The sequence below is a fragment of the Kribbella sp. ALI-6-A genome, from assembly GCF_001984195.1.
Classification (GTDB): Bacteria; Actinomycetota; Actinomycetes; order Propionibacteriales; family Kribbellaceae; genus Kribbella.
Window position 1 is genome coordinate 280793 of record NZ_MTQN01000008.1, and the last position, 56803, is coordinate 337595.

Consider the following 56803-nt stretch of genomic DNA (forward strand, 5'->3'; position numbering starts at 1 on the left):
CTGCACGGTGCGCCAGATGTTCGAGGGCTCGTAGAAGCCGTTCTCGCCGTCGACCAGGACGGGCAGGCTGGTCGCGTCGACGATTCGGCGGATTGCGTCGACCAGCTCGGTCAGCGTGACCAGGCCGACGTCCGGCTGGCCGAAGGTGCTGGCGGCGGCCGCGAAGCTACCGAGGTACGTCGCACGGAAGCCGGCACGTTCGACCAGGCGGGCGCTGAACGCGTCGTAGGCGCCGGGGAGTACGAGTGGCTCGGCGGAGTTGACCAGTTCGGCGAAGGTGGTCCGCCGTTGCGTGGGATTCGAGGGCATGGGGAGACTCCCTGGCTAGGTTTCGCAACGAAAGCTAGCAGGGCTGAATCTCATTCGGCAAGTCAGCTGACCAGCCTGCGGCGGGCGCGCATGGAGCAGATGAGGGGCCTGCGGTCCCCGGACTCGAAGACCTGGCAGGGGAGGCAGCGGCGAGATGTCGGACGTGATGGCCTGGTGTCGGGGGAGCGGCGCGGCGCCGGACAGATGATCCGGCGCCGAAGGGTGGCGGCGCTCGGGTGCCGCCAAAGCCGGGACGCCGCGTCGAGCTAGGCGACGTCGTCGAGTCGGCGGTCCTCGGTGCGTACCGCGGTCAGGTGGCTGCCGGGGACTTCCTTGCCGTCCGGGGTGACGAAGGCCAGTTGGGCGACAGTCCCGGAGTCGTCCAGGGTGAACCGCGGGGACGTGCCGTCGGGGTGTGGCCGGTAGGTCCGGCCCCAGGTTGCCAGTGCGCCGATGACCAGGCTGAGCGCGCGCCCGGCCTCCGTGAGCACGTATTCGTCACGCGCTCGCTCGCCCGGCTCCTGGTAAGTACGGCGTTCCATCAGACCTTCCTCGACCAGCAGCGCCAGCCGCTTGGCCAGGCTGTTCGACGCGATGCCCAGCGCGTCGCGAAACTCCTGGTACCGCGTCGCCCCGGCGATCATCGCCTCGCGCACGATCATCAACGTCCACGCGTCGCCGACCACCTCGAGGCTGCGTGCGATCGAGCAGGTGGAGTCCTTGCCGAGCGTCTTGGTCATGCGTCCAGCGTACCGCTGGGTTGCAGAACGAAAGGGAGGGTGCGGCTCAGGATGGCGGGAAGAGGGTCTGGGTGCCGATCACCTCGAGCAGACGCAGCGCCTGATCGGACGGGGAGTTGTGTTCGGTGGTGTAGAGCACCACGCGCTGGTCGTGCTCGGGGATGACCATGACCTCGCAGATCACGTCGATCCGGCCGACGAGCGGGTGGTTGAACGTCTGGCACATGCTCTGCTGCGTGCCGACCTCGTGCAGCGCCCAGATCCGGGCGAACTCCTCGCTGCCGGTGCGCAGATCGTTGACGAGCGTCCTGATCGACTTGTCGTTGGGATACTTGCCGGTCGCGGCGCGGAGGTCGGCGGCGGCTTCGCGCGCGAACGCCGCGGTGGCCTCTTCGCCGAAGAGTTCGCTCTGCGTGCTGCCGCTGAGGAACCGCAGGCGCAGCAGATTGCGGTCGCGGGGAGGCAGTGCGGAGAAGTCGGTGATCAGGGCTGCGGCGATCGCGTTCCACGCCAGTACGTCGTACTTGGCGTCGAGGACCAGGCCGGGCACGTCGAGGCGAGCGAGCATCCGCCGTACGCCCCTGCGTACGTCGGTGGGCGGCCCTGGAGGCGGTCCGGGCTGCTCGCCGGCGAGGCGGAAGAGGTGGTCGCGCTCGGCGGTGGAGAGCTGCAGGGCGCGGGCCAGGCCGGTCAGCACCGGGCGTGACGGACGAGGGCCGCGAGCCTGTTCCAGACGGGTGTAGTAGTCGGTCGACATCGTGGCCAGCGACGCGACCTCCTCGCGACGCAGACCCGGCGTCCGGCGACGGAGGCCCGCGGGCAGGCCGGCGTCCTCAGGACGCAGTCGTTCCCGGCGGATGCGAAGGAAGTCTGCCAGCTGTGCCCTGTCCACGAATCCAGGATCGCAGCTCGCCAGACCCCCAACCAGGGACGCTCGATCCCTGGATCGACCGACTCTGCCAGCGGCGGACATCGCCGCCGAAGGTGGACGCATGACTCAGCAGAACATCGCGCTCGTCACGGGCGCCACGAAGGGAATCGGGCGGGAGATCGCCCGGCAGTTCGGCGGACTCGGGTGGACCGTGCTGGTCGCCGGGCGGGACCTGGGCCGGGCGGAGACGGTGGTCAAGGAGCTGGCCGAGGACGGCGTCGACGCGGCCGCGGTTCGGGTGGAGGTGACCGACAAAGGCTCCGCCGAGCAAGCCGCCGCTTGGATCGAGCGGACGTACGGCCGACTCGACGTCCTGGTGAACAACGCGGCGATCATCGCCGACGGGGACGGACCGGTCAGCGAGGTGCCGGTGGACGTGTTGCGCGCCGGGTTCGAGACCAACGTCTTCGGGGTGGTGGCGACCACCCAGGCGATGCTGCCGCTGCTCCGGCGCGCCGAGGCGGCACGCATCGTGAACCTGTCGAGTGAGCTGGCGTCGCTCACCCGGGTCGGCGATCCGGAGTCGCGGATGTCGACGGTCCTGACCACCGGCTACAACACATCCAAGGCCGCCGTGAACATGGTGACCGTGATGCTGGCCAACGAGCTGCGTTCCAGCGGCATCCTGGTCAACGCCGCCGACCCTGGCAACTGCGCGACCGACATGGGCGGCTGGGACGCGCCGCGGACGCCGGCCCAGGGCGCGGCGGTCGTGGTGCGGCTGGCGACCCTGCCCGACGACGGTCCGACAGGTGAGTTGCACGCGGAGAATGGCGGCCTGCCCTGGTGAGTCAGTCGAAGTCGAAGATCGAGTTCCGGTCGTAGAAGTGCAGCACGTACCGGCAGTTCTGGCAGACCAGGAGGGTCATGCGATGCGAGGTGAAGCCCCAGCGGGAGTCGCTGCGTGCCTCCTCCTGCTGGAATTGCGGGCAACTGCACAGCGGGCAGGTGAGCGTCGGGGCTTGCGGCTGGTTCGTCATAGCAAGACTGACGCAGCGGCCTCGTCTGCGGTGCCCGGGGCGTTTGGGTTGTTTGGTCATGACATAAGTTGCTCGCGTGCCTCGTCTGCTGACCGACATCCGTCCGCTGCGGGAGTCGCCGGAGTTCCGGCGGTTGTGGATCGGGTCGACGGTGTCGCAGCTGGGCCAGCAGATGACCGCGGTGACGGTCTCGATCCAGGTCTACGCGTTGACCGGGTCGACGTTCTCGGTCGGGCTGGTGGGGTTGTTCGCCCTGGTCCCGCTGATCGTTTTCGGCCTGTACGGCGGGGCGATGGCCGACGCGATCGACCGGCGCACGCTCGCGCTGGTCAGCTCGGCGGGGCTCTGGCTGCTGTCGATGGTGCTGGTCGTGCAGTCCGTGCTCGATTGGGAGCTGGTCTGGGTCCTGTACGCCGTGGTCGCCGCCCAGTCGGCCTGTTTCGCGGTGAACAACCCGGCCCGGTCGGCGATCATCCCGCGGCTGATCCGGCCCGAGCTGCTGCCGGCGGCGAACACGCTCAGCCAGGCTGCGTTCAACCTCGGCTTCACCGCCGGCCCCCTGCTCGGCGCCTCGGTGATCGCGTGGCACGGCTTCGCCGCGGCGTACCTGGTCGATGTGGTGACGTTCACGGCCGCGCTCTACGCGTTGTTCCGGTTGCCGCCGGTGCCGCCGACCGGCGAGGTCCGGCGGGCCGGGATCCGGTCGGTGCTCGAGGGCTTCGCGTTCCTGCGAACGGCGCCGGCGCTGCTCGCGACGTTCCTGGCCGACATCCTGGCGATGGTGTTCGCGCAGCCGCGGGCGCTGTTCCCGGCGGTGGCGGGTGCGTTTTTTGCCGGTGGCGTGAAAACCGTCGGCCTGCTCCAGGCGGCGCCGGCGATCGGGGCGTTGCTCGGCGTGCTGTTCTCCGGCTGGGTCAGCCGGGTGCGCCGGCAGGGCATCGCGATCGTGGTCGCGATCACGGCGTACGCCGCGGCGGTCGGGCTGTTCGGCTTCGCCCGGTCGATCTGGCTCGGCGTCGCGCTGCTGGCGATGTCCGGCATGGCCGACATGGTCAGTTCGGCGTACCGGAACACGGTGCTGCAGTCGGCGGCGCCGGACGCGATGCGCGGGCGTCTGCAGGGGGTGTTCATCGTGGTGGTGGCGGGTGGGCCGCGTCTCGGCGACTTCGTGGCCGGTACGACGGCCGATCTGACCACGCCGACGATCGCGCTGGCCGGTGGCGCGTGCGTGTGCATCGTCGGCCTGCTGATCCTGCTCGCCCGCAACCGCCCGTTCCGCGAGTACGACGCCGACGTCCGGGCGCTGCGGTAGGGCTGATCGCACCCGGTCCCGCGCGTACGCCGCGGCTCAGGCCGACGGGGCGGCGGGGGCTTGGGGAGCCACGGCGGTGTTCGGCGGGGGCTTGGACAGTCCGGCGGGGCTTTGGGTCAGCCAGGCGGGGTTCGGCGGGGCTTTGGGTCAGCGAGGCGGGGCGAGCCGGACGTCGTGGTGCCGGCGCCGCGCGTCGTGCAGTTGCACCATGAACACCGGGGCCCGGCGGTATCAGGTGCCTCAGGCATCGATTCGCCCGCGGGGTCACCGGTGCGTGACTCGCTGAGTGTGGCCCGACCAGCTGATCGGCGGCGCGGAGGCCGGAGGGTGTGACGTAGAGCTGGCCGTCGCGCTGCTCGGGTCCCGCCTGCTGAACCTTGAAGTGATCCCGGTCAGGTAGCCGGAGAGCCCGAGCTCCGGCGGGGCGGGGTTGGGTCGGCCTGGCGGGGTTGGCGGAGTATGGGTCGGCCTGGCGGGGTTCGGGTCGGTCCGCCGGGGCGGGGGTGGGGGTTCGGGTCGGTGCGCCGGGGCGGCGGGGTTCGGGTCGGTCCGCCGGGGCGGCGGGGCTTGGGGAGCGCAGGCGGGGTTTGGCGGGGGCTTGGCGCCGCGCTCGGCGGTGTGATCGGCGGAGTGGCGGCCTTCCGGGAGTAAGGCTCGGGTAAGCCCCGCCCGGGCGAGGCCTGGGGCATCCTCGGCGGGGGCGCGAGGTCTGGGTCAGCCTGGCGGGGTTGGCCGGGGGTTGGGTCTGCCTGGCGGGGTTGGTGGGGGTTGGCCGGGCGAGAGTGGCGGGGGCTTGGGGCGCCATGGCGGGACTGGCCGAGGTCACGCTCGACGGCCACGAGGTCGAGGGCAACCCGCCGTCTGTCGCGCGTAGCGGCGACGCCAAAGCGACGGGCGCTGTGACGACGCCTCCACCGACGAATGGGGCGAGAGCGGGCTCAGCGTCGGGGGATAGGTGCCGGCGGCGGCTCGGATCGGCGGGGCGGTTCAGCCGCCGGTGATCAGCTTCTTCAGCACGGTCGGCCAGGAGTCCATGTCCGGATTGATCTGCCGGAGCTCTTTGCCGTCGACGGTGACCAGCTTGCGGTCACCGAGCGGCTCCTTCAGCTTGATCGCGGTCAGTGAGATCTCGTCGTCCACCGGGCAGGGCTGGGCCCGGTCGACGACGGCGGTGATCTTGTCCTCGAGCTGTTCGACCTTCAGGTCGAGCGCGCAGTCGGCCTCGACGCCGATCAGCAGGTCGCCGTCGTCGTACGACGGCCTGTTCTGGATCCACTTCAGGTACTTCGGCTTCTTGTCGCCCATCAGCTGGTACGTCTCGACCGGCTGCGGCTTGTCCTGGCCGACCGTGCCGGTGCCGTCGCCGATGAACGTGCCGTAGATCATCGTGATGCAGGGGTCGTCGCTGGTGCGCTTCTTGTTGCCCTCGGGTGGAGCTTCGACCGCGCCCCACGCGGTGGCGGCCTGGTAGCAGCCGTTCGCCTCGCGGTTGAGGGAGATGTTGAAGCCGACCAGCGCGAGGGCGACCACGACGAGCAGGCCGGCGAGCATGCGACGGGACTGGATCCGCTTCGGCGACAGCCGCTGGCCGGCCGGATCGGCGTCCTCGGGGTGCTGCTTGAACAGCCCGAGCACGGTGGTCGTCCACTGCGGGTTGATCAGCGTCGGGACCGCGTAGAGCAGGATCAGCACGACCGCGACGGCGATGGCCGGCAGCAGGGACCAGTAATTTCGCACGGCAGCAAGATACGGCGCCATCGGTCCGCGCCCGAAAAACGGATACTCTTCAGAGGTGCCGGCAGAGACGTCCCAGACGCTCGATCGAGGGCTGACGGTCCTCGAGTTGCTGGCGGACGCCCCGGACGGGTTGTCGATCACCGAACTGGCGGCGTCGCTGGGGGTCAGCCGGACCGTGGTGTATCGGCTGGTCAACACGCTTGAACTGCACCGGCTGGTCCGGCGCGACAGCGAAGGCCGGGCCCGGCTCGGGCTCGCGGTCCTGCACTACAGCCGGCGGGTCCAGCCGACGCTGCGGGACGCCGCCCTGCCGGTCCTGCGGTCGCTCGCTGAGGACACCGGCGCCACCGCGCACCTGACCGTCGCCGACGGCGAGGAAGCACTCGCCATCGCGGTGATCGAGCCGAGCTGGACCGACTTCCACGTCTCCTACCGGATGGGTTCGCGCCACGCGCTCGACCAGGGAGCCGCCGGCAAGGCGATCCTGGCCGGGCGCCGCAAGCCGGACCCCGCGGGTCGCCCGTTCGTCATCACGGCCGGCGAGCTCCAGGCCGGCGCCCAGGGTGTGTCGTCCCCGGTGCTCGGCGTCCCGGGCGTCGAAGCGTCGATCGGGGTGGTCGTGCTCGGCAAGCTCGACCGCGACTTCGTCGGCCCGCGCGTCGCCCGCGCCGCGGTCGACGTCGCCAAGCGCCTCGCCTGAACGCCGGCGGGGCTCCGAGGAGGACGGCGACTAGGTCGAGGCCGACGCCAAGCCGCGGCTCGGTCGAGACACCAGTTGGTGGTGTGCGGTCTCGCGGCGGCCGGGATAGAACCGGGCAGCTGGCGATTCGGTCCGTGCCGAGATGGAGCGTCCGCTGGTCGGGGCTGATGCCACGCTGACGGCTCCTGCGAGGCGCCGGCTGGTGATGCGGTCACCGGCTGGTCGGGAACGACCCGGCCACGCCGGCGGCTCGTTCTGGGCCGACGCCACGTCGACGGACGTTTCCGGCCACCTCCTGGACGCCCTGGACCGGTCTACGTCTGGTCTTGACGGTCGGATAGGCACTGCGCCGGCAGCCGAAGGAGCGCCGTGCCGCCGCACCGGCGGGCGCGGACGCCCACCACTCACCAACCCGACCCCACTCGCCCATCCCACGCTCAACAACCGCCCGCGCGAGCACTCAAACGCGCCTTAATGAGTGCTGGACGTCCGCGAAGTCGCCGCATGCAACAACGGCAGCACCCGATGCGGAATCTGCTCCGCCAGCGCGATCACCGTCGACGCGCGCTGGATGCCCTGCACGATCACGACCTGGTCGATCACCCGCTGCAGATCGGCATTCGAGCGAGCGACGATGCGGCACCACAGATCCTCGGCGCCGGTGATCGTGTGGACCTCGAGCACCTCCGGGATCGCCGCCAACGCTGCGGCGACCGTGGTGTGCCCGGAGCCCTGCTCGATCTGCAAAGTGGCGAAGGCCGTCACCGGATAGCCGATCGCCGCGGTGTCGACGTCGGGGCCCCAGCCGCGGACCACGCCGTCGCGTTGCAGCCGGTCGAGCCGCGCCTGGACGGTGCCGCGGGCGACGCCGAGGCGTCGCGAGGCCTCCAGTACGCCGACGCGCGGTTCGGTGGCGAACAGGTCCAGGATCCTGGCGTCCAGCGCGTCGACCGACATGCCATCCTCCCGAGTGGTCAGGGTGACCAAATAGTCCAGCAATGGTCCGACAATACTGCACAACCTGCGCAGTCAAACCAGAAACTGTTGCGCAACCTGTCCGCACCCGCGAGGCTCCAGACAAGCTAGCCACCGATCGGGAGGACCGCGATGACCAGCACCGACCTCACCCCCGCCGAGCTCGACGCCGATCTCGACCTCGACCAGCTCAAGCAACTGGTCGGCCTGGTGCCGTACGACGAGAGCAGCGACCCGTTCCCGGTGACCGCGATGGACGCCGTCGTGTTCGTGGTCGGCAACGCCACGCAGACCGCGAAGTTCTACCAGCTCGCGTTCGGCATGGACCTGGTCGCGTACTCCGGCCCGGAGACCGGCAACAAGGACGCCAAGTCGTACGTGCTGAAGGCCGGCTCGGCCCGGTTCGTGATCAGCGGCGGCGTACACCCGAAGAGCCCGCTGCTCGACCACCACCGCAAGCACGGCGACGGCGTGGCCGACCTCGCGCTCGAGGTCCCCGACGTCGACAAGTGCGTCGAGCACGCGCGAGCCATGGGCGCCACCGTGCTGGAGGAGCCGAACGACGTCTCCGACGAGCACGGCACGATCCGCCGCGCGGCGATCGCGGCGTACGGGGACACCCGGCACACGCTGATCGACCGCAGCCGGTACGACGGTCCGTACCTGCCGGGCTTCGTCGCCGCGACCACCGCCGTGACCCGGCCCGAGGGGCACCCGAAGCGGCTGTTCCAGGCGGTCGACCACGTGGTCGGCAACGTCGAGCTCGGCAAGATGGACGAGTGGGTCACCTTCTACAACAAGGTGATGGGCTTCGTGAACATGGCGGAGTTCATCGGCGACGACATCGCCACCGACTACTCCGCGCTGATGTCCAAGGTGGTCGCCAACGGCAACCACCGGGTCAAGTTCCCGCTGAACGAGCCGGCGATCGCGAAGAAGAAGTCGCAGATCGACGAGTTCCTGGAGTTCTACGACGGCGCCGGCGCCCAGCACATCGCGCTGGCCACCAACGACATCCTGCGCACCGTCGACATCATGCGGGCCAACGGGGTGGAGTTCCTCAACACGCCGGACTCGTACTACGAGGACCCTGAGCTGCGGGAGCGGATCGGCCAGGTCCGGGTGCCGATCGAGGAACTGCAGTCGCGCGGCATCCTGGTCGACCGTGACGAGGACGGCTACCTGCTGCAGATCTTCACGTCGCCGATCGGCGACCGCCCCACGGTGTTCTACGAGCTGATCGAGCGGCACGGCTCGCTCGGCTTCGGCAAGGGCAACTTCAAGGCGCTGTTCGAGGCGATCGAGCGCGAGCAGGAGCGCCGCGGCAACCTCTGAGCGACGCGACACGCCCGACACGCTCAGTGCCGCCCCTGATACCGACAGTTCAACGTCCGATTACCGGATTGACTGTCAGGTCAGGGGCGGTTCGCGTACGCTGCCCAGTGGACGGGCGTCGGGGCGCACGTCCAGGAAGGGTTTCCGATGAAGACACTGGGCATTCTGCTCAGCACCGCGGGCCTGGCCGGAGTGGGCGCGATCGCTCTGGCCTCACCAGCTCAGGCCGTCGAAGAGGCCAACTGCCCGGGTGCCAGACCGATCTCGTCCGCACAGATCTTCCGTGACAACAAGCCGCCGGGTTGGGGCGACATCAAGCTCATGCGCGACAGTTGCTCGCAGTACTGGGCCGAGGTCGTGATGGACTCCCGGCTGCCGCAGTACGCGATGACCAGCGCGTACCTGGTGCAGACCGGCGGATCCAACAACGGCCGCACCCTGTCGTGCGACAGCAGCGGCGGCACCGGCGCGGTCGTCGCCGGGCAGCGGACCTGCCGGACACCGAAGGTGAAGTCGCGCGACACCAGTACGACGTTCACGGCGGTCGCCCGGGAGTTCCGCAACTTCGGCAGCGGCTGGGACAAGATCTCCGAGAACCGGACCGCCCGCACCCGCTGACCGGAACCGGACGACACCACCGCTCGACGACAAGCTGCCCTGGCATCAACGGGCCATTAGGCTCGATGCCATGAGTGAGGTCGTCGAGCGGTTGCGTCAGGTTCTGCCTCCGGAAGCACTGGTCACCGACCACGACCGGATGCAGAGCTACCGGTACGACCGGGCGATGTTCTGCCCGGCCGGGGAGCCGGCGGCGGTGGTGCTGGCCAGAGAGACCGCCCACGTCCAGGCAGCGGTGCGTGCCGCTGCCGAGTTCGGCGTGCCCGTGGTTCCGCAGGGCGCGCGGTCCGGCCTGTCCGGCGCCGCGAACGCGCTGGACGGCTGCGTGGTGATCTCGCTGGAGAAGATGGACAAGATCCTCGCGATCGAGCCCGTCGACCGGTACGTCGTGACGCAGCCCGGCGTGTACAACGCCGTGCTGTCGCGCGCCGTCGCCGAGCAGGGCCTGTTCTACCCGCCGGATCCGTCCAGCTGGGAGTTCTGCTCGATCGGCGGCAACCTGTCGACCAACTCCGGCGGCCTGTGCTGCGTGAAGTACGGCGTGACCACGGACTACGTGCTCGCGCTCGAGGTCGTGCTCGCGAACGGCGAGGTGCTGCGCACCGGCCGGCGGACCGTCAAGGGCGTCGCGGGCTACGACCTGACCAAGCTGATCGTCGGCAGCGAAGGCACGCTCGGCATCATCACCGAGGCGACGCTGTCGCTGCGCCCGCAGACGGCCAAGCCGCGAACGATGGCGGCGCTGTTCGGCTCCGGGGTGGCGGCCGGCGAGGCGATCGTCGAGATCATCCGCTCCGGCGTCTCGCTGAGCCTGCTGGAGATCATGGACCGGACGACGATCCAGGCGGTGAACGCGTACAAGCGGATGGACCTGCCGACCGACGCGGCCGCGATGCTGATCGCGCAGTCCGACGCGGGCGGCGCCGCCGGCGCGGCCGACATCGCGACCGTCGCCAAGCTGTGCCGTGAGTACGGCGCGATCGAGTGCATCGAGGCCGACGACGAGGCCGAGGGCGAGTTGTTGCTGGAGGCCCGCCGGGCCGCGCTGGTGGCGCTGGAGCAGCTCGGTACGACGATGATCGACGACGTCTGCGTGCCGCGGTCGCGGCTGGCCGAGTTCATCGGCGCGATCGAGCAGTGCGCGAAGGAGCTCGACATCACCGTCGGCGTGCTGGGGCACGCCGGCGACGGCAACATGCACCCGACCGTGGTGTTCGACGCGCAGGATCCCGAGCAGGCCCGGCGGGCGCAGGCGGCGTTCGACAAGATCATGGAGATCGGTCTGGAGCTGGGCGGAACCATCACCGGGGAGCACGGCGTCGGAGTGCTGAAGCGCGCCTGGCTGGCCGAGGAGATCGGGCCGGTCGCGCTGTCGGTGCACGAGGCGATCAAGACCGCGCTCGACCCGCAGGGCTTGCTGAATCCGGGCAAGGTGGTGGCTGGTCGTTCGTGAGCTGAGAGTTCTTCCACCTTTGTGACTCAACCGCAACGGAACTGCCGAGGCAGCCGGACGTTTGTGGCCGCCGGTTGTGACGTCGGGGCCGCACTATGGAAAGTAGTTGTCCGAATCACGGGGGGACATCGATCGGTGAGGCATTTCAGGAGGCCACCCATGCGAGCTCGGCGCGTGCTGCCGGCTGTGCTGGCTGTGGTCGCCCTGATGCTCGGGGCCGGCTGTGCGAACGGCGGCGGCCTGCGGGTGGAGGGCGCCGAGCCCGCGACGAGTACGTCGCCGGCGCCGTCCTCGACGCCCAGCCGCAAAAGCATCGGTCCCGACCAGCAGGACCGCCGTCCGACGCCCGTCACGGTCAGCCTCGCCCAGGTCAGGCTGAAGCTGCTGGCAGACCGGAAGCTCGAACCGTTCTTCCGCACGATCCTCGACACCTGCACGGTGGTCGAGCGCTGTATGAGCCGTGGCCCGACCGTGAACGTCATCCGGTCGGCGTACCCGCAGATCGTGGTCTACATCGAGTTAGACAAGAGCTTCAACTACGGTGCCGTGCTGATGGCCGCCGAACCCACCGGTCCGCGCCGGATTTGGGGTTTGCGGGCGGACCAGACCAAGATCAGTGCCAGCCAGCACGGCGACCTCGTGGTGGAGTCCAAGGAATTCGCCTTGAACGACAAAGCTTGCTGTCCGTCTGTAACCCGGGTCCAGATCTTCCGTTGGAATGGTCGGCAGATGAATTTGGTGAGCTCGCAGGACCAAAAGGGAGACTGAACTTCGGTGGTACCGGAAGAACCGGCAGCGCGCATCCTGATGGTCGAGGACGACGCGGTGATCCGTGAGGCGACCCAATTGACCCTCGAGCGGCACGGCTACGACGTCACCACGGCCGAGGACGGCCTGGAGGCGATCGAGAGTTTCGAGAAGATCCATCCCGACGCGGTGATGCTGGACATCATGCTGCCCGGCCTGGACGGCATCTCCGTGTGCCGCCGGATCCGGGAGACCAGCCTGGTCCCGATCGTGATGGTGTCCGCGCGCGGCGACGCGCTGGACGTCGTCCTGGGGCTGGAAGCGGGGGCCGACGACTACGTGACCAAGCCGTTCGACACCCAGGTCCTGGTGGCCCGGCTGCGCGCGGTGATGCGGCGCGCGGTGGTGGACCCCGAGCGGCCCAGTCCGTCGGCGGGATCCGGCGTCGAGTCGTTCGGCGACCTGGAGCTGGACCGCGAGGCTTTGGAGGTACGGCGGGGCGGCAGCACCGTCCAGCTCACCCCGACCGAGCTCAAGCTGCTGATCGAGTTCGCGAACAACCCGGGCGTCGTACTCAGCCGCAGTACGCTGCTGCAGCGGGTCTGGGACTACGAGTGGGGTGGCGACGGCCGGCTGGTCGACGTCCACCTGCAGCGTCTGCGGACCAAGATCGGTGCGGACCGCATCGAGACCGTGCGCGGGTTCGGGTACAAGCTGCGCGCGTGAGGTGTCTGGCAGAACCGGGTGGCACTGCGCGGTGCCGCCCGGTTGCTGACGTGCTGATCCCGGACGGAGGACACCTGTGGGGCTTCGCAGCAAGCTCGGCCTGATCTTCCTGCTGGTCTCCTCGCTGGCGATCCTCGTGCTCTGCGTCGCGGTCTACACCCAGGCCGAGTCGTCCCGGCTGGACCGGACCCGCGGCCTGGCCGACGAACGGATCAAGGCCGCCGCCCAGACCTACGACCAGAACGGGGTCGAGATCCTCGGCTCGCGGCTGGACGACCCCGCCGTACCGGAGCAGCTGCGCGAGGCGGTTCAGCAGGGCAAGCGCGCGACGTTCAAGACCGGTTCGCCGAACCCGAAGATGTGGGCGGCGGTCGAGGTCAAGGACGGCAGGATCCTGTCGATCGTGCAGGACTACGACAACGAGGATCCGTCGATGAACGCGTTGCGGCGCGCGCTGATCATCGGTGGCATCGGCACGGTCGCGATGGTCGCCCTGGTCAGCGTGGTCGCGGCCGGCAGCCTGTCGCGGCGGATCGTCGCCGTGGCCGGTACGGCGCGCCGCATCGCCGGCGGCGAGCTGGACGCCTCGGCGGTCGAGACGATCGGCAAGGGCAACCGCAACAAGGACGAGGTGCACGCGCTGGCCACGGCGATCGACTCGATGGCCAGTTCGCTGCGCGGGCAACTGGAAGCCGAGCGCCGGTTCACCGCGGACGTCGCGCACGACTTGCGTACCCCGGTCACAGGATTGCTGACGGCGGCGGAGCTGTTGCCTCCCGGCCGGCCGAGCGAACTCGTTCGGGACCGGGCGAAGGTACTGCGTGGGCTGGTCGAGGACCTGCTGGAGATCGCGCGGTTCGACTCCGGGTTCGAGCAGGCCGACCTGGAGAACATCGGGCTCGGTGCGTTCGTCGGTTCGGCGGTCGGCCGGCTGCGGATGCAGCAGGCGATCGCGCCGGACGACGTCGTCGTCCGGCAGGAGGGCCCGGAGGCGACGGTGTCCACCGACTCCCGCCGCGTGGAGCGGATCCTGGCGAACCTGATCGTCAACGGCCTGCGGCACGGGAAGGCGCCGATCGAAGTGACTGTGTACGGCCGGACCGTCGAGGTGGTCGACCACGGCCCCGGCTACCCGGAGGAACTGATTGCCGAGGGCCCGCGACGGTTCCGCTCCGGCATGGCCGAGCGCGGTGCGGGACACGGACTCGGCCTGACCATCGCGGCCGGGCACGCCAAAGTGCTCGGCGCCGAGCTGACCTTCGGTGCCGCGCCGACCGGTGGAGCACTGGCGCGGCTGGTGTTGCCGCCGGCACCTGAACCGGAATCCACACGCAACTTCTGACGCCGGGCCGGCGGTGCCGTTGCCCTGGGCACACTCGCGGGGCAGGGAAGGTGGCGCTGTGCCTGGTCAGCCGAGCGCCGGGGTGATGCGGCCGGTCACCTCGCCGAGGCCGAGCTTGCGCCCGTCCGACGTGGTGGCCCAGCCGGAGATCGTGACCTCGTCGCCGTCCTGCAGGAAGGTGCGCTGTTCGTCGTTCACCGTCACCGGCTCGCGTCCGCCCCAGCTGAGTTCGATGAAAGACCCGCGCTGATCCTTCTCCGGACCACTGACAGTGCCCGACGCGAACAGATCGCCCGTACGCACGGAGGCGCCGTTGACCGACAGGTGGGCCAGCATCTGCGCCGGCGACCAGTACATCCCCCGGTACGGCGGAGTGCTGACCAGTTGCCCGTTCCACCTGACCTCGAAGGTGATGTCGGGGTTCGTCAGCTCGGCGCCCGCGAGGTAGGGCAGCACCGGCGGATCCTGCGGCGCGAGCGGAACCGCCGCGTCCTTGAGCGCCTCCAGGGAGACCACCCACGGCGAGATCGACGTCGCGAACGACTTGCCCAGGAACGGTCCGAGCGGCACGTACTCCCACGCCTGCAGGTCCCGCGCCGACCAGTCGTTGACCAGCACCACGCCGTACACGTGGTCCTCGAAGGAGTCGACACGGACCGGCGTGCCCAGCGCGGACGGCGTACCGACGACGAAGCCGAGCTCGACCTCGATGTCGAGGCGCTCCGACGGCCCGTACGACGGGACGTCGGCGGTGGGCGGCTTGCGCTGGCCGCGCGGCCTCACGATGTCGGTGCCGCTGGCAACAACCGTGCCGGCCCGGCCGTGGTAGCCGACCGGGAGGTGCTTCCAGTTCGGCAGCAGCGGTTCGGAGTCGGGGCGGAACAGGCGGCCGAGGTTCGAGGCGTGCACCTCGGAGGCGTAGAAGTCGACGTAGTCGGCCACCTCGAACGGCAGCTGCATCGTCACCTCCGACCGGGGGATCAGATGCGGCTCGACGGCGTCGCGCGAGTTCGGGTTGCGCGCCAGGTCGAGCAACCACTCCCGGGTCGCCTTCCAGGTCGCGCGGCCGCGGGCGAGGAACGCGTTCAGCGTCGGCTGGTTGAACAGCTGCGACCCGTCCAGCATCTGCGCCGACGCGACCGGCGCCAGGTCGATCAGGTGGTCGCCGATCGCGGCGCCGATCCGCGGCTCCTCGTCGCCGAGCCGGAACACGCCGAGCGGCAGGTTGTCCGGGCCGAACGGGGTGTCCGCGGGCAGGTCGATCCAGGTCACAGGGCCCTCCGGGGTCCAGGAGTCGGGGTGAGGTCAGCCGAGCAGGCCGAGCGCCAACAGGTCGGCGTACGGTTCGTCGATGCTGCAGGAGCCGTACGACGTGAACCAGCGGCGGGTGCTCTCGGCCTGCTGCTCGGACACGTCACGCGCCTTCGCGGCGAGCGTCTCGCCGTCGCGCTCCTCGAGGATCGCGGTCAGGTCGTCGAGGTCGGCGCCGTCGAGCGAGGCGCGGGTGGCGAGCAGCACGTTGAGGAAACCGTGGTGCTCGAAACCGGTGTCGGCCGCGGTGTGCCGGACGGCGTTGTGCAGGCCGGCCGTGCACTTGAACGGGACCTCGCGATCCAGGCAGCCGGTGACGAAGGCCGCGACCTGGTCGGCGCGCGGGAACAGCGTCGCGTCGAGGCCGCCGGTCCGCAGTTTGGCCGCGTACCCGGCGTCCGCGACCACGTCGAGGGCTCGCTCCCAGGCGCCGTCGAGGCCGATCTCGACGAACGCGTTCTCCTCGTCCAGGCAGTCGTCGCAGGCCCGGACGACGCGCAGCGCGTTGCGGGACAGGTCGTCCTCGTCGCGCAGCCGGACCTCCACCGAGGTCACGGTGACGTCGGACGAGCGGTCGCCGTACCGGACGGCCGGCGCGATCCCGCCGGCGCCGCCGGTGATCACCACGGCGACCTCGAGTGGGCCGTCGCCGGATTTCGCGGCCTCGGCGGCGACCTTCATCAGGTCCTCGTCGGAGCAGACGAACGCGCCGACCAGTTCGGCGTACGGTGCGGTGCGGTGGGCACGGTGAGCGGCCACGGCCTCGGGCAGCGGGAGGTTGCCCGGCGGGAACATCGCGGCGTCGTCGACCAGGTGCCGGAACAGCGCGGGGACGGTTGACATGGCTCCGAGCCTAACGGATCCTTTCGGTAAGCGGACAGATGTGTCCGATAAACGGAGAGTCCGGAAGAAGGAGTCATGGCTTACTACCGGCAGGTCGGTCAGGTCCCGCCGAAGCGGCACACCCAGTTCCGAAAGCCGGACGGCGGGCTCTACTACGAGGAGCTGATGGGCGAGGAGGGCTTCTCGTCCGACTCGTCGCTGCTGTACCACGCGGGCGTGCCGTCGGCGATCGTGGACAGCCAGGTGTGGTCGTTGCCCGACCTCGCGACGACTCCGAACCATCCGTTGACGCCTCGGCATCTGAAACTGCACGACCTGTTCGAGGGGATCGCGGGGAACAACGTCGTCGAGCACCGGCGGCTGGTGCTCGGCAACGGTGACGTCCGGATCTCGTACGTCGCGGCCGCCGAGGCGTCGCCGTACTACCGCAACGCGATCGGCGACGAGTGCGTGTACGTCGAGAAGGGGTCGGCGACGGTCGAGACGGTCTTCGGCGTGCTGGAGGCGCGGGAAGGCGACTACGTGCTGATCCCGCGGGCGACGACGCATCGCTGGTTGCCGGGCGCCGACGGGGTGTACGCGTACTGCATCGAGGCGAACAGCCACATCGCGCCGCCGAAGCGGTACCTGTCGCGGTACGGGCAGTTCCTCGAGCACGCGCCGTACTGCGAACGGGACCTGGTGACGCCGGCCGCGCCGTACGTGGTGGAGGGCACGGACGTCGAGGTGCTGGTGAAGCACCGGGGCAACGGGCCGGGCGGGATCGTCGGCTCGCGCATGACCTATGCGACGCACCCCTTCGACGTGGTGGGCTGGGACGGGTGCCTCTACCCGTACACCTTCAACGTCAGCGACTTCGAGCCGATCACCGGCCGCATCCACCAGCCGCCACCGGTGCACCAGGTCTTCGAGGGCCACAACTTCGTGATCTGCAACTTCGTGCCCCGCAAGGTCGACTACCACCCGCTGTCGGTGCCCGTGCCGTACTACCACTCGAACGTCGACTCCGACGAGGTGATGTTCTACTGCGGCGGCGACTACGAGGCCCGCAAGGGTTCGGGCATCGGCCTCGGCTCGATCTCCCTCCACCCCGGCGGCTACGCCCACGGGCCCCAGCCCGCTGCGATCGAGGCGTCGCTGGGCGCAGAGCGCTTCGAGGAGTTGGCCGTCATGGTCGACACCTTCCGGCCGCTGGAACTCGGCGAGGGCGGTCTGGAGGTAGACGACGGCGTGTACGCGTGGACCTGGGCCGGGCGCCGGTTGTAGTCCCCTCCGGATACGCGCGGACATGGAGTCGCGGACGGTTCAGGTGGATGGCGTCGCGCTGCACGTCGGCGTGACCGGCCAGGGGCGCGACGTGCTGGTGCTGACGGGTGGACCGGGCTGCGTGCAGTACCTGGAACAGGACGAGATCTCGCCTGCGGGCCACCGGGCCTGGTATCCGGAACCGCGGGGAGTCGGCCGATCGGGCGGCGGCCCGCACAGCATGGAACGGGCGATCGCTGACCTTGAAGGCATCCGGGCGGCTGTCGGTGTCGACAGGTGGATCGTGCTGGGTCATTCGTGGGGTAGCGACCTGGCGGTCCGCTACGCAGTCGAACACCCGGAGGCGGTGACCGGGGTCGTCGGCGTCGCCGGACGCGGGCCCCAACGCGATCGCAGCTGGTCCGAGGCCTACGAAGCAGGCAAAGCCTCGGAGCCTGTCGTCGCGATCGACTGGGTTCCGGCGGTGCATCAGGCGCTCAGTGCTTCGTTCGCGGACTGGATCCGTCACCCCGGTCTGTGGCGAGGGCTGGCCGACTGTGCGGTGCCGATGCATTTTGTTGCCGCAGGCGACGACATCCGCCCCTCCTGGCCGCTGGCGCAACTTGCCGCTCTGCTTCCGCGCGGCAGGTTCTCGACGGTGCCGGGCGTGCCGCATGACTTCTGGTCGACCCACCCCGAGATCTGGACCAAGACCGTCACCGATGCTTGCGCCGCGCTGTGAGCAGTTCGGGCAGCGCTTCCTGACCGGAAGGGCCCGCGATGCCGGCGAGTCTCGACAGCACGCGGCCGTTGCTGTTGGATCGAGTGGTTCGACCAGTCGCACCGACGGTGCGAGCTTGCCGACAGAAGGAGCGCTCGGTGCCGACGATGGACTACGACGAGTTCGCCGAGGCCTACGCCGCGGACAATGAGGTCAACCTGCTCAACGGCTACTACGAACGGCCGGCGATGCTGAGCCTTGCCGGTGACGTGGCCGGCCGTCGCATCCTCGACGTCGGCTGTGGCGCCGGTCCGCTGTCGGCGGCGCTGCGTGACCGGGGCGCGATCATGAGCGGCTTGGACCTGAGCGCGGAAATGATCGCACTGGCCCGCCGACGACTGGGCGACGACGCCGACCTGACCGTCGCCGATCTGGCCGAGCCGCTCCCGTACGCCGACGCGGCGTTCGACGACATCGTTGCCTCTGTCGTCCTGCACTACCTGGAGGACTGGACCGAGCCGCTCGCCGAGCTCCGCCGGGTGCTGAAGCCGGGCGGACGCCTGATCCTGTCGGTGAACCACCCCATCGTCTACACGGCGTTGAACCCCGACGGGGAGTACTTCGACACCGTCGCGTACACCTACGACGCCGAGCACGCCGGCCGCACGGTCGTCTACACGAACTGGCACCGGCCGCTCCAGGCGATGAACGACGCCTTCACGGCGGCAGGTTTCCGGATCTCGGTCATCAGCGAGCCACCGATCGCCGACGACACCCCGAGCGAACTGCGTCCGCCCAACCTGGAACACCCCGCGCGGTTCATCTGCTTCATCTTCTTCGTCCTCGAGGCGTGCTGACGCGGACAGCCAGCGGGGCCCGGGGCGGGATCACTCCATCGACTCCAGGATGCGGGCGAGTGTCCGGCGTCCCATTCCGCTCATCGTCGGGTTGCTTTCGACGTAGTACCAGACGAGCCCCATCGCCTGTTGGAAGGCCCAGGCCTTGCCGCGCTCCCACTCCAGATCGTCACAGCCCAGGGTCTGCCGAAGCACTTGCCGCGGGCCGGCCTGCAGCAGGTGCCAGGCACCGACCAGATCCAGCGCGGGGTCGGCCGGCCCGAAGCTGCCGGTGTCGAGTACGCCGCTGAGCCGATCGCCGGTGACCAGTACGTTGCCGGGGATCAGGTCACGATGGCTCATCACGTCGGCGCTCGTGCGAGGCAACTCCCGGAAGTGGCTCCACAGCTCACGCAGCCGCGGCACGTCGAGCAGTCCTTCGCTCTCGTCGAAGCACTTCGCCATCCACTCGTCGTGGTGAGTGAGTACGCCGCCCCGGCCTTCGCCGCTGAACAGCCGCCCTCGGGTGTCGGCGTTCCGCAGGGCGGCGATGAAGGCCGCGAGGTCCTCGGCGAAAGCGTCCGACCCACTCGGATCGGCATCGAAGGCGATCGTTCCGGGCAACCAGGTCTGGACCGACCACGGCATGGGGTAACCCGATCCAGGCTCTCCCAAGGCGACGGGTTCCGGGACGGGGAACGGAGACACCTGCGCCAGCTCCGCGCTCGCCCGGGCTTCCTGCTGCAGCACCGCCAGCACCTCGTCGGCCTCGGCCAGCCGCAGTGGGAAACGCGCGGAGAGGTCGTCGCCGATCCGGAAGATGGCGTTGACCGTCCCGGTCGACGGCAGGAGCCGGATCGCCTTCCCGCTCCACTGCGGGAACTGCTCGTGGATCAGGGCCGCGACGGTCGCGGTGGTCACGTCCACCTGGTCAGCGTGCATGGTCGATTCCTACACGACGGTCACCACAACCAGCACGTCGTTTTCACCGATGCGGTGTCGGGAGGCGAGTGGACTGGAGGCCTGCGAGGCTAGGGGGATGAGCGAGCAGGTTCCGGTGCAGACGTTTGTGGTGGGCATCGATCGGGACGCGATGGCCGCGCGGCGGGCTCGGGTGCGCAACGGCCTCCGGCGGGGCGCCTGGATCACGGCGGCGATCGGTGCCGTCGGCATCGGGGTGGCGGTGTACGCGCTGGTGGCGTTCCGGGGGTCCGGGATGTGGCCGTTCATGCTGCTGCTGATCGCGAGCATGCTGCCGCTGGTCGCCAGTACCGTGCTCGCGCTGCGGCTCGATCGCGACCGGCAGCAGTGGTTCGCCGCGAACGAGTTGCCGCCGGTCGCGCTGCGGATGTCGCCGAAGGCACTCGAGCTCGCGCCCGAAGGGGCGTCGTACGCGGTGGTGTTGCCGTGGGCGACGGTTCGGGGATTCCAGCAGGTGAAGGTCTTCGGGCAGTACGTGCTGGAGCTGCGCCTGCAGCCGGGCGCGGGGGCGACGACCGCAGGGGTACGCGGGCTGGACCAGCCGGCGGTGCGGGCGGTGGTGAAGCCGCATCCGCTGTTGCGGCCGACCGGGATGTTCCCGGTCAACGCGCTCGACCAGCCGCTCCACGTGATCGACCAGGCCCTGCAGCACTACTCCGGCGGAAAGGCCGCGATTCTGCGCTGACCCTCAGCAGGGCAGCGCGCGGAACCTGTAGCCCTGGGCCGCGAGCTTGGGCAGCGCACGGTCGAGCGCCTCGACCGTTTGCGAGCGGTCGCCGCCGCCGTCGTGCATCAGGAAGATCGCCCCGGGCCGGGCGCCGCGCAGCAGTTTGCGTTCGATGCTCGCCACGCCGGGCTTGGACCAGTCCCTGGTGTCGACGTCCCACAGGATCTGCCGCTGGTGATACTGCGCGGCAACCGCCGCCACCCGGGCGTTGGTGTCGCGGAACGGCGGCCGGAAGCACCTGGACTTCACGCCGGTGGAGATCTCCTCGTGCAGCCGCGCAGGCGACAGTTCGGTGAGCATCGGGTGGTCCCAGGTGTGGTTGCCGATCCGATGGCCGGCGCTGCGGGTGGTCTCGACCAGCGACGGGTGGGCGGCGGCTTCCCGGCCGAGCACGAAGAACGTCGCCTTCGCGCGATGCTTGGCGAGCACGGCGAGCACCTTCGGGGTGTAAACGCGCTGCGGGCCGTCGTCGAAGGTCAGGTAGAGGACCTTGCCGCCGGCTTGGAGGTTCCAGTTCGCCGTCGGGGTGCCGGTGCGCTGATTCTTCCGCGTCCCCGGAGGCTTCGTCGAGTTCCCGGCGGGCAGGTGGACGGCGAGTGGGCCGTGCGCGACCGGCCGCAGCGCGGGTGCGGCGAGCAGGTGCGGGTGGTCGGCCGGCTGGGCGGCCTGGGCCAGGGCGGCCCCGAGAAGTACGGCGGCAGCGAGCAGCAACTTGCCGGGCGGCGGCAGGGTCATGGGCGGCATCCTCTCGCGGCGACCGGGACATCCCCGCGTCACCACGGCGCGTGTCGCACGTATCGTGGCGGCCGTTGTGACCAACGACGCGTGAGGCGGACAGATGACGGACAACGGTGACCGGACGATCGGGAGGCGCACGATGATCTCGGGCGCGGCGGCGACCGCACTGGCGGCTGCGGGGTACCAGGCGGCCCCGGCGTACGCCGGACAGCCGCACGGCGGCGGACCAGGACAGCGCACGGTCCGGCTGAGCGTGCTCGGCACCACCGACTTGCACGGCAACGTCTTCAACTGGGACTACTTCAAGAACGCTGAGTACGACGACTCGGCGCACAACGACATCGGCCTGGCGAAGATCTCCACGCTCGTCACCGCTGTGCGGACGCAGATCGCAGCCGAGCGCCGCGCGCCGGCGCCGCTCCTGCTGGACGCCGGCGACACCATCCAGGGCACGCCGCTGGCTTACTACTACGCCAAGATCGAGCCCATCACCGGTGGCCACATCCACCCGATGGCGGCCGCGATGAACGCGATCGGCTACGACGCCGCGGCGCTCGGCAACCACGAGTTCAACTACGGCCTCGACATCCTGCGCAAGTTCCAGGCGCAGCTGACGTTCCCGCTGCTCGGCGCGAACGCGCAGGACTGGACCACCGGGCTGCCGGTGTTCCCGCCGTACGTGCTGAAGCGGGTGCACGTACCGGGCGCCGGCCGGCCGATCACGGTCGGCATCCTCGGGCTGACCAACCCGGGCATCGCGATCTGGGACAAGGCGACGGTCGACAACAAGGTCAAGTTCGGCGGCATCGTCGAGCAGGCGAAGTACTGGGTGCCGCGGGTCCGCAAGGCCGGCGCCGACATCGTGATCGTCTCCGCGCACAGCGGGATCGACCTCAGTTCGTCGTACGGCGACGCGCTGCCGGTGCCCGAGAACGCGTCCGGCCCGATGGCCGAGCAGGTCCCGGGCATCGACGCGGTCCTGGTCGGGCACGCGCACCAGGAGGTGGCCGAGCGGTTCGTCACCAACCAGCAGACCGGCGAGCAGGTCCTGCTGGTCGAGCCGCTGAAATGGGGCATGCGCCTGGCGCAGATCGACCTGGACCTGCAGTTGCAGCGCGGCCGGTGGAAGGTCGTCGCCAAGCACAGCCAGGTGCTCAACGCGAACTCCGTCGAGGCCGACCCGAAGGTGGTCCAGCTGCTCCAGCAGGACCACGACACGGTGGTCGGCTACGTGAACTCCAAGATCGGTACCTGTACGACGGCGATGTCCGCGGCGACCGCGCCGTGGGAGGACACCGCCGCGATCGACTTCGTGAACTTCGTCCAGGCCGACGCGGTGGCCAAGGCGATCGCCGGTACGCCGGAGGCCGCGCTGCCGGTCCTGGCGATCGCGGCGCCGTTCAACCGGGCGGCCGCGATCCCGGCCGGTGACGTGTCGGTGCGCGACGTTGCCGGGCTCTACGTCTTCGACAACACGCTGCTCGCGGTGAAGCTGACCGGCGCGCAGGTGAAGGAGTACCTGGAGTTCAGCGCGCAGTACTACAAGCAGGTCACCGGCACCGGCCCGTTCACGCCCGACCAGGTGACGAACGCGCCGACGCCGACCGCGCCGAACGGCACACCCGACTACAACTACGACATCCTCGGCGGCCTGACCAAGCCGCTGGTGTACCGGATCGACCTGGCCAAGCCGGTCGGCTCCCGGATCACCGGCCTGTCGTACGACGGTGCGGCGGTCGCTCCGGACCAGGAGTTCGTCGTTGCCGTGAACAACTACCGCCAGTCCGGCGGCGGCAACTTCCCGCACATCTCCAAGGCCCCGGTGCTCTACAACCGCCAGGTCGAGATCCGGCAGCTGATGATCGACTACGTCACCGCCACCGGCGAGGTCGACCCAACCGCCTTCGCGACCACCGACTGGTCGCTGGTCTCCAACGGCACCCCGATCGTGGTCAAGGCCTGATCCGCAACCGGGCTGGGCGCGATCGGCGCCCCGCCCGGCCGGCGGTCAGGTCGCGTAGGCGCTGCGCTTGCCGAAGAGGAACCAGAACAGGCTGCCGATGAACGGCGCGACGATGATGAAAACGAGCCAGACCAGCTTCATGCCGCCGCTGTGGGGTGCGGTCAGCGAGCTGACCAGGGCGCCCAGGACGAGCAGGGCGTAGGCGACCAGGACGGCGATCAAGCCGAACCCGCCGAGGGCGCCGAGGATGTCGTTGTCGACGATGTAGGACATGGGACCAGCCTCGCCGAACCGGACTGGTCCACACATCCGCCCTGCGGTCGGAGTGGGCCCCTACGGAAGTCGTAGAGCGACGGGGTCTTGACGGAGCGAAAGGCTAAGTGATTTAGTCACTTTGTGACTTACTCGACCGCGCAGCCCCCGAGCTTGTCCGACCGCCTGACCGAGGCGATCCTGGGCATCATCCGGGACCAGGACCTCGGCCCGGGGGACGCGATCCCCTCCGCGCGGGAGCTGGCCAAGCGGTTCGAGCTGACCACGCCGACCATCCGGGAGGCGCTGCGCAAGCTGGAGGCGACCGGTGCGGTCGAGTTCCGGCACGGTTCGGGCACGTACGTCGGCCCGACCATCAACAACGTAGTCCTGGCCAATCCACACCGGCCGCCGATCACCAAGCAGTCCGTGCTGCAACTGATCGGCGCGCGCCTGGTGATCGAGCCCGCCGTCGCCCGTGAGTCGGCGCTGAGCCGCGGCGAGCAGAACCTGGAACGCCTCGAGGCCGCCGTGACGAACGCTTTGGTGCCGCCCGGCGGACCGGCGTTCGCGCTGAACTTCCACGTCGAGCTGGCGGCCGCCTCGGGCAACCCGCTGCTGGAGGAGGTGCTGGCGTCGCTGCTGAAGGTGCGGCTGCGCGAACAGCAGCAGATCCGTCAGCTGTACGACAACCGCGAACGCGACCACGAGGAGCACCGGGCGATTCTCGACGCCGTCCGCGCGCAGGACGCGGAGGAGGCCGAGCGCCTCACCCGTGAGCACCTCGACAACATCCGCGCGGCCGTCGACGCCGCGGACTTCCCGGAGCTGTCATGAAGAGCACGCCCAGGATCCACCGGCTGGCCGAGATGACCACCGACGCCGCGCAGGACGCCGTACGGACCGCGCCGCTGGTGATCATCCCGGTCGGCGCGCAGGAGCAGCACGGCGGCGGGATGGCCATGTCGACCGACACCGTCCGCGCGGTCGGCGTCGCGGATCTGGTCGCCGAGCGTCTGGCCGGCCGGGCCGTGGTCGCACCTCCGCTGACGTACGGCGTCTCGCCGCATCACATGGCCTTCGCCGGCACCATGACGTTGTCCCCGGCAACTTTCATCGCCGTCCTTCGGGAGCTGGTGGACAGCCTGTACCAGCACGGCTGGCGGCGGTTCCTGGTCGTCACCGGGCACGGCGGCAACAACGCCGCGCTGTCGGTGCTGGCCCAGGAGTACGTCCGCTCCGACCTGACCTTCGCGTGGACGCCGCTGACCGAGATCGTCGCCGACCTGATCACCGACGTCGGTGAGGTGCACGGTCACGCGGGGGAAGCGGAGACCGCGCAGATGCTGTACCTCGCGCCCGACCTGGTCCACCCCGACCGGCTCGAACCCGGCGCGTTGACGCTCGACGAACTCAGCACCCCGGCCCGGCTGTCCCGGCAGAAGCGGGGACCACGGCTGTCGGTCGGGTTCGACGTGTACCACAAGCGTGGCGTCCTGGGAGATCCCCGACGCGCCACCGCTGAGTCAGGCCGTCTCCTGGTCGAGACGGCCGCCGACCGGATCGCAGCCTTCGCCGACGAGCTCCTCTCGGCCTGACCCGCACCACCCCGGCCCACCGGTCCAGCGCTCGCTGCGACCGGCGCCGAGCGCACCCACACCCCTGTCACTGGTACGCCCGACGCGTTCCAGGCGCGAGCCTGCCCGCCCGCGGTTCGCATGCCCGAGGAGGCACCCCATGAGACTCCATCGCCTTGCCCTCGCCGGCCTGGTCACGGCCGGCCTGGTGACCGCCGTCGCCAGTTCGCCGCTGCTCCCGGCCACCGCCGCCCCGGAGGCCGGCAGCACGCACGAGCAGCAGGACGCCACCAACCGCAGTCCTGGTTGCTCGAAGCAAACAAGCCAGCAGCCCGGCACCGGCGCGGATTACACGCTCGTCAGCGGTGGTATCACCCGCACCTACCGGTTGCACCTTCCGGCCACCTACGACGCGAAGAAGGCCCAGCCGCTGATCGTCGTCTACCACGGCCGTGGCAAGACCGGCGCGTTCACCGAGGCGTTCTCCGACCTGTCGAAGCTCGACGCGGTCGTTGCCTACCCCAACGGTGTGCTCGGCGACGAGGACAAGCAGGCCTGGCAGGGCGCGCCGTACGCCAAGCCGGGTGTCGACGACGTGAAGTTCACCGCCGACCTGCTGGACACCCTGGAGGCGGCGTACTGCGTCGACAAGGACGCGGTCTACGCGACCGGCAAGTCCAACGGCGCGGGGTTCACCGGCATCCTGGCCTGCCGAATGGCCGACCGGTTCGCCGCGATCGCACCGGTCGCCGGCGCCTTCTACATCGAGGGCGGCCGCTGCGCGCCGAGCCGGCCGGTCCCGGTGCTGGCGATCCACGGCACCGGCGACACCACCATCCCGTACGGCGGCGACGGTCAGCGCGACCTGCCGAGCGTGCAGACCTGGGTCCGCGACTGGGCGGTCCGGGACCACTGCGACCCGGAGCCGCGGCTGTCCACCCAGGGCGACGACGTGCTGACCGCGACGTACCAGGGCTGCGAGGCCGACGTCGTGCACGTCGCGGTGACCGACGGCGGTCACAGCTGGCCGGGGTCGGACGCGTCGTCCGGGCCGGGCTACGTCACCCAGACCTTCGAGGCGCACGAGCTGATCGGCTCGTTCTTCCGCGCGCACAAGCTGAGGCACTGAGATGAGCACGGCGACCGGGCAGACCAAGGAGCTGCCACGCCTGGTCCGGGCGATGGCGGTGATCGAGAAGGCCGGCAACGCGCTGCCGCACCCGTTCTGGCTGTTCTGGATCCTGTCCGCGATCCTCGCGGTGGTCAGCTGGATCCTCTCGCTGCTGGACGTGTCGGTGGTCTCGCCGAAGGACGGCAAGACCGTCGCGGTGCAGAACCTGCTGTCCGGCGACGGCCTGCAGATGGCGGTGTCCACGGCGGTGTCGAACTTCGCCGAGTTTCCCCCGATGGCGACCATCGTCGTGGTGATCATGGGCGTCGCGCTGGCCGAGCGGACCGGGTTCCTGCAGTCGCTGATGAAGGTCAGCGTCTCCCGGGTCCCGACCTCGATGGTGGTCTTCGCGGTCGCCTTCGCCGGCACGATGGCGCACGTCGCCTCGGCCGCGGCGTACATCATCCTGGTGCCGCTCGGCGGCCTGGCCTTCCGGGCGGTCGGCCGGTCGCCGATCCTCGGCATCGTGGTCGCCTACACCGCGATCGCCTCCGGGTACGACGCCAGCCCGATCCCCACCCCGAACGACGCGATCTTCGCCGGCATCACCGAGACCGCCGCCAAGACCGTCGATCCGGACGCGTCGATCTCGCCGCTGTCGAACTGGTTCTTCAACATCGCCTCGTCGGTGCTGCTGTCGCTGGTGATCACGCTGGTGGTCCGGCTGGTGCTGAGCAAGCGGACAGACCTGGACGCAGACCCGGACGCGCCTGGCGACGACCCCGACGCACTGCACCTGTCCGACCGCGAACGGACCGGCCTGCGCCGGGCCGGGATCGTCTTCCTGCTCGCCGCGGTCGCGATCGTCGCGCTGCTGCTGCCGCAGAACTCGCCGCTGCGCGGGGAGAACGGCAGCATCGTCGAGTCGCCGTTCCTGGACGGGATCGCGATGGTGGTCGCGGTGCTGTTCGGCCTGGTCGGCATCACCTACGGCGTGACGGTCGGGACCATCAAGGAGGCCGGGGACGTACCGAGGCTGATGGCCGAGGGGATCAAGCAGATGGCGCCGGTGCTGGTGCTGTTCTTCGCGATCGCGCAGTTCCTGGCCTACTTCAGCTGGAGCCGGATCGGTGACCTGCTGTCGGCGGAGTCGGCCCGCTGGCTCGGCGAGATCGGCGCGCCGACGGTGGTGATCTTCCTCGGCATCCTGGTGCTGCTCACGCTGATCAACATCCTGGTCACCAGCGGCTCGGCGATGTGGTCGCTGACCGCGCCGATCCTGGTGCCGATGATGCTGCTGCTGAACGTGCCGGCCGAGACCACCCAGGCGCTGTTCCGGATCGCCGACTCGGGCTCGACCGCGATCACGCCGATGAGCCCGTACTTCGTGATGGCGCTCGGCTTCCTGCAGCGCTACCGCAAGGACGCCGGGGTCGGCACGCTGGCGTCGTACACGGTGCCGCTGGCGGTCGCGATGACGATCGCCTGGACGTTGCTGTTCCTCGCCTGGTGGGCGCTCGGGATCCCGCTCGGACCGGGGGCGCCGGTCAGGTGAGTGCGACGCCCGCGGCGCGCAGCTCGACCAGAGTCTGCTCGGTGCTGGCCGGTGCCACCCCCGCGGTGAGCTCGGTCAGCACCGTCGTACCGAATCCTTCGCGGTGCGCGTCGAGGGCGGTCGCGCGGACGCAGTAGTCGGTGGCGATGCCGCACACGTCGACCTCGGTGACGCCCTTGTCCCGCAACCAGGCGGCCAGCGCCTGACCGTCGTCGTGGGACTTGCCCTCGAAGCCCGAGTACGCCGCGGCGTACTCGCCCTTGTCGAAGATCGCGTCGAACGGCTGCGGGTCGAGGTTGGGGTGGAAGCCGACGCCGTCGGTCCCGGCCACGCAGTGCCGCGGCCAGGAGTGCACGAAGTCGGGCTGGTCGGAGAAGTGGTCGCCCGGCTCGATGTGGTGGTCCCGGGTGGCGACCACGTAGCCGTACTTGCGGTCGTTCGGCTCGGCTTCCTGCCACTCGTGCAGCAGCTGCCCGATCCGGAACGCGACGTCCGCGCCTCCGGCGACGGCCAGGCTGCCGCCCTCGCAGAAGTCGTTCTGCACGTCGACCACGATCAGCGCCCGTGTCATCACAGGACTCCTCTCTCCTGCCTCCACGGTACAAGCCGCGGGCCCCGCGCGCGGGTGAGGAGGGCGAGCAACTACCCCCGCGCCGATCGGTGAGGGATGCTGGAGCATGGACCCGATCGCGCCGCACGGCCTGCACCACGTCACCGCAGTGGCCACCGATCCGCAACGCAACATCGACTTCTACACCACGGTGCTCGGGCTGCGGCTGGTCAAACAGACGGTGAACTTCGACCGGCCCGAGCTCTACCACCTGTACTACGGCGACGAGGAGGGGCGGCCGTCGACGCTGCTGACGTTCTTTCCTTGGCCCGAGGCGCCGGCCGGCCAGCTCGGCAGCGGCCTGGCCACGGCGACCGCGTTCAGCATTCCGCCGGAAAGCCTCGGCTGGTGGCAGCAGCGCCTGGCCGCGCTGAAGGTCGACGCCGACGCCCCGGTACGGCGTACCGACGAGGAGGTGATCGCCTTCCGTGACCCCGACGGGCTGGTGATCGAGCTGGTCGCGGCCGACGGGGACTTCCGCTCGGGCTGGGACGGCGCGGCGGCGATCCCGGCCGAGCACGCGGTGCGCGGCTTGCACGCGATCACGATGACCGAGGCCGCGCTCGAACCGACGGCCGACCTGCTCGCGGGCATGCTCGGGATGACGCTTGGTGCGGAGAGCGGTGACCGGGCCCGGTTCACGATGGTGGGGGACAACCCGGGCACGCTGGTCGACGTCACGGCGGGCGCGGACGAGAAGGGGCGGCAGGCCGGCGGCACCGTGCACCACGTCGCGTTCCGGGCGCCCGACCGGGAGACGCAGGCGCAGTGGCGCGAGCAGCTGATCGAGGCCGGTGCGAAGGTGACCGAGATCCTCGACCGGCAGTACTTCACCTCGATCTACTTCCGCGAGCCCGGTGGCGTGCTGTTCGAGATCGCGACCGACCAGCCCGGCTTCACCGTCGACGAGCCGTTGCTCGAGCTCGGCCGCACGCTCAAGCTGCCACCGTGGCTGGAGCCGAACCGCGAGCAGATCGAGAACACTCTGCCCGCCTTGCAGCTGCCGGGCGTCTGAGCGGACCCCCGGCCGGCTCAGAGCTAGGGGCGCGTGGCGACCGGGCGGGTCTGGTCCTTCTTGCGGGCGCGGTAGGCCCTGGCCTTCATCTTGTTGCCGCAGGTCTCCATCGCGCACCACTCGCGCCGGCCGCCGCGGGAGCGGTCCAGGTACACCTGGGTGCACTCGGGCCGGCCGCACTCCTTGAGCAACTCGGCGTCGGAGCCGCCGAGAATCGCGATCGCGTCCCGCGCGACCGTCGACAGCGCCTGCTCGGCGGTCGCGTCGATCCGGTGCCCTCGAGGAAGCAGCTGAGGTACCGCCGCTGGGAGCCGCGCCGCCGCGTTGACGATCGAGGCGGCGCGCTCGTCGTACGGGAGCTCGTTGAGCCGGGCGAAGACCAGCGCGTAGATGGCCTCCCGGACGGCGATCGCCTTCGGGACGTCGGCCGGCCGGCAGTTGACGTCGCTGCCGGCCACCACGCCTGCCTCGCGGTACCACGCGGCCAGGCTGTCGGGGGAGGTGAGCTTCTCCACCGGCACGGGATTGCGGCGCGCGCGCAGCGTGCCGACGAAGTCGAGCGCAAGGTTCCCGCAGGGAAAGGCATGGTCCACGTCACCAGTTTGACAGGTGACGTGCTGCGCTGCAACGATCGTCACCAGTTAGACCGGTGACGCAAGGCGCGGAACCGGCGCGAGGACGAGAGGACACCACGATGAGCAGCCAGTACACGGCCGTCGCCACCGCCACGGGAGAGAACCGCGCGGGCGGCCGCACGTTCACCGACGACGGTCTGCTGGACGTCACCCTGCAGGTGCCGAAGGAGCTGGGCGGTCCGGGCGGCGGCACCAACCCGGAGCAGCTGTTCGCGGTCGGCTGGTCGTCGTGCTTCCTCGGCGCGCTGAAGCTGGTCGCGGCGCAGCGCAAGCTGCCGGTCAAGGACCTCGCGGTCGTCGCGGAGATCACGCTGAACGCCGACGGCGGCGAGTTCAACCTGTCCGCCGTGCTGCACGTCGAGGCGAGCGGCATCGACGAGGAGACCGCGGTCGAGCTCGGCCAGGCCGCTCACCAGGTCTGCCCGTACTCCAAGGCGGTCGCCGGCAACATCCCGGTCACCATCGACGCGACCGTCGCCTGACGGTTCGCTGAGCAGGCTCGCCTGCTGATCAAACGTTTGCCCCCTACGCCGATCGCTGCGCGCGACACTCCGACCGCGGCGGGTGATCGGTGGCCGTGGCAGGATTCGCGTCGTTGACGATCGGTCTTGCCACGGGGGTGGGGATTGTGGTTCGGGTACTGACGCATTTTCCGGCGCGGCAGCGGGTGTGGGACGCGTCGCTGCGGTTGCAGGTCGTTCGGGCGCGGTCCTGTGACGCGTGGGCGGCCGGGCAGCGGCGCGACGTCCAGGTGCAGGTTTTCGGTCCGGACAACGTCGGGTTGCGGGACTGGCTGCACGACCTGTGCTGGGACTGTTCGGAGTTGACCGCGGTGACCTCGACGCAGTGCCAGTCCGTCGAGAGCTTCGCCCCGAGCCACAAGCTGAACCAGGTCCTGGTCGAGCGCGGCTGCCGGATGACCAGTTTCTTCGACACCACATCGGGCACCGACGCGATGACCGAGTTCCTGATCGCGGCCGACGGCATGCCGTACCACCTGGCCTACGGGCCGATTCAGCTCAAGGTCTTCGACTGCGAGCGGGTGGTGCTCGAAGGCCCGCTCGTCGAAGAGCAGCGCAGTCTGATGCTGATCCGCGGGCAGGAGGCCGTGAACGCGGCAGGCCAGTACCTGCGCGCGGTGCGGGAGACCGCTGTCCGGGCGAGTGCGCTGGACACGCCGGAGGCCGGATTCACCAGTCGACAGCAGGTCATCGCCGAGTTGCTCTGCGAAGGCTGCACCGACGACCAGATCGCAGAGCGGCTCGACCTCAGCGTCCGTTCGGTTCGCTACGAGGTGGCTCGACTGCTGGACGTTCTCCAGGTCCGGACCCGCTTCGCCGCGGGAGTCCGTTACGCGCGGACGAAGGCCGAGCTCAGCTGAGGTGGTAGGCGATCTCCGCGGCGAGCGCCGTGGTGAGCGATTCCGGGGTGTCGTCGGCGAACTCGGGTACGACGTGGTGGACGATTCCGGCGTCGCGCAGATCCGTCGCCGCGATCCGCTGGGCGGTGGCGAGGGCCGGCGCGTGCGCGGTGTCGCCGTACATGATCGCGCTGGCGCCTTCGGGCGGCAGCGGTGCCAGCCAGGCGTGGCCGGCCGCAACCACAGTAGTTGCCGGGAGCAACGCCAGGGCGCCGCCTCCGGTGCCTTGACCGAGCAGCACGGACACGGTCGGCACGGTCAGCGTGCTCATCGTCGCGATGCACTGGGCGATCTCGCCGGCCAGCCCGCCTTCCTCCGCCGTGCGCGAGAGCTCGGCACCGGCCGTGTCGATCAGCGTGACCAGCGGGAGACCGAGATCCTCCGCCAGTCGCATCCCACGCCGGGCCGTCCTGAGAGCGGCCGGGCCGAGCGGGTGCTCCGACGCGCGATCCTGCGCGACCAGGACGCATGGCCGGCCGTCCACGCGGGTGAGCGCGACCAGCGCGCTCGCGTCCGCCGAGGTCAGCCGGACCGTGCCCGTGCAGGCGTGGCGCAGGAACTCCCGGGCGCCGGCCCGGTCGTCCCGCCGCGTCCACGTCACCGCTTCCCAGCCGTCGGCGTGCACGACCTCACCAGCACGCCGTTCCAGGCTCGGCGGCGCCGGCGGATCGACCAGTACGCCGAGAGCGCGGTCGAGCAGGACCGGCAGATCCACCGACGCCACGACGCCGTCGATCACGCCGTGCGCGGCCAGGTTCTCCGCGGTTTGCACGTCGGGCGGAAACGGTTCGTCGTACAGGGCCTGGAAGACCTTCGGGCCGAGAAAGCCGACCAGTGCGCCCGGTTCCGCGACGGTGACGTGGCCGAGGGATCCCCAGGACGCGAAGACTCCGCCGGTGGTCGGGTGGCGCAGGTGCACGAGGTACGGCAGTCCGGCCGCCTTGTGCTCCATCAGCGCGCGGGAGATCCGGACCATCTCGAAGAACGCCGGGGCGCCTTCCTGCATCCGGGTCCCGCCCGACGCCGTCGACGCGAGCACCGGCAGGCCTTCGGCCGTCGCACGCCGTACGGCGGACGTGATCCGATCCGCCGCCGCGCGCCCGATCGACCCGGCCAGGAAGGCGAACTCGCTCACCAGGACGGCGACCGGCCGGCCGCGCATCAGCCCGCGTCCGGTCAGCACCGACTCGTCGGCGCCGGACCTCTCGGCTGCCTTTGCCAACTGGTCCAGATACGCCTGGGAATGCCCGGTCAGGTCAGCCGGCTCGTCCCAGGACTCGAACGATCCCGGGTCGAGCACGACCTCGATCGACTCCCGCGCGCTGGGCCGACGGGCAGCCCCGTCCTGGCTCGCCTTGGTGCTCATGAGACCCACTCCCGGATCGCGTCCCCGTGCTGGTCGAGCGTCGGCGGCGCCGCGTGGTCGCGCCGGGTCGTCTCCGAACCGTCGGCGGCGAAGAACCGCAACGGCGGCCCGGGCAGCCGCAACGCGCCCAGCGTCGAGTGGTCCACGTCGATCAGCAGTCCCTGACTGGCGGTCTGCTCCCACTCGTAGACCTCGTCCAGTCTCCGGACCTTTCCGGCCGGAACGCCGACCTCGTCCAGCCGGGCCAGCAGCCGCTCAGCCGGCCACTGCGCGAACGCCTGCTCGACCACCTCGATCACCCGGGCCCGGTCGGCCACTCGCGCCGCGTTGGTCTCCAACCCGGTCTGGTCCAGCTCGAAGGCCTCGACGAGTCGTTGCCACAGGCCCTCACTACCGACCGCGATCTGCACCGACCCGTCCGCGCACCGGAACAACCCGTATGGCGCGATCGACGGATGATGATTGCCCTGGGCAACCCCGACCTCGCCGGCCACGGTGTAGCGGGTGCCCTGGAATGCGTGCACCCCGACGACCGCCGCGAGCAGCGACGTCCGGACGACCTGCCCGGCACCGGTCAGGTCGCGTTCCCGCAGGGCCGCCAGGACGCCGTACGCGCCGTACATCCCGGCGAGCAGATCGCCGATCGGTACGCCGACGCGTTGCGGGTCCTCGGGCCCCGAGCCGGTCAGCGACATCAGTCCGGCTTCTCCTTGGGCGATCTGGTCGTAGCCCGCCCGGCCGCCCTCCGGCCCGTCGTGGCCGAACCCAGTGATCGAGAGTGCGACCAGCCGCGGGTTCCGCTGCTGGAGGGATTCCAGCCCGAGACCGAGCCGCTCGAGCACACCGCTGCGGAAGTTCTCGACCAGGACGTCGGCCCGGTCGATCAGCCGCAGCAGGACCTCCCGGTCTTCGGCGTCCTTGAGGTCGAGGGTGATCGACTCCTTGTTGCGGTTGGCCGACAGGAAGTAGGTCGACTCGTCACCGGCGAACGGTGGACCCCAGCCGCGGGTGTCGTCGCCGCGTCCCGGCGCCTCGACCTTGATCACCCGGGCGCCCAGGTCGCCGAGCATCATCGTCGCGTGCGGCCCGGCCAGCGCGCGGGACAGGTCTACGACCAGCACGCCGTCCAGTGGTCCGGTCATCGTGGTCACCATCCCGGCAGGACGAGCGCGGCCCAGACCAGCAGCGGACCGACCACGACGACGATCATGCTGTAGGTCAGGATCTGCTTGTAGAACACGGGTTCGGTGATCGTGTCCGGCTTGTTGGCCAGCATCAGCGCGCCGTTGGTGGAGAACGGGCTGACGTCCACGATCGTCGACGAGATCGCCAGCGCGGCCACGAACAGCCCCGCGCTGATCCCGCCGTTCGCGATCAGCGGTACGGCGATCGGGATGATCACCGGCAGCAGCGCGGTCGACGAGGCGAACGCGGAGACCACGCCGCCGACGTAACACAGCACCAGCGCGCCGATCGCGATCGCGCCCAGCCCGGCGGCCCAGTTGCCGACGAACTCCGGCGAACCGGCCTCGGTCAGGATCGCGGCGTACGTGCTGACGCCGGCGACCAGCAGCACGGTCGGCCAGGCGATCTGGCGGACCGCGTCCTTGTGCTCCTTCGGCGCGAGCATCGCCAGGATCACCGCGGCGGTGATCGAGACGAAGCCGATGTTCTTGTCGAACACCAGCGCGACCACGGCGACGCCGACGAACGCGACCAGCGTGAGCACCTGGTCCCGCCGTACGCCGAGAGCCTGCGTGCCGGTCGGGGCCGACGTGCCGTAGCCGCGGGCCGGGACCGTCGCGCCGCCCTTGTGCAGGTCCTCGGTCAGTTCGTCGTCGTTCGGGTCGACCCGCTGGGCCATCAGCTTGCGGCCGCCGAGCAGCACGAACAGGATCGCCGCCATCACCAGGTTGACGACCAGGCTGGCCAGGAACACGGTCAGCTCGCTGGAGGGCAGGTTGTTGTCCTCCATCACCGAGTTCGTGATCGTGCCATAGATGCTGATCGGGGAGAACCCGCCGCCCTGCGCGCCGTGCACGACGAACATGCCCATCATCAGCGGGTTGATCTTGTACTTGCCGGCGAACCCGAGCGCGATCGGGCCGATGATCGCGCAGGCGGCCGGACTGGCGGCGCCGATCGCGGTCAGCAGCGCCGTGACCGCGAACATCACCCACGGGATCAGCGCGACCCGGCCGCCGACGGCGCGGACCGCCGATCTGACGATCAGGTCCACGGTGCCGTTGTTCTTGGCGATCGCGAACAGATAGGTGACACCGATCAGCGTCAGGATCAGGTCACCGCTGACGCCGCCGAGGATCTCGCGCTCGCTCAGGTCGAGGGAGAACATGCCGACCAGCCACGCGGCGACGTACGCCAGCGCGCCCATGTTGATCGGCAGCAGCGTGCCGATCACGAACAAGGCGACCAGCGCCAGGATCGCTACCCACTCCGGTCCCATAGACCTGCCTCCAGCGTTGATGAGGGGGAGCCGACGTTGGCTCAGTGGCCTAGCCAATAGCTCAGTTTGCCAGTTGTCAATACTCTGATCTCATGGACGACTCTCCGCGCTTTCCGCGTCCGGTGCTACGGACCCGCCTGTACGAGCAGGTCGCCGAGCAGATCACAGGGTGGATCGCGGAGAACGGATTGGGCGCCGGGGACCGGTTGCCGCCCGAGCGTGAGCTTGCGGTCCGGCTGGGCGTGAGCCGGGCCACCCTGAGCCAGGCGCTGGTCGCGCTCGAGGTGATCGGCGTCGTCGTCGTCCGGCACGGCGACGGGACGGTGCTGACCGAGCGGGCTCGGACCGGGCCGGTGATCGAGGCGATCCGCGCGCACGCCGACCGGCTGCCGGAGATCATCGACGCCCGCGACGCGCTGGAGTCGAAGCTCGCCGCGCTGGCGGCGGTACGGCGTACCGAGGACGACGTGGCGGCGATTCAGGCGGCGCTCGCGGCGATGGAGGCCGACATCGCGGCCGGTGGGCGCGGGGTCGACGCCGACGAGCAGTTCCACGGCGCGGTCACCGCGGCGGCGCGCTCGGAGCTGCTCGGCCAGATGATGGAGGCGATTCACGACCTGATCCGCGAGAGCCGGATCGAGTCGCTGTCGCAACCCGGCCGGCCGAAAGACTCGCTGGCCGGGCACCGCAAGGTCGCCGAGGCGATCATCGCCGGCGACCCGGCTGCCGCCGCGGCCGCGATGCATGATCACGTGATGCTGGTCAGCGACGTCGCCTTGTTGCGCGAGCAGAAGTCGTGACGGGGACAGAGCATCTGATCGTCGTCGCGGCGGGACTGGTGGCCGGTCTGCTGACGTCCACGGTCGGGGTCGCGTCGCTGGTGAGTTTCCCGGTGCTGGTCGCACTCGGCATTCCGCCGGTGGTCGCGAACGCGTCGAACACGGTCGGCATGATCCCGGCCGGCCTCGGCGGATCGCTCGGGTACCGGCGGGAGTTGCGCGAACAGCCCGCGGTGACCTGGGTCGTGGTCGCGACCTGTGCGATCGGCTCGGTCGGGGGAGCGGTCCTGCTGCTCGCGCTGCCGCCCGGGGTGTTCGAGGCGATCGTCCCGTGGCTGATCCTGTTCACCTGCCTGCTCGTCGGCGCGACCCCGACGATCTCCCGCTGGCTGCGCTCGCGCCAGCCGCACGAGGTGGCACCGCGGACGAAGATGTCGCCGCTCACCACGTTCTTCGCCACCCTCACCGGCGTGTACGGCGGCTACTTCGGCGCCGGCTCGGGCGTGATGATGATGGCTGTCCTGGGCCTCGGCCTGGATCTCGACCTGCGAATCGTCAACGCGCTGAAAACGCTGGCGGTGATGGCCGCGAACATCGTCGCCGGCCTGATCTTCGTGTTCGTCGCCGACCTCGACTACACCGCCGTCGGCCTGCTCGCGATCGGCTCGATCGTCGGGGGCTACGCCGGCGCGCACCTCGGCCGCGTGCTGCCGCCGACGTTGCTCCGCATCCTGATCGTCCTGGCCGGCATCACCGCCGCCGTCACGATGCTCACCTGACCGGCGGAGTCAACGCTTTCCGGAGCTCGGTGGACGCGACCTCGATGTCGTTGTGGCGTTCGCTGTGCAGTTCCTGCAAGGCAACCGCGGCCAGCCCGACGACGCCGGCCTTCGCCGCCTCGGCGAGGTGCGGGTCGCCTTCGGTCAGGGCGCCGAGAGGTGCGGCGGCACCGGCGATCGAAACCAGTGCGCTCAGCGGCAGGAGGAACTGGAGCAGTTCGTCGAGCTGTTCGTGGCCGGCCTGCTGGAGTTGAGTGCGCAGCTCCTCCACCCGCACGGCGGCCTCCGCGATCGGTCCGGCGACGCCGTGTTCGGTGAGTTCCTCGAGGATCTCGGCGGCGTCCTCGTGGTCGAGACCGAGGAACACCGCCGCGGCGTCCAACGGCGTGTAGTCCGGCGCCTCGACCAACTGCGAGACCGCCCCGACGACCCGCTCCCGCGCCTTCGGATGCTCCACCCCACGCAGCAACAACACCGCGGTGGTCAGCGCGACGTCCACATCTGCCACCACGTTCTTCAACTGCCGCGAGGCGTCCTCACCCGCCGCCCGAGCAGCCGCCCGCTCCCGCTCGTGCGCGAACAACCGCTGCGGCATCGGCACCGCCGCGATCACCGGCTGGAACGCCCCGACCGACAACGCCGACGTACGATCCACCGGCGCCTTCTCCCCGGGCTTCACCGGCGCCCCGGCCCCCTTGCCGGGCACCTTGAAGAAGTCGTCACGACGAGGACCACCAGCGGTAAGACTCACCCGACCACCCTACGACCTCAGAACAGCCTGGCGAACGAGCTGATCAGGATGAGGCCGATGATGATGCCGTTGGCGAGCTTGTGGTCGACGAGGACGGCGACGAACTCGCGGATGGTGGCGTTCGGCCAGAAGTAGCGGGCGGTGGGGGAGCCGAGGACCTGGCCGTTGACTTTCGCCTTGCGGGCGGTGAAAGCGGCGCGTAGTGCGTGGAAGTTGTTGGTGACGATCAGGCACCGGTACGCCGGGTTGCGCGCGGACATGATCGTGTCGCTGAAGGTCAGGTTCTCGAAGGTCGAGGTGGACCGGTCCTCGCGCAGTACCGCCTCGGCCGGTACGCCGTGGTCGATCAGGTAGTCGGCCATCGCGACGGCTTCCGGCACGTCCTCGCCGGGGCCTTGCCCGCCGGAGGTGATGAGCAGCGGCGTGCGGCCCTTGTCGCGTTCCTGCTGCCAGACCTGCTGAGCCTTGTCGAGCCGGCTGGCCAGCAGCGGGGGTACGCGCCGGCCGCGCAGGCCCGAGCCGAGCACGACGATGAAATCCGGCCGGCGGAAGAAACGGATCCGCGCGTAGACGAACGCGTAGGCCAGGAAGCAGACGAACAGGAACGACACGTAGCCGAGCACCCCGCCGATCGCGTCCCGGACCGCGCCGAGGAACGGCGAACCGGTCTGCAGCAGCAGCGCGCTGACGAGGACGAATCCGAAGATGCCCACGCCGGCGGCCAGCGACAGGAGGTTCGCCGGTCGGCGGCCCTCGCGGCGCAGCATCACCACGCCGTTCGCGATCAGCGCCACCGCCAGCACGAAGACCGTCACGGGGATCAGCACCAGCACGACCACGACCAGCCAGCGCGCGGCCGTCTCGTTGACCGACTCCAGCGCGAAGATCGTGCCGATGCCGGCGAAGAACAGCGTGAGCACCAGGTAGATGCCGTTGCGCAGCACCCGCCGGTCGCGCAGGAAGCTGATCACGAACAGCGTGAACCAGAAGCCGGCGATGCCGAAGCCGAAGATCATCCGTGCACCCGCCGGCGTTGAGGGGATGCCACGGTAGGTGTCTCCTTGCTCACCGAGGGAATCGAGTCGTATCAAACCATGCCCAGTGCTGTCCGCGAGAGCCGGGCTCGCCGCGCCCGGCGGCGGAAATTCGCCGAGTTGCATGCCGGGCCGGGAGCGTCGCGACGGCCGGTGTGTGGACGCCGTACCGGGCGCCGCCGCGGGTGTGGAAGGCTCGGGGTGAATTTCCGGCGAGAGGACTGCGGATGAAGAACTGGGCGGGCAACATCACCTTCTCGGCGGAGCAGTTGCACCGCCCGGCGTCGGTCGGCGAGCTGCAGGAGCTGGTCGGCGGCAGCGAGCGCGTCCGGGTGCTCGGCACCGGGCACTCGTTCAACCGGATCGCGGACACGGCCGACACGCTCGTCTCCGTCGCGACCCTGCCGAAGACGATCGAGGTCGCGGCCGACCGGCGCAGTGTCCGGGTCGCGGGCGGCCTGCGGTACGGCGAGGTGACGGCGGCGCTGCAGGCCGACGGGCTCGCGCTGCACAACCTCGGGTCGCTGCCGCACATCTCGGTCGCGGGCGCCTGCTCGACCGGGACGCACGGCTCCGGCGACACCAACGGCACGCTCGCCTCGGCCGTCGTACGGATCGAGTTCGTCGCCGCGGACGGGTCGCTGGTGAGCCTGGACCGGTCGGATCCCGACTTCGACGGCGCGGTCATCGCGCTCGGCGCGCTCGGGGTGACCACTCATCTCACGCTCGCGGTCGAACCGGCGTACGAGATCAGGCAGGTCGTGTACGACGGGTTGCCGGTCGAGCGGCTGGGCGCGGACTTCGCCGAGGTGTTCGGCAGCGCGTACAGCGTGAGCGCGTTCACCGACTGGGCCGACCCGGAGGTGATGGTCTGGCGCAAGGCGAAGCAGATCGACGTCGTTCCCGAGTGGCTGGGCGCCCGGCTCGCGGACGGGCCGCGGCACCCGATCAAGTCGATGCCGGCCGATTTCGCCACCCAGCAAGGCGGTGTGCCCGGCCCGTGGAACGCGCGGCTGCCGCACTTCCGGCTCGAGTTCACCCCGTCGAACGGCGAGGAACTGCAGTCGGAGTACTTCCTGCCGCGCGAGCGGGCGGCCGAGGGCATCGAGCAGCTGCGGGCCCTGGGCAACAAAATGGCCTCGGTCATCCAGGTCTCCGAGCTGCGCACGATCGCCGCCGACACGCTGTGGCTGAGCCCGAGCCAAGGGCGCGACACGGTCGCGTTCCACTTCACCTGGATCCAGGACGAGACCGCGGTCCGCCCGGTCGTCGAGGCGATCGAGAACGCCCTGCTGCCGCTCGGCGGCCGCCCGCACTGGGGCAAGGTCTTCGCCGCCGACGCCGCGACGCTGCGCGAGTGCTACCCGCTGGTCCCGGACTTCACCGCGCTCGCCGCCCGCCGCGACCCGAACGGCACGTTCCGCAACGACTACCTGGACACCTACCTGCCGCTCGGCTGACCCACAGAGCGGTCGGGACGCCGGGCCGCGCCGAGGAGGCCTGGTCCGGCGCCCGGCCGGATGCCGCGACACCGCCCGCCGGACAACCCTCACCCCCTGCCCGGCAACCACTTCCCGGCGACCCATTGACGCCGCCGGGACCGTCCCTTACGTTTTGTCGAAACGCTTCGACGAAGCGTTTCGACGATCCGGTCCGGAGGCAGCCAATGGCGACGATGCACGACGTGGCGCGCCGGGCCGGGGTGTCGGTCAGCACGGTGTCGTACGTGCTGACCGGGACCAGGCCGATCTCCGCCGCGACCCGTGACCGCGTGCTCGAGGCGATGGCCGAGCTCGGCTACCAGCCGAACGCGATGGCCCGCGGGCTGGCCAGCCGGCGCAGCAACATCGTCGGACTGCTGCTGCCGCTCACCGGGCGGGCGCTCGGTGCGACCGAGACCGCGTTCGTCACGGGGGCGACCGAGGCCGCTCGCCAGGCCGGCTACCACCTGATGCTCTGCCCGGTCGGCCCCGGCGACACCGACGAGTTGCAGGTGCTGGCGACCCAGGGCCTGCTCGACGGGTTCCTGGTGATGGAGGTCGGCCTGACCGACCAGCGCGTCGACCTGCTGCGCACGCTGGACTCGCCGTTCGTGTTGATCGGCCGGACCGCCGACACCGACGGGCTGGCCTGTGTCGACATCGACTTCGAGCAGACGGTGGAGGACGCCGTCGCCCACCTCGTCGGGCTCGGCCACCAGGCGATCGCCTACGTGAACCACTCCAGCGCGAGCCTGGCCGGCGGCTACGGCCCGGCGAAGCGGACCGAACTGGCCTTCGAGGCCGCGCTGGAACGGCACGGCATCACCGGAGTGATGGTGCCCACTGAGGACACCGCCAGCGGCGGCCGGGCCGCGATCCGGCAGGCCCGCGAGCAGTGCCCGGAGTTGACCGGCGTCCTGGTGATGAACGAGAACGCCGCCCTCGGCATCCTCGCGGACCTGCGCGAGTCCGGGCTGGAGGTGCCGTACGACGTCTCCGTGGTCTCGATGGTCACCTCGGAGGTGGTCGCGGACCTGGCCAGTCCGCCGCTGACCGCGATGACGTCACCGGGCACGGCGCTCGGCGCGGCCGCGACCCGCGTGCTGCTCGACCGGCTCACCGGCGACGCCGGCGACCCGACGTACACCGAACTCGTGCCCTGCGTGCTGGACGTGCGGGGGACCAGCGGGCCGGCCCGTCCCAGGACCCGCCCGACCAAGGCGGCCCCGGGCCGTCGCTGAGAAGTGTCCGCCGCCGCGCTGCAACGCGGCGACGGACCGAGGAACCACCGGACACATCCGTCGAAGGAGTACACCCATGCGGTCTCCCCGCACCATGATCTCAATCGGGGCGGCATTCGTGTCGCTCGCCCTGGTGCTCGCCGGCTGCGGCGGGCAGGGCGACGACGCCGCCGCCGAGAACGGCACCGGCACCTTCAAGCTCTGGCACTACGAGAGCGCGAACGGTGCGATGGGCAAGGCCTGGGACAAGGCCATCGAGGTGTTCCAGGCCGAGCACCCCGACGTCGAGGTCGAGTTCGAGCGCAAGGCGTTCGAGCAGATCCAGCAGAACGCGTCGATGATCCTGGCCTCGGACCAGGCACCGGACCTGATGGAGTACAACAAAGGCAACGCGACCGCGGGTCTGCTGTCGTCCAAGGGTCTGCTCACCGACCTGAGCGACGAGGTGAGCAGCCGCGGCTGGGACAAGATGCTGAGCCCAAGCCTGCAGACCACCGCCCGGTACGACGAGAAGGGCGTGATGGGCTCGGGCAGCTGGTTCGGTGTGCCGAACTACGGCGAGTACGTGATGGTCTACTACAACAAGGACCTCTTCCGGCAGTACGGCGTCGCCGTGCCGAAGACGCTCGACGAGCTGACCAAGGCGATGGACACCTTCGTCGCGAAGAAGGTCACCCCGCTCGGCATGGCCGGCGCGGAGTACCCGGCCGGACAGCTGTACTACCAGCTCGCGCTGTCCAAGGCGGATCGCTCGTTCGTCGACAACTACCAGCTCTACAAAGGCCCGGTGAGCTTCGACTCCGACCCGCTGAAGTACGGCGCCGACACCTTCCGCGAGTGGGTCGACAAGGGCTACGTCTCCAAGCAGTCGGCCAGCCTGAAGGCCGAGGACATGGGCACCGCGTTCATCGCCGGCAAGACGCCGATGATCGTCAGCGGTTCGTGGTGGCACGGGCGGTTCGCCAGTGAGATCAAGAAGTTCCAGTGGGGCACGTTCCTGTTCCCCGGCAACAAGCTGAACGCGGGCTCGTCGGGCAACCTGTGGGTGGTTCCGGAGCAGTCGAAGAACAAGAAGCTGGCGTACGACTTCATCGACATCACCATGCGGCCGGAGATCCAGACCATTCTCGGCAACAACGGCGGCGTCCCGGTCAAGGCGGACCTGAGCAAGGTGACCGACCCGAAGAACAAGGAGCTGATCGCGAACTTCGAAGCGATCACCTCCGCCGACGGCCTGGCCTTCTACCCGGACTGGCCGGTGCCGGGCTACTACGACGTGCTGGTCGCCGGCGGGCAGTCGCTGATCAACGGGTCGAAGAACCCGCAGCAGGTGCTCACCGAGCTCGGCAAGGCGTACGAGCAGGGCGTGTCAGAGATCCAGAACGGCTGACCCGATGCCTTCCTCCACCCTGTCCCGGGTGAAGGCACGGCCGGGCAGGGGGTACTGGTGGTACCTCCTGCCCGGCGCGGTCGCCTTCACCGTCGTGGTCGCGGTGCCGTTCGCCGCGAACATCTACCTGTCGCTGACCAAGTGGTCCGGTATCGGCGATCCCCGGTTCGTCGGGCTCGACAACTACACCCGCCTGCTGCACGACGAGGTGTTCTGGACGTCGTTCCGCAACACCGCGGCGATGGTGATCGCCATGGTGGTGGTGCCGACGCTGGTCGGACTGGTGCTCTCAGCAACTTTGTTCGACGTGATCGGCCGCCGGTTCGGGCCGAAGGCGGCCTCGTTCCTGCGGGCCACCTTCTACCTGCCGCAGGTGCTGCCGGTGGTGGTCGCCGGCATCCTGTGGGGCTGGCTGCTGCGGCCGGACGGCGCGGTCAACGCGCTCGGCGAGGCGATCGGCTTCGGCACCCACGACTGGCTCGGCGATCCGGGCACCGCGTTGCCGATGGTGATGCTGGTGATGATCTGGGTCCAGATCGGCTACCCGGTGGTGATCTTCATGGCCGCGCTGCAGCGGGTCGATCCCGACCTGTACGAGGCGGCCGAGATCGACGGCGCCGGCTGGTGGTCCCGGTTCACCGCGATCACGCTGCCACAGATCCGGCCGGAGACGTTCGTGGTCACGCTGACCTGCACGATCGCCGCGCTCAAGGTGTTCGGCCCGGTCTGGGCGCTCACCCGCGGCGGCCCGAACAACGCGACCACCGTGCCGTCGTACTTCGCCTACAACGCGTTCTTCAACAAGCTCCAGGTCGGGTACGGCGCGGCCGTGGCGACCGCGCTGACCCTGGTGATCGTTGCCGTCAGCATCGGATTCCTGAAGGCCCAGCGCAGGGCCGAGGAGGAGGCGTCATGACCACCCTCACGCTGACCCGGGCGAGGGCGACCCGGCGCGATCCGGACCGGTACAAGCGCGGCGTCGCCCGCTGGGTGGTGCTCGCGCTGGTCGCGTTCACCGCGGCGCTGGTGCTGGTGCCGTTCGCGGTGATGCTGATGAACGCGTTCAAGTCGCCGGCCGACTACTCCGGCAACGGGCCGCTCAGCTGGCCGGAGTCGTTCCAGCTGGACGGGCTGAAGACGTACTGGACGCAGGTCCGGTTCGAGGGCAAGTTGCTGAACTCGATCGTCATCGCCGGTGCGGTCGCCGTACTGGGCGTGGTGCTGTCGCTGCTGAACGCCTACGCGCTCGGCATCGGGCGGGTCCGCGGCCGGTTGTGGATCGTGGCGGCGTTCCTGCTGGCCAACATGATCCCGCAGGAAGCGCTGATCTACCCGCTGTACTCGATGGCCAAGGCAACCGGTCTCTACAACAGCCGGCTCAGTGTGATCATCATCTTCACCGTCATCCAGAGCGCGTTCGGCACCTATCTGCTCGCCTCGGTGCTCGGCACGTTCCCGAAGGCGCTGCTCGAGGCGGCCGCGCTGGACGGTGCCGGCCGGTGGACGACGCTGTGGCGGGTGGTCGTCCCGACCGTGCGGCCGACGCTGTCGGTGCTGCTGATCTTCTTCTTCATCTGGACCTGGAACGAGTTCTTCATCCCGTTGGTGATGCTCGTCGACAACAGCACCCAGACCGTGCCGCTCGCACTCGCCTCCCTGCAGGGCGACCGGCTGATGGACGCCACCACCACGAACGCCGGGGCTTTGATCAGCCTGCTCCCGACGGTCGTGTTCTTCCTGATCTTCCAGCGCACGCTGACCCGGGGCGTCACCGCCGGCGCGGTCAAGTAGAGAGGCAGTCGATGAAGTTCACAGACGGCTACTGGCAGCTGCGGCCGGGGCTGACCCGGTTGCGCCCGGCCGCGGTCGAGAGTGTCGAGGCCACCGAACGGTCCCTCGTCGTCTACGCCCCGGCCAAGCAGATCGTCGGCCGCGGCGACACCCTGAACCAGCCGTTGTTCACGGTGACGCTCAGCTCGCCGGCGCCCGACGTCATCGGGGTCCGGATCGAGCACCACAGCGGCGGGCTGCCACCCAGACCGGCGTTCGAGCTGGCGGTCGAGGAGGACCACCCGGTGAAGGTCGAGGTCGGGCAGGAGACGGCCCGGCTGACCAGCGGTGACCTCACCGCGATCGTCCAGCTCGACGGCCCGTGGGATCTGCGCTTCGAGCGCGACGGCAAGCCGCTCACCGATTCGAGCGCGCGCAGCGTCGGTCTGATCACCGACCAGCAGGGCCGGCAGTACCTGCACGAGCAGCTCGCCCTCGGGGTCGGCGAAACGGTCTACGGCCTCGGCGAGCGGTTCGGCCCACTGGTGAAGAACGGCCAGGTGGTCGACATCTGGAACGCCGACGGCGGAACGTCCAGCGAGCAGGCGTACAAGAACGTGCCGTTCTACCTGAGCAGCGCCGGGTACGGCGTACTGGTGGACACGCCGGCACACGTCTCGTTCGAGGTCGGGTCGGAGGTGGTGTCCCGCAACCAGTTCAGTGTCGAGGGTCAGCAGCTCACGTACTACGTGATCGGCGGGCCGACACCGAAGGACGTACTGCGCCGCTACACCGCCCTGACCGGCCGACCGGCTCGGGTGCCGGCCTGGTCGATGGGGCTGTGGCTGTCGACCTCGTTCACCACCGACTACACCGAGCAGACGACCAGCAGCTTCGTCGAGGGCATGGCGTCGCGGGATCTGCCGCTGAGTGTCTTCCACTTCGACTGCTTCTGGATGCGGCAGTTCCACTGGTGCGACTTCCTCTGGGACCCGGTCGCGTTCCCGGACCCGGCCGGCATGGTGCGCCGGCTGAAGGAGCGCGGCCTGCGGGTGAGTCTGTGGATCAACCCGTACATCGCGCAGCGCTCGGTGCTGTTCGAGGAGGGCCGTCAGCTCGGCTACCTGCTGAAGCGGCCCGACGGCTCGGTCTGGCAGTGGGACCTGTGGCAGGCGGGAATGGCGATCGTCGACTTCACCAACCCGGACGCGACGGCGTGGTTCCGGTCCAAGCTGCAGGCGCTGCTCGACCTCGGCGTGGACTGCTTCAAGACCGACTTCGGCGAGCGGATCCCGGCCGAGGACGTGGTCTGGTACGACGGCTCGGACCCGCACCGGATGCACAACTACTACCCGCACCTCTACAACAAGGCCGTGTTCGACCTGCTGACCGAGCAGCGCGGCGAGGGGGACGCCGTCCTGTTCGCGCGCTCGGCGACGGTCGGCGGGCAGCAGTTCCCGGTCCACTGGGGTGGTGACTGCGAGTCGACCTTCGAGGCGATGGCCGAGTCGCTGCGCGGCGGGCTGTCGCTGGCCTCGTCGGGCTTCGGATACTGGAGCCACGACATCGGCGGCTTCGAGGGCACGCCGGACGCCGCGGTGTTCAAGCGGTGGGTGCCGTTCGGGCTGCTGTCGTCGCACTCGCGCCTGCACGGCTCCGGCTCGTACCGGGTGCCATGGGCCTTCGACGAGGAAGCCGTCGAGGTGCTGCGCAAGTTCACCAAGCTGAAGCTGTCGCTGATGCCGTACCTGGCCGCGGTCGCCGAAGAGGCCCACACCTCCGGTACGCCGATGATGCGGCCGATGGTGCTGGAATTCCCGACCGATCCGGGCGTCGCATACCTGGAACGCCAGTACATGCTGGGCCCCGACCTCTTGGTGGCGCCGGTGATGAACAAGGACGGCGAGGTCCGCTTCTACCTTCCTGAAGGGACCTGGACGCACCTGCTGACCGGCGAGCGGCTCACGGGCAGTCGCTGGGTGACCGAGACGCATGGGTTCGACAGCTTGCCGGTGCTGGTGCGTGAAGGCGCCGTGATCGCGGTCGGGGCGGTCGACGACCGTCCGGACTACGACTGGGCCGACGGCGTCGAGCTGCGCTGGTTCGCGCCGTCCGAGGGACAGTCGCAGCGGGTCCGTCTCCCCGGGCCGAACGGGGAAACGGTCGCCACCATCGAGCTCACCCTCACCAACGGCGAACCGGTCGCCCGGGTGCTCGAAGGCACCTGCGACCGGTTCACCGTCACCGTCGTCTAGTCGGACAAGAACGTCAGCTTCTCCAGCGAGATCTCCTCGCTGGAGAAGACGACGTACAGGGCCCGTACGCCGTCGGCCGGCGCCAGTGTGGCCACCTGCTGGGCCCAGGTGTGCCGATGACCGGTCGGCGGCACCTCGATCGTGCCCAGCGGCGTTCCGTGCAGTGGGTCGTCGAGCCTGAGTTCCAGCGTCGCCGGTCGCTGCTGTTCCGACGCGACCGTGGCGACGCAGCGGCCGGCGCCGAGTGTCAGGTCGACGTCCTCGAAGAGCAGCCAGGCGCCGGCCTCCAGTGACCGGACGGCGTCACCGCGGACCGGCGTCGTGTCGGTGAGCGTGATCGCGCAGTACTCGTCGAACGCCGTCGCGGCCAAGGGGATGCGCAGGTCCCGCGGGGGAATCCGCTCGCCGTGCACGTCGAAGGCGGCCGTGAGCCGGGTGTCCGTACAGGACCGCCCGACCAGCACACTGTGCCTGGCCGTCTCGACGCAGCGCCGGTCCCTGGTGACGTCGAAGTACGCGAGGTCCGCCACCGGAAGCTCGAACTGCACGCGAATGCTCTCGCCTGCCGCCAACGAGATCCGCCGGAAGTCGCGAAGCTGGCGCAACGGCTGCTTGGCGCGGGACTTCTGCTGGTGGGTGTAGAGCTGGACCACTTCCCGGCCCGCGCGAGAGCTGGTGTTGGTGACGGTCAGGCTCACCACGAGCTCACCGTCGGCCGGTACGGACGTGGAGCTCAGCTGGAGATCGGAGTACGCGAAGGTGGCGTAGCTGAGACCGTGGCCGAACGGGTAGAGCGGCCGTCCCCGGTAGTAGAGGTACGTCGCGTCGGTGGCGACGATGTCGTAGTCGAGCAGGTCGGGCAGGTCTGCGGCCGACCGGTACCAGGTCTGCGGCAGGCGTCCGGCCGGGTCCGCGTCACCGAACAGCACGTCGGCCAGCGCCCGGCCGTACTCCTGACCACCGTGTGCCGACCAGAGCAGCGCGGGGAGTTTCTGGTCCGCCCACTCGACCGAGAACGGGTAGCTGCTGGACATCACCAGCACCGTGCGGGGATTGGCCGCCTGGACCGCCCGGACCAGCCGCTCCTGACCCGCGGGCAGATCCAGTTCCTCGCGGTCCTCGGTCTCCCGGCCGTTGACCAGCGGGTGGTTGCCCGTGACAACGATCGCGACGTCGGCCCGGGCCGCGAGTTCGGCGGCCTGCGCCGCGCCGTCGACGAGTGTCTCCAGCGTGAAGGTCGTCGCGGCACTCGCGTCGTCGGCGGTCGCGGTGACCGATCCGTCGGCGGAGACCACGACGTACCGGTCGCCCGTGCGGTGGCGCAGAACGGCGTTCGTCTCGCCGGTCACGATCAGCTCGAAGGTCTCGTTGACCACCCAGGTGCTCGGGCCGGGATGGTCCGCCCGCAGCGAACCGTCGTCGGTCACCGTGACGTACGAACCGGTCTGCACCGACCGCAGCGTCCACGCGCCGCCGCCCCAGTCGAAGAGGTCGAACCCGCCGGCCGCACCGATCTCCAGTACGCCGTCCGCGCCCGCGCTCAGGCAGCCGTCCGGCACGCGCAGCTCGACCCGGTCGACGCCCTCGCAGAAGTCGACGGCGTCCGCGCCGAGCCGTTCGACCAGGCCGTCGCGGGCAGTGACGCGGTACGGCAGGGTGCCGGAGTACCAGTCCTCGTACAGGGTGTCGGCGAGTGGTCCGACAATCGCGATCCGGCCGGTGGTCGCAGGATCCAGGGGCAGCAAATGGCACTCGTGCTTCAGCAGCACGATCGATTGCCGGGCAGCCTCCTGGGCCAACTGGCGATGCGCAAGGCAGCCGACGACGTCCTCCCCGAGGTCGGCGTACGGGTCGAGCTCGGGCGGATCGAACTCGCCCAGCCGGAACCGAATGGCCACCGTGTGCCGGACGGCCTGGTCGATGTCGTCCTCGGTCAGCAGACCCTGCTCGAGCGCAGCCGTCAGATGAGCCGTCGACGGTCCCGCGTCGTTGTCGTCCTGCGTGAAGCTGTCGACTCCCGCGGTCAGCGCCGCCGCGTACGCCGCCGGCCCGTCCGCGCAGTACTGCTGGAGCCCGACGAGGTTCGCCGGTGCGCCGGCGTCGCTCACGACCAGCAGGTCGTCCTCGGTCCAGCCGCGCAGGACGTCGTTGATCAGCGGGCTCAGGTGGGCAGGCCGTCCGTTCACCAGGTTGTACGACGGCATCACAGCGACGGCCGCGCCGGCCTCGATCGGCGCGCGGAAGGCCGGCAGTTCGTAGTCGTGCAGCACTCGCGGCGGCAGGTTGCTCGACGTCGTGCACCGGTCCGTCTCGTTGTTGTAGGCAAGGAAGTGCTTCAGCGTCGGCGCGGTCTTCAGCGGACCCGGCGCGGTGCCGGCCAGGCCGCGGCCGTAGGCGATCGCCAGCTGCCCGGTGAGCCAGGGATCCTCCGCGTAGCCCTCCTCGTTGCGGCCCCAGCGCGGATCGCGCAGCGGGTTCACCACCGGCGCCCAGACGTTCAGGCCGACCGCGGCCGGATCGCGGCGGTGGAAGACCCGCACCTCGTCGCCGACCGCGGAGCCCACGGCCTCGACCAGTTCGGTGTTCCAGCTGGTCGCCAGGCCCACCGCCTGCGGGAACACCGTCGCCGGGCCGAGCCAGGCCACGCCGTGCAGAGCCTCGGTCCCGGTCCGGAACGGCGCCAGACCCAGCCGGGGCACGGCGGCCTGGTGCTGGTGCAGCAGCCCGAGCTTCTCGGCGCGGGTGAGCCGCCCGAGCAGGTCGTCGATCCGTTCCGGCAGCTTGCGGGCCGGATCGCGGAACGGGGGAGGGGAGCTGGGCGGCGTGCTGGGCGGCGTATTGGGCGGGGAGGTCATCGTGAATCGGGCTCCGGTGCGCTCGGCCGTCTGCCGACGGAAAGGCGGTCGAAGCGCTTCGACAATCGCCTCGCGGAGAGGGTGGCAAGCTCGGTCGTCGAAGCGCTTCGATCAGAAGGTGTCTGAGAGCGTCGCACCCTCGGCACGGGCGGTCAAGATCTCAGCACCGACTGACAGCGAATGAACGGATGGTTCAGGGGCTGGTGACCGGAAGGCGTCCGGTGTCCAAGCGGTCCAGGGAGCGGGCGACCGCGCCGATGGACGTCGCGTCATGGCCGAAGGTCGAGACCACGACCTGGCAACGGCCGTTCACGGTCACGAGAGCGCCGTCGTCCAGCTCCTGCTCGATCGCGGGCACCAGCCAGCGGCCCAGCGCGGCGTACGAGCCACCGAGGACGACGAATTCGGGGTCGAGCAGGTCGACCAGCACGCTGATGCCCCGGCCGAGCAGGGCGCCGACTTCCGCCAGCGCCTTGAGCGTGGCGGTGTCGCCGTCCTCGGCGCGCCGGACCAGTTGCTCGGTCCGCAGTTGCGGGTCGGTCTCCGGGGCGTCGGCCGGTTCGAGCCGGGCGAGGATCGCGGGCATACCGGCCACCGCCTCCAGGCATCCGCGCCGGCCGCAGCCGCACAGGGGACCGTCCGGCTGGATCCGCAGATGGCCGATCTCCCCGACGTACCCGTGCCGGCCGCGCAGTGGGCGCCCGTCGCAGATGACGCCGGCGCCGACGCCGGTGTCGCCGGACAGCTGGATCAGGTCCGCGGTACCGGCGAACGGACCGTATCGGTGTTCGGCCAGGGCGCCGAGGTTGGCGTCGTTGTCGACGATCACGGGGAACGCCGGGCGGGCGAGCGCCGAGACCAGGTCGGCACGCAACGGCACGTCACGCCAGCCGAGTCCCGCCGCCAGCACCACGGTCCCGTCGCGGTCGACCAGACCCGGTACGCCGACGGTGAGCCCGAGCACGTCGCGGCCCGAGGAGTGCACCGCCGAGATCGCGCGGCGGGCGAGCGCGGCCAAAGCGGCGATCGTCTTGGCCGCGGTCGCGTCCGCGCCCGGGCCCGCCCGGTGCCAGCGCAGCAGCTGCGTGCCGGCGGAGTCGTACGCGATCGCGGTCAGCCCGCGAGCGCCGATCTCCATCCCGATCGCCGCGTACGCCGACCCGTCGAGCACCAGCAAGGTGGCCGGCCGGCCGACGTGGTTCTGGGTCTGCTCGGTCTCGCGGGCCAGCCGCTGGTTGATCAGGTCGGCGACGATGCTGGTCACGGTGGCCTTGTTCAGGCCGGTGCCGGACGCGATCGCCGCGCGCGAGCAGGGCGCGTTCGCGCGCAGGAAACCGAGTACGGCGGCGAGGTTGGTGGCGCGGACGTCGGTGTGGTCCGCGGTGTGAGGGGTCAAGGTCCGTCCTCTTCGGCTCGGTCGGCGCGCTGACTGCGTCCTGGGTCAGTTCTACACCTTGTGGCGGCATCGGTCCTGAGCTAATTTGTTTGGCTACCAGCCCAACTAATTCTACCCCGGAACGGGCCCCCGTTCCCAGCCGAAAGGGAAGCTCATCGTGATCGCACCCGCAGGCGGCTCGACCAGCCGCCGGACATTTCTCTCCCTGCTCGGGGCCGGTGCGGCCGTCGCGACCGGCGGCACCGCCCTCACCGCCTGCTCGAACGACGGTGGCGGCGGATCGTCGACCAGCGGCCGGGCCGAGACCGAGGACAAGCTGACCGCGCTGCTGCCGGCCTACCTCGCCTACGAACCGGTCAAGCCCGACATCCCGGGCAGCAACGGGGCCTCGCCGGGCTTCACGAAGTACCCGACCGAGCTGAAGCGGGCGCTGCCGGACAAGCCGGTGGCCAGCGGCAAGGAGGTCAGCGCGATGACCCCGCTGTGGGGCCCGCTGCCGCCCGGGCTGGGCAACAACACCTACTTCGACGCGAACAACGAGCGCATCGGCGCACCGGTCCGCTTCAACGTCGTCAACGGCAACGAGTACGGCGACAAGCTCGGCCCGGTGCTGGCGGCCGGCAACGTTCCGGAACTGCTCTGCGTCCCGGGCTGGGAGATCGCCGGTCAGACCCGGTTCGGCCAGGCGGTCGACAAGCTCTTCGAGGACCTGACTCCCTACCTGGCCGGCGACAAGGCCTCGGCGTACCCGATGCTCGCGAACCTGCCGACCCGCGCCTGGGCCTACGGGGTGTGGAACTCGCAGCTCAAGGCGGTTCCGTTCCCGGGGGTGGGACTTCCCTGGGCGCTGTACTACCGCAAGGACCTGTTCGCGAAACTGGGGGCCGAGCCGCCGAAGAACGCCGACGAGATCCTTGCACTGGGCAAGGAACTGACCGACGCCAAGGCGAACCGCTGGGCGTTCGGCTCGATCGTCGACGAGATGGCCCGGGCCTTCCGGGCGCCGGCGGGCTGGCGCAAGGACTCCAGCGGCAAGCTCGTGAACAAGATCGAGACGCCGGAGTTCGAGGAGGCGGTGGCCTTCACCCGCAAGCTGTTCCAGTCGGGCTACGTGCACCCGACCGTGGTGGGCAACGCCTCGGCCGACCAGAAGCCGCTGTTCGAGGGTGGTCAGATCCTGGTGTACCAGGACGGCACCGGATCGTGGGCCGAGGCGCTGCAGCGGCAGCTGCCGATCAACCCGTCGTTCGAGATGCAGGCGGTGATGCCGTTCGCCCACGACGGCGGTGAGGCGATCGTGTGGGGTGGTGACCCGGCCAGCATCTTCACCTTCGTCAAGAAGGGACTCGGGGAGGAACGGGTCAAGGAGCTGCTCGGCGTGCTCAACTACACCGCCGCGCCGTTCGGCACCGAGGAGTACCAGCTGGCGGCGTACGGGGTGGAGGGCAAGCACTACACGAAGGAGAGCTCCGGGGCGCCGAAGCTGACCGCGCTGGGCTCGAAGGAGGTGGCGAACACCTACATCTTCCTCGGCGGCCGGCCCTCGGCGCACACGCAGAGCCAGTACCCCGGCTACGTCGAGGCGATGAGCGCCTGGGAGAACGAGTCCTGCAAGCGGATGGAGAAGAACCTGTTCGAGGGCATCCGGGTCGAGGCGCCGTCCAAGCTGGCCGGGCTGAACCAGCCCTTCGACGACAAGCTGCAGGACATCCTCCGGGGCCGGCGACCGGTGTCGGAGCTGAAGGCGGCGGTCCAGGCCTGGCGGTCCGGCGGTGGGGACGAAGGCCGCGACTTCTACGCGAAGGTGCTCAGTGACAACGGTCGATGAGGTCAGGGCGCCCGCCGCGCAGCAGCCCGCGCCGGCGCCCGGCCCCCGCCGGACCCGTCCGCACTGGCGGGGGAGGGTCCGCCGGGACTGGCCGCCGCTGCTGATGGTGGCGCCGGTGATCGTCCTGCTGCTGCTGTTCCACTACCTGCCGACGCTCGGCAACGTGATCGCCTTCCAGGACTACTCCCCGTACGTCGGGATCCGGGACAGCGAGTTCGTCGGGCTGGCCAACTTCAGCCGGATGTTCGCCGACGGCGCGTTCTGGTCGGCGCTGGTCAACACGCTGACGATCACGGCGTTCCAGCTGGTGTTCTTCTTCCCGATCCCGATCCTGCTGGCGCTGCTGCTGAACAGCGTGCTGTCGGTGAAGGTCAGGACGTTCATCCAGGGCGTGGTCTACCTGCCGCACTTCTTCTCCTGGGTGCTGGTGGTCTCGCTGTTCCAGCAGATGATCGGCGGCGCCGGGCTGCTCGCGCAGAGCCTGCGCGCCAACGGGTTCCAGGCCGTCGACCTGATGACGAACCCCGACGGCTTCATCCTGCTGGTCACCCTGCAGGCGGTCTGGAAGGACGCCGGCTGGGGCATGATCGTGTTCCTGGCCGCGCTGAGCACGATCAACCCGGCGCTGTACGAGGCCGCGGCGGCCGACGGCGCGAACCGCTGGCGGCGGATGTGGCACATCACCCTGCCGGGTCTGCGCCCGGTCATCGTGCTGCTGCTGATCCTGCGGCTCGGGGACGCGCTCACCGTCGGTTTCGAGCAGTTCATCCTGCAGCGCAACGCCGTCGGCGCCGGCGCGGCCGAGGTGCTGGACACCTACGTGTACTTCGAGGGTCTGCTGGTCGGGGACTTCGGCTACGGCGCGGCCGCCGGCTTGTTCAAGGGACTGGTCGGCCTGGTGCTGGTGCTGGCCGCCAACAAATTCGCCCATCTGGTGGGCGAGCAGGGGGTGTACTCGCGCTCATGAGTTCACAAGCCGTGAAACCGCCGGCCGGGCTGTTGTCCCGGCGGCGCCACCCGGAACGTCCGATCTGGGAAGAGGAACCCACGCTGGTGGGCCGGCTGGGCAAACCGGTCGTCCTCGCGCTGGTCTTCCTGGTGATCGCCTTTCCCTTGTACGTCGTGGTTGTCACCAGCCTGTCGAGCACGGAGGCGGTCACCCGCGCGGGCGGCCTGGTCGTGGTACCGCGGGAGCTGACGCTGGCGGCGTATGTGCAGTTGCTGTCCGGTGGCGTCGTGACTCGCGCCCTGGTGATCAGCACCGCCATCACGATCGTCGGTACGGCGTTCAGCCTGCTGATCACCGTGCTCGCGGCGTACGGGCTGTCGCGGCCGGGATCGCTGTGGCACCGGCCGCTGCTGTTCGTCGTGCTGCTCACGTTCCTGTTCGGGCCGGGCATCATTCCCAGCTACCTGCTGGTGAACTCGCTCGGGCTGATCGACAGCTACGCGTCGCTGATCCTGCCCACCGCGATCTCGGCGTTCAACCTGATCGTGATGAGGGCGTTTTTCATGGGCATCCCGGCGGAGCTGATCGACAGTGCCCGGATCGACGGCGCTGGTGAGTTCGCCGTGCTGACCCGGATCGTGATGCCGCTGTCGAAGGCCGTCGTCGCGGTGGTCGGGCTGTTCTACGCGGTCGGCTACTGGAACGCGTTCTTCAACGCGATGCTCTACCTCAACGACAACACCAAGTGGCCGTTGCAGCTGGTCCTGCGCACGTACATCGTGCAGGCGCAGGTACTGCCGAGCGGCGCCGGCGGAGTCACCGCCACGCCCGCGCTCGGGCTGGCGCCGGCGCCGAGCCTGGCGATCAAGATGGCGATCGTCGTCTTGGCCGTGATCCCGGTCCTGCTGGTCTACCCGTTCATCCAGAAGCACTTCACCAAGGGCGTCATCATCGGCGCGGTCAAGGGTTAGTCCTCTTTCGAAGGAGTGAAATGACGCTTCCGCGTAGGCATTTCCTGACCCTGGGCACCGGTGCGGCGGCCGTCGCGGCCGTGGCGGCCTGGCCGGAGCCGGCCGCCGCGGTGGCCGAAGCTGGGGCTGGGCACGGCGCCGGCCGGTACCGCTGGCGCAACGTCGAGATCGTCGGCGGCGGCTTCGTCACCGGCATCGTGCACCACCCGAAACAGCGTGGTCTGGTCTACGCGCGCACCGACATCGGCGGCGCCGCGCGGCTGGACCCTCGGACCCGGCGCTGGGTCCAACTGCTGGAGTGGGTCAGCTTCGCGGACTGGAGCCTGACCGGGGTCGAGAGTCTGGCGCTCGACCCGCAGGATCCGTCGCGGCTCTACCTGGCCGTCGGCACCTACACGAACGAGTGGTCACCGATCAACGGCGCCATCCTGCGCTCGACCAACCAGGGCCGGACCTTCCGGCGAACCGACCTGCCGTTCAAGCTCGGCGGCAACGAGCCGGGCCGGTCGATGGGGGAGCGGCTCGCGGTCGACCCGTGTGACGGCCGGGTGCTGTACTTCGGGACCCGCAACCAAGGCCTGTGGCGCAGCACCGACCGCGGTGAGACGTGGGCGCGGGTCGACAGCTTCCCGACGGCCGGTACGGCGGGTCTCGGGCTCGGCTTCGTGTTCTTCGACCCGCGCGGTAGCCGGCGCGGCCGACCGACGCGCACGATCTACGTCGGCTCCACCGATCGCGCGAACCCGATCTGGCGCAGCGACGACTCCGGGCTCACCTGGTCGCCCCTCGCGAACCAACCAACCGGTTGGCTGCCTCACCACGCTGAGCCGGCCTCGGACGGGCAGTTGTACGTGACGTACGGGGACCTGCCGGGGCCGTACGAGATGTACGACGGCGGTGTTCACAAGCTCGACCTCGCGACGGGCGTCTGGACCGACATCACCCCGCTGCGGCCGAACACCGGCGGCGAAGCCGGCTTCGGGTACGCCGGTCTCGCGATCGACCCGCGCAGACCCGGCACGGTGATGGTCGCGACGATGAGCCGGTGGGGTCCGGTCGACGACGTGTTCCGGACCGTCGACGGCGGAGCGACCTGGCACTCGATCGGGGCCAAGATCGTGCTGGACACCTCCGGTGCGCCGTACCTGGACTTCCACGGCACGCCGAAGCTGGGCTGGATGATCGGGGACATCTCGATCGACCCGTTCGACTCGGACAAGGTGCTGTACGTCACCGGCGCCACGATCTTCGGCACCGACGACGTGACCAACGCCGAGGCGGGCCGCAGCACGCACTGGTCGGTCCGGGCGCAGGGCCTGGAGGAAACCGCGGTGCTCGATCTGATCAGCCCGCCCTGGGGACCGCCGCTGATCAGCGCGCTCGGCGACATCGGCGTCTTCCGGCACGACCGGCTGGACGTCGTACCGCCGGACGGGCAGGCGGCGAACCCGGTCAGCGGCTCGTCGCCGAGCCTGGACTACGCGGCCCGGACCGAGGGGTTCGTCGTCCGTGTCGCGTACGGCGACAGCCTGCAGCGCGGCGCGTACTCGACGGACGCCGGCAAGAGCTGGCAGCCGTTCGCCGGAGAGCCGGCCGGGTCGACGCAGCCCGGCAAGATCGTGGTCAGCACCGACGCACGGACGATCCTGTGGGTGCCGGGCGATGTGCCACCGCACTACTCGCGCGACCGCGGCGCCTCGTGGACGCCGGTGACGGGACTCCCGCAGCAGGTCGTCGTCGCGGCGGACCGGGTGCACCCGAGCCTGTTCTTCGCGTTCGACGCGGGCAGCGGTACGGCGTACCGGAGTCTGGACGGCGGCCGGAGCTTCTTGCCGACGGCAACGGGGTTGCCGGTGGGCGCCGGTAAGCTCGAGACGGTTCTCGAGCGGTCCGGGCAGTGCTGGCTCGCGGCCGGTCCTGCTGGTCTGTTCCGCTCGGTGGATCATGGCCTCAGGTACCAGCGGCTGACGACCATCGAGGAGGCGCTGACCGTGGGCTTCGGCAAGGCGGCGCCGGGCCGTCATGAGATGGCGGTCTACACCTCGGGCA

53 protein-coding genes (2 of these 53 cut by a window edge) are annotated in these 56803 nt (G+C 69.9%); 33 read left to right on the plus strand and 20 right to left on the minus strand.

Going from position 1 to position 56803, the window contains the following annotated elements; all coding sequences use genetic code 11:
- The 3 genes from BWI15_RS07285 to BWI15_RS07300 form a co-directional block, all read right to left on the minus strand.
- Positions 1-309, minus strand: the 5' portion of a protein-coding gene (locus BWI15_RS07285) for an isocitrate lyase/PEP mutase family protein (protein WP_077013530.1). Its footprint begins 573 nt before the window's first position; only the first 309 of its 882 coding nucleotides appear in the window; the start codon lies at positions 307-309; its stop codon lies beyond the left edge, outside the window.
- Positions 310-575: 266 nt separating this feature from the next.
- Complete coding sequence (locus tag BWI15_RS07295; RefSeq protein ID WP_077013532.1) at positions 576-1049, minus strand: winged helix-turn-helix transcriptional regulator; 474 nt, start codon at positions 1047-1049, stop codon at positions 576-578.
- A gap of 46 nt (positions 1050-1095) precedes the next feature.
- On the minus strand, positions 1096-1941 hold the full coding sequence (locus tag BWI15_RS07300) for a helix-turn-helix transcriptional regulator (RefSeq protein ID WP_077013533.1): 846 nt from the start codon (positions 1939-1941) through the stop codon (positions 1096-1098).
- A gap of 100 nt (positions 1942-2041) precedes the next feature.
- Here BWI15_RS07300 and BWI15_RS07305 point away from each other — a divergent pair, with 100 nt between their 5' ends.
- The gene (locus BWI15_RS07305) at positions 2042-2770 is read left to right on the plus strand and encodes an SDR family oxidoreductase (RefSeq protein WP_077013534.1); all 729 of its coding nucleotides are present in this window, start codon (positions 2042-2044) and stop codon (positions 2768-2770) included.
- 1 nt (position 2771) lies between these two features.
- Here BWI15_RS07305 and BWI15_RS07310 read toward each other — a convergent pair whose 3' ends face one another.
- Positions 2772-2960, minus strand: coding sequence for a hypothetical protein (locus tag BWI15_RS07310; RefSeq protein WP_077013535.1), 189 nt, complete (start codon positions 2958-2960; stop codon positions 2772-2774).
- A gap of 76 nt (positions 2961-3036) precedes the next feature.
- Between BWI15_RS07310 and BWI15_RS07315 the strand changes: the two genes are divergently transcribed.
- Positions 3037-4272, plus strand: a complete 1236-nt coding sequence (locus tag BWI15_RS07315) for an MFS transporter (protein WP_143465436.1) — start codon at positions 3037-3039, stop codon at positions 4270-4272.
- Positions 4273-5259: 987 nt separating this feature from the next.
- Here the strand turns inward: BWI15_RS07315 and BWI15_RS07320 are convergent.
- A complete protein-coding gene (locus tag BWI15_RS07320) occupies positions 5260-6009 on the minus strand; it encodes a hypothetical protein (RefSeq protein WP_237771181.1) in 750 nt (249 codons plus the stop codon).
- Between the two features lie 55 nt (positions 6010-6064).
- On the opposite strand from BWI15_RS07320, the gene BWI15_RS07325 reads away from it, so the two are divergent.
- Positions 6065-6709, plus strand: a complete 645-nt coding sequence (locus tag BWI15_RS07325; RefSeq protein WP_077013537.1) for an IclR family transcriptional regulator — start codon at positions 6065-6067, stop codon at positions 6707-6709.
- 471 nt (positions 6710-7180) lie between these two features.
- On the opposite strand, the gene BWI15_RS07330 is transcribed toward BWI15_RS07325, so the two are convergent.
- Entirely contained in the window at positions 7181-7708 is a 528-nt protein-coding gene (locus BWI15_RS07330) for an Lrp/AsnC family transcriptional regulator (protein ID WP_237771182.1), read from the minus strand.
- Positions 7709-7816: 108 nt separating this feature from the next.
- On the opposite strand from BWI15_RS07330, the gene hppD reads away from it, so the two are divergent.
- The 6 genes from hppD (at position 7817) to BWI15_RS07360 (ending at position 13905) form a co-directional block, all read left to right on the plus strand.
- The gene (gene hppD / locus BWI15_RS07335) at positions 7817-9019 is read left to right on the plus strand and encodes a 4-hydroxyphenylpyruvate dioxygenase (protein ID WP_077013538.1); all 1203 of its coding nucleotides are present in this window, start codon (positions 7817-7819) and stop codon (positions 9017-9019) included.
- A 147-nt stretch (positions 9020-9166) separates the two neighbouring features.
- Positions 9167-9637: a DUF2690 domain-containing protein gene (locus BWI15_RS07340; protein WP_077013539.1), complete on the plus strand. Its 471-nt coding sequence runs from the start codon at positions 9167-9169 to the stop codon at positions 9635-9637.
- Between the two features lie 70 nt (positions 9638-9707).
- Positions 9708-11090, plus strand: a complete 1383-nt coding sequence (locus BWI15_RS07345) for an FAD-binding oxidoreductase (protein WP_077013540.1) — start codon at positions 9708-9710, stop codon at positions 11088-11090.
- Positions 11091-11249: 159 nt separating this feature from the next.
- Positions 11250-11858: a hypothetical protein gene (locus BWI15_RS07350; RefSeq protein ID WP_077013541.1), complete on the plus strand. Its 609-nt coding sequence runs from the start codon at positions 11250-11252 to the stop codon at positions 11856-11858.
- Between the two features lie 6 nt (positions 11859-11864).
- Positions 11865-12563: a two-component system response regulator CseB gene (gene cseB, locus BWI15_RS07355; protein WP_077013542.1), complete on the plus strand. Its 699-nt coding sequence runs from the start codon at positions 11865-11867 to the stop codon at positions 12561-12563.
- A 76-nt stretch (positions 12564-12639) separates the two neighbouring features.
- Positions 12640-13905, plus strand: coding sequence for a sensor histidine kinase (locus BWI15_RS07360; RefSeq protein WP_077013543.1), 1266 nt, complete (start codon positions 12640-12642; stop codon positions 13903-13905).
- A 66-nt stretch (positions 13906-13971) separates the two neighbouring features.
- Here the strand turns inward: BWI15_RS07360 and fahA are convergent, their stop codons facing one another.
- Positions 13972-15177, minus strand: coding sequence for a fumarylacetoacetase (fahA, locus tag BWI15_RS07365; protein ID WP_077013544.1), 1206 nt, complete (start codon positions 15175-15177; stop codon positions 13972-13974).
- 33 nt (positions 15178-15210) lie between these two features.
- Positions 15211-16059, minus strand: coding sequence for a hypothetical protein (locus BWI15_RS07370; RefSeq protein ID WP_077013545.1), 849 nt, complete (start codon positions 16057-16059; stop codon positions 15211-15213).
- Between the two features lie 75 nt (positions 16060-16134).
- On the opposite strand from BWI15_RS07370, the gene BWI15_RS07375 reads away from it, so the two are divergent.
- The 3 genes from BWI15_RS07375 (at position 16135) to BWI15_RS07385 (ending at position 18882) form a co-directional block, all read left to right on the plus strand.
- Positions 16135-17325 (plus strand): homogentisate 1,2-dioxygenase, encoded by a 1191-nt coding sequence (locus BWI15_RS07375; RefSeq protein ID WP_077013546.1) that lies wholly within the window; start codon positions 16135-16137, stop codon positions 17323-17325.
- 22 nt (positions 17326-17347) lie between these two features.
- A complete protein-coding gene (locus BWI15_RS07380; protein WP_077013547.1) occupies positions 17348-18046 on the plus strand; it encodes an alpha/beta fold hydrolase in 699 nt (232 codons plus the stop codon).
- 146 nt (positions 18047-18192) lie between these two features.
- Positions 18193-18882, plus strand: coding sequence for a class I SAM-dependent methyltransferase (locus BWI15_RS07385; RefSeq protein ID WP_083750633.1), 690 nt, complete (start codon positions 18193-18195; stop codon positions 18880-18882).
- A 30-nt stretch (positions 18883-18912) separates the two neighbouring features.
- Here the strand turns inward: BWI15_RS07385 and BWI15_RS07390 are convergent, their stop codons facing one another.
- Complete coding sequence (locus BWI15_RS07390) at positions 18913-19803, minus strand: aminoglycoside phosphotransferase family protein (protein WP_077013549.1); 891 nt, start codon at positions 19801-19803, stop codon at positions 18913-18915.
- Between the two features lie 97 nt (positions 19804-19900).
- Between BWI15_RS07390 and BWI15_RS07395 the strand changes: the two genes are divergently transcribed.
- Positions 19901-20527 carry a hypothetical protein gene (locus BWI15_RS07395; protein WP_077013550.1) on the plus strand — a complete coding sequence of 209 codons (627 nt, stop codon included), beginning with the start codon at positions 19901-19903 and terminating at the stop codon, positions 20525-20527.
- 3 nt (positions 20528-20530) lie between these two features.
- Here BWI15_RS07395 and BWI15_RS07400 read toward each other — a convergent pair whose 3' ends face one another.
- Complete coding sequence (locus tag BWI15_RS07400) at positions 20531-21304, minus strand: polysaccharide deacetylase family protein (protein WP_083750604.1); 774 nt, start codon at positions 21302-21304, stop codon at positions 20531-20533.
- Positions 21305-21407: 103 nt separating this feature from the next.
- Between BWI15_RS07400 and BWI15_RS07405 the strand changes: the two genes are divergently transcribed.
- Positions 21408-23270 carry a bifunctional metallophosphatase/5'-nucleotidase gene (locus BWI15_RS07405; RefSeq protein ID WP_077013552.1) on the plus strand — a complete coding sequence of 621 codons (1863 nt, stop codon included), beginning with the start codon at positions 21408-21410 and terminating at the stop codon, positions 23268-23270.
- 45 nt (positions 23271-23315) lie between these two features.
- Here the strand turns inward: BWI15_RS07405 and BWI15_RS07410 are convergent, their stop codons facing one another.
- Positions 23316-23543, minus strand: coding sequence for a PLDc N-terminal domain-containing protein (locus BWI15_RS07410; RefSeq protein WP_077013553.1), 228 nt, complete (start codon positions 23541-23543; stop codon positions 23316-23318).
- Positions 23544-23666: 123 nt separating this feature from the next.
- Between BWI15_RS07410 and BWI15_RS07415 the strand changes: the two genes are divergently transcribed.
- From BWI15_RS07415 to BWI15_RS07430, 4 genes are all read left to right on the plus strand, one after another.
- Entirely contained in the window at positions 23667-24359 is a 693-nt protein-coding gene (locus BWI15_RS07415) for a FadR/GntR family transcriptional regulator (RefSeq protein WP_077013554.1), read from the plus strand.
- The gene (locus BWI15_RS07420) at positions 24356-25120 is read left to right on the plus strand and encodes a creatininase family protein (RefSeq protein ID WP_077013555.1); all 765 of its coding nucleotides are present in this window, start codon (positions 24356-24358) and stop codon (positions 25118-25120) included. The genes BWI15_RS07415 and BWI15_RS07420 overlap by 4 nt, the downstream gene beginning before the upstream one ends.
- Positions 25121-25259: 139 nt before the next feature.
- Complete coding sequence (locus tag BWI15_RS07425; RefSeq protein WP_077013556.1) at positions 25260-26228, plus strand: alpha/beta hydrolase family esterase; 969 nt, start codon at positions 25260-25262, stop codon at positions 26226-26228.
- 1 nt (position 26229) lies between these two features.
- Positions 26230-27765, plus strand: coding sequence for an AbgT family transporter (locus tag BWI15_RS07430; protein ID WP_077013557.1), 1536 nt, complete (start codon positions 26230-26232; stop codon positions 27763-27765).
- Here the strand turns inward: BWI15_RS07430 and BWI15_RS07435 are convergent.
- Positions 27758-28336 (minus strand): nicotinamidase, encoded by a 579-nt coding sequence (locus BWI15_RS07435; protein ID WP_077013558.1) that lies wholly within the window; start codon positions 28334-28336, stop codon positions 27758-27760. The genes BWI15_RS07430 and BWI15_RS07435 overlap by 8 nt on opposite strands.
- 106 nt (positions 28337-28442) lie before the next feature.
- Here BWI15_RS07435 and BWI15_RS07440 point away from each other — a divergent pair, with 106 nt between their 5' ends.
- On the plus strand, positions 28443-29390 hold the full coding sequence (locus tag BWI15_RS07440; RefSeq protein ID WP_077013559.1) for a ring-cleaving dioxygenase: 948 nt from the start codon (positions 28443-28445) through the stop codon (positions 29388-29390).
- Between the two features lie 23 nt (positions 29391-29413).
- On the opposite strand, the gene BWI15_RS07445 is transcribed toward BWI15_RS07440, so the two are convergent.
- A complete protein-coding gene (locus tag BWI15_RS07445; RefSeq protein WP_077013560.1) occupies positions 29414-29983 on the minus strand; it encodes a CGNR zinc finger domain-containing protein in 570 nt (189 codons plus the stop codon).
- 101 nt (positions 29984-30084) lie between these two features.
- Between BWI15_RS07445 and BWI15_RS07450 the strand changes: the two genes are divergently transcribed.
- Positions 30085-30507 carry an organic hydroperoxide resistance protein gene (locus tag BWI15_RS07450; RefSeq protein ID WP_077013561.1) on the plus strand — a complete coding sequence of 141 codons (423 nt, stop codon included), beginning with the start codon at positions 30085-30087 and terminating at the stop codon, positions 30505-30507.
- A gap of 146 nt (positions 30508-30653) precedes the next feature.
- Positions 30654-31406, plus strand: coding sequence for a helix-turn-helix transcriptional regulator (locus BWI15_RS07455; protein WP_237771183.1), 753 nt, complete (start codon positions 30654-30656; stop codon positions 31404-31406).
- Here the strand turns inward: BWI15_RS07455 and BWI15_RS07460 are convergent.
- The 3 genes from BWI15_RS07460 to BWI15_RS07470 are packed head-to-tail and all read right to left on the minus strand — an operon-like array spanning position 31399 to position 35275.
- The gene (locus BWI15_RS07460) at positions 31399-32811 is read right to left on the minus strand and encodes a carboxyl transferase domain-containing protein (RefSeq protein WP_077013562.1); all 1413 of its coding nucleotides are present in this window, start codon (positions 32809-32811) and stop codon (positions 31399-31401) included. The genes BWI15_RS07455 and BWI15_RS07460 overlap by 8 nt on opposite strands.
- A complete protein-coding gene (locus tag BWI15_RS07465) occupies positions 32808-33953 on the minus strand; it encodes a CaiB/BaiF CoA transferase family protein (RefSeq protein ID WP_077013847.1) in 1146 nt (381 codons plus the stop codon). The genes BWI15_RS07460 and BWI15_RS07465 overlap by 4 nt, the downstream gene beginning before the upstream one ends.
- A gap of 5 nt (positions 33954-33958) precedes the next feature.
- Complete coding sequence (locus BWI15_RS07470; RefSeq protein ID WP_077013563.1) at positions 33959-35275, minus strand: SLC13 family permease; 1317 nt, start codon at positions 35273-35275, stop codon at positions 33959-33961.
- Between the two features lie 92 nt (positions 35276-35367).
- On the opposite strand from BWI15_RS07470, the gene BWI15_RS07475 reads away from it, so the two are divergent.
- Positions 35368-36075, plus strand: coding sequence for a FadR/GntR family transcriptional regulator (locus tag BWI15_RS07475; RefSeq protein ID WP_077013564.1), 708 nt, complete (start codon positions 35368-35370; stop codon positions 36073-36075).
- The gene (locus BWI15_RS07480; protein ID WP_077013565.1) at positions 36072-36833 is read left to right on the plus strand and encodes a sulfite exporter TauE/SafE family protein; all 762 of its coding nucleotides are present in this window, start codon (positions 36072-36074) and stop codon (positions 36831-36833) included. Before BWI15_RS07475 ends, BWI15_RS07480 begins: the two co-directional genes overlap by 4 nt.
- Here the strand turns inward: BWI15_RS07480 and BWI15_RS07485 are convergent.
- Together BWI15_RS07485 and BWI15_RS07490 are read right to left on the minus strand one after the other, a co-directional pair.
- Entirely contained in the window at positions 36826-37584 is a 759-nt protein-coding gene (locus BWI15_RS07485; protein WP_143465437.1) for a hypothetical protein, read from the minus strand. The genes BWI15_RS07480 and BWI15_RS07485 overlap by 8 nt on opposite strands.
- 17 nt (positions 37585-37601) lie before the next feature.
- Complete coding sequence (locus tag BWI15_RS07490) at positions 37602-38600, minus strand: YdcF family protein (RefSeq protein ID WP_077013567.1); 999 nt, start codon at positions 38598-38600, stop codon at positions 37602-37604.
- Between the two features lie 245 nt (positions 38601-38845).
- Between BWI15_RS07490 and BWI15_RS07495 the strand changes: the two genes are divergently transcribed.
- From BWI15_RS07495 to yicI, 6 genes are all read left to right on the plus strand, one after another.
- Positions 38846-40078, plus strand: coding sequence for a D-arabinono-1,4-lactone oxidase (locus BWI15_RS07495; protein WP_077013568.1), 1233 nt, complete (start codon positions 38846-38848; stop codon positions 40076-40078).
- A gap of 206 nt (positions 40079-40284) precedes the next feature.
- Positions 40285-41340, plus strand: coding sequence for a LacI family DNA-binding transcriptional regulator (locus tag BWI15_RS07500; RefSeq protein ID WP_077013569.1), 1056 nt, complete (start codon positions 40285-40287; stop codon positions 41338-41340).
- 94 nt (positions 41341-41434) lie between these two features.
- Positions 41435-42730, plus strand: coding sequence for an ABC transporter substrate-binding protein (locus BWI15_RS07505; RefSeq protein ID WP_237771184.1), 1296 nt, complete (start codon positions 41435-41437; stop codon positions 42728-42730).
- 4 nt (positions 42731-42734) lie between these two features.
- The gene (locus BWI15_RS07510) at positions 42735-43646 is read left to right on the plus strand and encodes a carbohydrate ABC transporter permease (RefSeq protein WP_077013571.1); all 912 of its coding nucleotides are present in this window, start codon (positions 42735-42737) and stop codon (positions 43644-43646) included.
- Positions 43643-44521, plus strand: coding sequence for a carbohydrate ABC transporter permease (locus BWI15_RS07515; RefSeq protein WP_077013572.1), 879 nt, complete (start codon positions 43643-43645; stop codon positions 44519-44521). Before BWI15_RS07510 ends, BWI15_RS07515 begins: the two co-directional genes overlap by 4 nt.
- Positions 44522-44532: 11 nt before the next feature.
- Positions 44533-46755, plus strand: coding sequence for an alpha-xylosidase (gene yicI, locus BWI15_RS07520; RefSeq protein WP_077013573.1), 2223 nt, complete (start codon positions 44533-44535; stop codon positions 46753-46755).
- On the opposite strand, the gene BWI15_RS07525 is transcribed toward yicI, so the two are convergent.
- Both BWI15_RS07525 and BWI15_RS07530 read right to left on the minus strand, forming a co-directional pair.
- On the minus strand, positions 46752-49610 hold the full coding sequence (locus BWI15_RS07525; protein ID WP_077013574.1) for a glycoside hydrolase family 3 protein: 2859 nt from the start codon (positions 49608-49610) through the stop codon (positions 46752-46754). The genes yicI and BWI15_RS07525 overlap by 4 nt on opposite strands.
- 193 nt (positions 49611-49803) lie before the next feature.
- A complete protein-coding gene (locus BWI15_RS07530) occupies positions 49804-51006 on the minus strand; it encodes an ROK family protein (RefSeq protein ID WP_077013575.1) in 1203 nt (400 codons plus the stop codon).
- A gap of 157 nt (positions 51007-51163) precedes the next feature.
- Here BWI15_RS07530 and BWI15_RS07535 point away from each other — a divergent pair, with 157 nt between their 5' ends.
- The 4 genes in view from BWI15_RS07535 to BWI15_RS07550 are tightly spaced (at most 20 nt apart) and all read left to right on the plus strand, a layout consistent with a single transcriptional unit that may run on beyond the window.
- Entirely contained in the window at positions 51164-52834 is a 1671-nt protein-coding gene (locus BWI15_RS07535) for an extracellular solute-binding protein (protein ID WP_077013576.1), read from the plus strand.
- Positions 52818-53801 (plus strand): ABC transporter permease, encoded by a 984-nt coding sequence (locus BWI15_RS07540; protein ID WP_077013577.1) that lies wholly within the window; start codon positions 52818-52820, stop codon positions 53799-53801. Before BWI15_RS07535 ends, BWI15_RS07540 begins: the two co-directional genes overlap by 17 nt.
- Positions 53798-54754, plus strand: a complete 957-nt coding sequence (locus tag BWI15_RS07545; RefSeq protein ID WP_077013578.1) for a carbohydrate ABC transporter permease — start codon at positions 53798-53800, stop codon at positions 54752-54754. Before BWI15_RS07540 ends, BWI15_RS07545 begins: the two co-directional genes overlap by 4 nt.
- A 20-nt stretch (positions 54755-54774) precedes the next feature.
- Positions 54775-56803: the 5' portion of a WD40/YVTN/BNR-like repeat-containing protein gene (locus tag BWI15_RS07550; protein ID WP_077013579.1), read on the plus strand. The gene runs 182 nt beyond the window's last position; only the first 2029 of its 2211 coding nucleotides appear in the window; it begins with the start codon at positions 54775-54777; the stop codon falls past the right edge of the window.

Coding starts and splice junctions, on each gene's coding strand:
- BWI15_RS07295 (WP_077013532.1), bottom strand. CDS start 1,049: ATGACCAAGACGCTCGGCAAGGACTCCACCTGCTCGATCGCACGCAGC.
- BWI15_RS07305 (WP_077013534.1), top strand. CDS start 2,042: ATGACTCAGCAGAACATCGCGCTCGTCACGGGCGCCACGAAGGGAATC.
- BWI15_RS07310 (WP_077013535.1), bottom strand. CDS start 2,960: ATGACGAACCAGCCGCAAGCCCCGACGCTCACCTGCCCGCTGTGCAGT.
- hppD (WP_077013538.1), top strand. CDS start 7,817: ATGACCAGCACCGACCTCACCCCCGCCGAGCTCGACGCCGATCTCGAC.
- BWI15_RS07340 (WP_077013539.1), top strand. CDS start 9,167: ATGAAGACACTGGGCATTCTGCTCAGCACCGCGGGCCTGGCCGGAGTG.
- BWI15_RS07345 (WP_077013540.1), top strand. CDS start 9,708: ATGAGTGAGGTCGTCGAGCGGTTGCGTCAGGTTCTGCCTCCGGAAGCA.
- BWI15_RS07350 (WP_077013541.1), top strand. CDS start 11,250: ATGCGAGCTCGGCGCGTGCTGCCGGCTGTGCTGGCTGTGGTCGCCCTG.
- BWI15_RS07370 (WP_077013545.1), bottom strand. CDS start 16,059: ATGTCAACCGTCCCCGCGCTGTTCCGGCACCTGGTCGACGACGCCGCG.
- BWI15_RS07375 (WP_077013546.1), top strand. CDS start 16,135: ATGGCTTACTACCGGCAGGTCGGTCAGGTCCCGCCGAAGCGGCACACC.
- BWI15_RS07380 (WP_077013547.1), top strand. CDS start 17,348: ATGGAGTCGCGGACGGTTCAGGTGGATGGCGTCGCGCTGCACGTCGGC.
- BWI15_RS07385 (WP_083750633.1), top strand. CDS start 18,193: ATGGACTACGACGAGTTCGCCGAGGCCTACGCCGCGGACAATGAGGTC.
- BWI15_RS07390 (WP_077013549.1), bottom strand. CDS start 19,803: ATGCACGCTGACCAGGTGGACGTGACCACCGCGACCGTCGCGGCCCTG.
- BWI15_RS07395 (WP_077013550.1), top strand. CDS start 19,901: ATGAGCGAGCAGGTTCCGGTGCAGACGTTTGTGGTGGGCATCGATCGG.
- BWI15_RS07400 (WP_083750604.1), bottom strand. CDS start 21,304: ATGACCCTGCCGCCGCCCGGCAAGTTGCTGCTCGCTGCCGCCGTACTT.
- BWI15_RS07405 (WP_077013552.1), top strand. CDS start 21,408: ATGACGGACAACGGTGACCGGACGATCGGGAGGCGCACGATGATCTCG.
- BWI15_RS07410 (WP_077013553.1), bottom strand. CDS start 23,543: ATGTCCTACATCGTCGACAACGACATCCTCGGCGCCCTCGGCGGGTTC.
- BWI15_RS07420 (WP_077013555.1), top strand. CDS start 24,356: ATGAAGAGCACGCCCAGGATCCACCGGCTGGCCGAGATGACCACCGAC.
- BWI15_RS07425 (WP_077013556.1), top strand. CDS start 25,260: ATGAGACTCCATCGCCTTGCCCTCGCCGGCCTGGTCACGGCCGGCCTG.
- BWI15_RS07430 (WP_077013557.1), top strand. CDS start 26,230: ATGAGCACGGCGACCGGGCAGACCAAGGAGCTGCCACGCCTGGTCCGG.
- BWI15_RS07435 (WP_077013558.1), bottom strand. CDS start 28,336: ATGACACGGGCGCTGATCGTGGTCGACGTGCAGAACGACTTCTGCGAG.
- BWI15_RS07440 (WP_077013559.1), top strand. CDS start 28,443: ATGGACCCGATCGCGCCGCACGGCCTGCACCACGTCACCGCAGTGGCC.
- BWI15_RS07450 (WP_077013561.1), top strand. CDS start 30,085: ATGAGCAGCCAGTACACGGCCGTCGCCACCGCCACGGGAGAGAACCGC.
- BWI15_RS07460 (WP_077013562.1), bottom strand. CDS start 32,811: ATGAGCACCAAGGCGAGCCAGGACGGGGCTGCCCGTCGGCCCAGCGCG.
- BWI15_RS07465 (WP_077013847.1), bottom strand. CDS start 33,953: ATGACCGGACCACTGGACGGCGTGCTGGTCGTAGACCTGTCCCGCGCG.
- BWI15_RS07470 (WP_077013563.1), bottom strand. CDS start 35,275: ATGGGACCGGAGTGGGTAGCGATCCTGGCGCTGGTCGCCTTGTTCGTG.
- BWI15_RS07475 (WP_077013564.1), top strand. CDS start 35,368: ATGGACGACTCTCCGCGCTTTCCGCGTCCGGTGCTACGGACCCGCCTG.
- BWI15_RS07490 (WP_077013567.1), bottom strand. CDS start 38,600: ATGATCTTCGGCTTCGGCATCGCCGGCTTCTGGTTCACGCTGTTCGTG.
- BWI15_RS07495 (WP_077013568.1), top strand. CDS start 38,846: ATGAAGAACTGGGCGGGCAACATCACCTTCTCGGCGGAGCAGTTGCAC.
- BWI15_RS07500 (WP_077013569.1), top strand. CDS start 40,285: ATGGCGACGATGCACGACGTGGCGCGCCGGGCCGGGGTGTCGGTCAGC.
- BWI15_RS07505 (WP_237771184.1), top strand. CDS start 41,435: ATGATCTCAATCGGGGCGGCATTCGTGTCGCTCGCCCTGGTGCTCGCC.
- BWI15_RS07510 (WP_077013571.1), top strand. CDS start 42,735: ATGCCTTCCTCCACCCTGTCCCGGGTGAAGGCACGGCCGGGCAGGGGG.
- BWI15_RS07515 (WP_077013572.1), top strand. CDS start 43,643: ATGACCACCCTCACGCTGACCCGGGCGAGGGCGACCCGGCGCGATCCG.
- yicI (WP_077013573.1), top strand. CDS start 44,533: ATGAAGTTCACAGACGGCTACTGGCAGCTGCGGCCGGGGCTGACCCGG.
- BWI15_RS07525 (WP_077013574.1), bottom strand. CDS start 49,610: ATGACCTCCCCGCCCAATACGCCGCCCAGCACGCCGCCCAGCTCCCCT.
- BWI15_RS07545 (WP_077013578.1), top strand. CDS start 53,798: ATGAGTTCACAAGCCGTGAAACCGCCGGCCGGGCTGTTGTCCCGGCGG.